Below are 57671 nucleotides of genomic sequence, written 5' to 3' on the forward strand. Positions count from 1 at the left end.
CTGATTGGCGGCACCTGGTACGGCGGCGAAATGAAGAAAGGGATGTTCTCAATGATGAACTACCTGCTGCCGCTGAAAGGCATCGCTTCTATGCACTGCTCCGCCAACGTTGGCGAGAAAGGCGATGTTGCGGTGTTCTTTGGTCTTTCCGGCACCGGTAAAACCACCCTTTCCACCGACCCGAAACGTCGCCTGATTGGCGATGACGAGCACGGCTGGGATGACGACGGCGTGTTTAACTTCGAAGGCGGCTGCTACGCGAAAACCATCAAGCTGTCGAAAGAAGCGGAACCTGAAATCTACAACGCTATCCGTCGCGATGCGCTGCTGGAAAACGTCACCGTACGTGAAGATGGCACTATCGATTTTGACGATGGTTCAAAAACCGAGAACACCCGCGTTTCTTATCCGATCTATCACATCGATAACATCGTTAAACCGGTTTCCAAAGCGGGCCACGCAACTAAAGTTATCTTCCTGACCGCAGACGCCTTTGGTGTGCTGCCGCCGGTTTCTCGCCTGACTGCCGATCAAACTCAGTACCACTTCCTCTCTGGCTTCACCGCCAAACTGGCCGGTACAGAGCGCGGCATCACCGAACCGACGCCAACCTTCTCCGCTTGCTTCGGCGCAGCATTCCTGTCGCTGCACCCGACTCAGTACGCAGAAGTGCTGGTGAAACGTATGCAAGCGGCGGGTGCACAGGCGTATCTGGTTAACACTGGCTGGAACGGCACTGGCAAACGTATCTCCATTAAAGATACCCGCGCCATTATCGACGCCATCCTCAACGGTTCGCTGGATAACGCAGAAACCTTCACTTTGCCGATGTTTAACCTGGCAATCCCAACCGAATTGCCAGGCGTAGACACGAAGATCCTCGATCCGCGTAACACCTACGCTTCTCCTGAACAGTGGCAGGAAAAAGCCGAAACTCTGGCGAAACTGTTTATCGACAACTTCGATAAATACACCGACACCCCAGCGGGTGCCGCGCTGGTAGCGGCTGGTCCAAAACTGTAATCCGATAAGTTAAGCGACGAAATCCCCCGTTTCACCAGATACGGGGGATTTGTTATTTTCTGTCAGAATTAAACGGGACAAACAGATAATCCAGCGAGTGGCGTGTTTCACGAAAAAACGTATCCAGTTCAGGCTGCGCTTTTATCGCGCTGGTGGGAATGAAAATATCGCAAAACGCTTTCGTCGCTTCTCTGGGAAAACTCTTCGGTAAATGCAGAAAAAGCCACAAATAATCTTCTTCATACTCAATGCTATAAAAATCTTCCCAGCGAAGTATGCCCTGCTGATGAGATTCATAAAAAACAATCCCCTCGAAATAAAACGCATAACGCACGGGTTTCGTAAAAGTAACTTGCTTTGTTTTTGACTTAAAATCGTTAATTCTTCTGCTGATTAACAGGAACATTGATAAGAGGAGTGGCAACATTAACAGGAGAATTAACGTACTGATTGCGTTGAGTTTAAAGTCATGAGAAGGTTTCAACCATTGTGGGATCATGGGCAGTATAGCCAATAAGCCAGCGCTTCGAATTCCCCATTTAAACCCTTTAAAACGCTTTTTAATGTAACAGGTATAATGCTTAACGGCAGCGTTGAAGGCGGTTTGGGTGTAGTGGATTTGCACTGTGCCGAGGTAATGTGCTGTTTGTGGATCAAAGGGGCAAGGGGGGCTATTCATTCTACTCGCCAGGAGCGCTCACAGGCGCTTACGTCATCATTAATATATGCATTCAGGTAATCATTAAGATCTTTATAACGTGATTCCCCATTGCAGTCATAAACCCAGACCTCTGGCTCAACGGTACTATCTAGCCAAAGGAGAAAAACCATTTCATAACTGTAATCACTACCGGCAAAAAGTGACAGGCGATGAGAACGAAATAGTCCCAAGGCATGGTTATCCCAATTATCACTTGAAGCTACAGCATTCATTTTGATTTCATCAAGAAACGTATCTTCTATGTGTTCCTGCCAAAGCGTTTCCATGTCACTTATACTTAGCCAGCTTCCATGTGTAGCGCTTAACCAACGTCCACAATGTGCAAAACGCGCCTGCAACATAGGGCTGGCCTTCTGCCAGACACCGTTTTTCAATGTCGGGATCCGGCTATCAAACGCAGTGCTTGCAGGTTCAGGAACAACATTGAATGGGCCATCAAATGCTAACCTGGTATTTATCGCTTGCTGAATATGTTCCCTGATCATATTTTTCTCCGCGTTAGATCATTTCTGAACCATTAATTTATGGCTTATGTCCCCACGTCCTGAGATAGTAGTTTTCTCGTAAAATGGTCAGTTCAGGGAAACGAGTTGCAGCTTCATCAACCAATGGTGGAATACGATTATCTTTAACTTCAATGAGCAACAAAATAGCCTTCCTTACATTCTCCATCTTTGATGATGCAAAAAGCGGTAATACCAACTCAACGAATCCTCGGCTTTCATTGAAATCAGGCGCCTTACTCATCGCCCACAATAATGTTTGCTGACGGTCATCAGTGATACGTTCGAGAAGCGGCAGAAAAGTATCATATTTATTATACTCTGTTTCTCGTATAGCAAAGACAGCTGAGGATAGAGTGTCATCGTCAAGTTCAGGCATTATTATTAACAGTGAATGAATATAATCCTCAATATTCACCACACTATCTCTACAGGCAAAACGGAGATCTTTAATAGCAATATCACGTAATTCATCTGGCATTGTAAAATAGAGTCGAAAAATATCTGCAGCACAAGAAACTTTTTTTTGGCGTAATCTTATGAATGCCTCTTCACACAATTCTTTATCATTCTCTGTGCGGCAAACATGTTCCCAAAGGGCAAAAGTTTCGGGTTCTATCTGTGGAAAACGGCATAGCGAGAATAAAATGGATCTACGTAAATCCGGGATTTTCTCAGTTAAAAACCACTCACGCAGTTGAATTTGCGTTCCTGGCAAACTTCTATCGAAACCCTTCATACTCATGCCAGCAATAAAATCGTCCAGCCAGCGTTCATACCAGTTGAGGAAATTTTTATCATATATAAAATCAAACGGATAATCTTCATCACCATCAGTCAGCATTAACCTTCCGCGATACTGCCCCGTCACCACCAGGCAAATATCATAAGTACATCCCAGGGTGAGAATGGTCAATGCGCCGTCAAAAAAACTATATTCTTCATCATCTTCTGTACGGCCAGCATTCAACACATCAACATCCTGCTGCGTCATATAAAGCGGTACAGGGCTTTCTTTTGTTATATCGCCATAAATATCTGTACCGCCTAAAGATTCAAGACCGTAGGCATGTGCCGGACCGCCATTAGCGATATAGCGAAGAAAAATTCGATATTCCCGTGGCAAAGTGACGCTATGTTTTTTCTCCCAGGAAGCTATTTCCGCCTCGCTGGCAGGCTTCGGCCATTGATATTTCCAACCTTCAGAACCGAATAACTTACATTCAGGATCCAGTGCGGCAATGCGTGGGATTTTTTCTTTTATACGAGCAATCTGTACTTGTTCTTCGTTGGTAAGTTGCATCAAGCTATTCCTTTAGTGTGCTTTTACTAATCAGGATACGCTAGCCTGCAATCAGCTTACAGTACACTTTACTTCGTATGGTGCCGATGTCTGAAACCGTATTCATTCAGTAGATACTGAGTGCACAAAATAAAACGGGAGGCACCTTCGCCTCCCGTTTTATTTACCCTTCTTTTGTCGTGCCCTGCGCCCGCGTTACCGGCATTGGCAGCCAGGCGCGAATGGAAAGCCCACCCCGTTCGCTGGTGCCAAGCTCCAGCATGCCGTTATGGTTATCCACGATACGCTGCACAATTGCCAGGCCTAATCCCGTGCCGCTAATGGTGCGCGCACTGTCGCCGCGGACAAACGGCTGGAACAAGTGCTTACGCTGTTCCGGCGCAATTCCCGGACCGTCGTCTTCCACCTGGAACCAGGCGCGATTCGGCTCCGTGCCGCTGCTGACTTTGATCCAGCCATTGCCGTAACGAGCAGCGTTCACCACCATATTCGCCACCGCGCGTTTGATCGACAGCGGGTGCATTTTCACTTCAATGCTGCCGGGGTAAAGCGCAGTTTCAATTTCCCGCTCATAGCCACTTTCGGCAGCAATCACCTCACCGAGCACTGCGTTGAGATCCGCCATTTCCATCGGCATCTCCTGCCCGGTGCGCAGGTAGTCGATAAACTGTTCAATGATGGCATTGCACTCTTCGATATCTTTATTGATCGATTCTGCCAGGTAGCCATCCTGCTCGCTCATCATCTCGGTCGCCAGACGAATACGTGTCAGCGGCGTACGCAGATCATGACTTACCCCCGCCATCAGCAGCGTGCGATCATCCGCCAGTTGCTTAACACCAGCCGCCATATGGTTAAAGGCGCGGGTAACGGAACGCACCTCCGAAGCGCCATATTCACGCAGCGGCGGCGGAATAATCCCTTTACCGACCTGCAGAGCAGCATGTTCGAGATCGACCAACGGTCGGTTCTGGATACGAATAAATAGCCACGCCCCACCTATCGCCAATAGCATAATCGCCAACGTATAGCGGAACAGCGGGGAGAAATCGCCCTGATGAATTTCGGTCAGCGGCACGCGTACCCAGATATTGGGCGACAGCCAGGTTTTCAGCCAGACGACAGGCGAGCTTTTGTTGACCTCAACGCGTACTTCCGTCGGGCCGCCCAGTTGTTGCGCCATCTGATGGCTTAAGAATTCATAGTGTTGCGCCCAACGCAGCCCTGCCTCTTCGGCAGCTTCGTTGGAATAGAGAGAGATCCCCAGCTCACGGTAGATCTCCCGACGGAAAGCGGGAGGCACAACCAACTGCGTGCCGTCCTCCAGTTGCAGTTTGTCAGTCATCAACATACGCACTTCGTACGCGAGGACTTTATTAAACTGCTGTAGGCTCGGCAAAATCGCGAAGTTCAGCACCACCAGATAAGTCGTCACCAGGCTGACGAACAGCAAGGTGACGATGAGCAATAACGTACGGGCAAATGAACTTCGTGGCGAGAAGCGCAATCGCCTCATGCTTTAGAACCGTCCGGCACGAAAACGTAGCCCAGACCCCAAACGGTCTGAATGTAACGCGGATGCGCAGGATCTTCTTCCACCATGCGGCGCAGACGCGAGATCTGCACGTCGATGGAACGTTCCATTGCGGAATATTCACGGCCACGGGCAAGGTTCATCAGCTTATCGCGGGAGAGCGGCTCACGTGGATGGCTGACCAGCGCCTTCAGTACCGCAAATTCACCGCTGGTGAGCGGCATCGGCTCATCTTCGCGGAACATTTCACGCGTACCGAGGTTAAGTTTGAACTTACCGAAAGCAATTACCGCCTCTTCCTGTGACGGCGCGCCCGGCAGTTCGTTCGCCTGACGACGCAGCACCGCACGAATGCGGGCCAGCAGTTCACGCGGGTTAAACGGTTTTGGAATGTAGTCGTCAGCGCCAATCTCCAGACCAACGATACGGTCCACTTCTTCTCCTTTCGCCGTCACCATAATGATCGGCATCGGGTTGCTCTGGCTACGAAGACGTCGGCAAATCGACAAGCCATCTTCACCAGGTAACATCAAATCCAGTACCATAAGATGGAAAGATTCACGAGTCAGCAGGCGATCCATCTGTTCTGCATTAGCGACGCTTCGAACCTGGAAGCCTTGTTCGGTGAGATAACGTTCCAGCAGCGCACGCAGGCGCATGTCGTCATCGACCACCAGAATCTTGTAGTTCTCTTGCATTCTTTGTACTCCCAAAGGTTCGCAACAATTTGTAAGCGTGTATTCTTAAAAAAGCTTACGTTCGTCACCAGCTAAATCTGGTATGAATTTCAGCCTAAATTGTTACAAAGCATATTAAACAGCAGCTTAAGTATACAATTTATTCGGCGAAACATTATTGATTCTGTTGATATGATCACGTTATACCCAATGTGCGCATTATCAAACAGACAAAGGGAATCAACGAGATGAAAACGCCCCTGGTTACCCGGGAAGGGTATGAAAAACTCAAACAAGAGCTAAATTATCTCTGGCGTGAAGAGCGCCCGGAGGTCACAAAAAAAGTGACCTGGGCTGCAAGTCTGGGCGACCGCAGCGAAAATGCTGACTATCAGTATAATAAAAAGCGTCTGCGTGAAATCGACCGTCGCGTGCGCTATCTCACTAAATGCATGGAAAATCTCAAAATCGTCGATTACTCCCCGCAGCAGGAAGGCAAAGTCTTTTTTGGCGCGTGGGTGGAGATTGAAAACGACGATGGCGTGACTCACCGTTTCCGTATTGTCGGCTACGATGAAATTTTTGGCCGTAAAGATTACATCTCTATCGATTCCCCGATGGCCCGCGCATTGCTGAAAAAAGAGGTGGGCGATCTGGCAGTGGTCAATACCCCTGCCGGGGAAGCGAGCTGGTATGTTAATGCTATCGAGTACGTGAAACCGTAAGGAAGAGTCTTAACCTCCTGCCGATGGCTGGCATTTTTGCCAGCCAGTCCGTATAACTATCCCCTGATTTTTGATCCGAAAAGATGAACTCAAACCATGATGAATGATTCGTTCTGCCGCATTATTGCGGGTGAAATTCAGGCGCGCCCGGAACAGGTTGACGCTGCCGTTCGCCTGCTTGACGAAGGGAATACCGTGCCGTTTATCGCACGTTATCGTAAGGAAATTACCGGCGGTCTGGATGACACGCAGTTGCGTAATCTGGAAACGCGTCTGAGCTATCTGCGCGAGCTGGAAGAGAGACGTCAGGCGATCCTCAAATCCATTTCCGAGCAAGGCAAACTGACCGACGAACTGGCGAATGCCATCAACGCCACACTAAGCAAAACCGAACTCGAAGACCTCTACCTGCCCTACAAACCTAAACGCCGCACCCGCGGGCAAATCGCCATTGAAGCAGGGCTTGAGCCGTTGGCCGACCTACTGTGGAACGAGCCGTCGCACACGCCAGAAGTCGCCGCTGCACAATATGTTGATGCCGATAAAGGCGTAGCAGATACCAAAGCCGCGCTGGACGGCGCGCGCTATATCCTGATGGAACGCTTTGCCGAAGATGCCGCGCTGCTGGCGAAAGTGCGTGATTATCTGTGGAAGAACGCGCATTTGGTTTCTACGGTGGTGAACGGTAAAGAAGAGGAAGGGGCGAAATTCCGCGACTATTTCGATCATCACGAACCGCTGTCAACGGTGCCTTCTCACCGCGCGCTGGCGATGTTCCGTGGGCGTAACGAAGGCGTACTCCAGCTTTCGCTAAATGCCGATCCGCAGTTCGACGAACCGCCAAAAGAGAGCTATTGCGAGCAAATCATCATGGATCACCTCGGTCTGCGCCTGAACAATGCCCCGGCGGATAGCTGGCGCAAAGGCGTGGTGAGCTGGACGTGGCGCATCAAGGTGCTGATGCATCTGGAAACCGAACTGATGGGCACAGTGCGTGAACGCGCGGAAGATGAAGCAATCAACGTCTTTGCCCGTAACCTACACGATCTTCTGATGGCGGCCCCTGCCGGACTGCGTGCAACGATGGGCCTCGATCCGGGTCTGCGTACCGGGGTAAAAGTGGCGGTGGTCGATGCAACTGGCAAACTGGTGGCGACCGATACCATTTATCCACATACCGGACAAGCCGCAAAAGCAGCGATGACCATTGCTGCCCTGTGTGAAAAGCATAACGTTGAACTGGTGGCGATCGGCAACGGTACAGCTTCCCGCGAAACCGAGCGTTTCTATCTCGACGTGCAGAAGCAGTTCCCGAAAGTGACCGCGCAGAAAGTGATCGTCAGCGAAGCAGGCGCGTCGGTTTACTCGGCTTCCGAACTGGCGGCGCAGGAGTTCCCGGATCTCGATGTTTCGCTGCGTGGCGCGGTGTCTATCGCCCGTCGTTTGCAGGATCCGCTGGCGGAGTTGGTGAAAATCGATCCGAAATCTATCGGCGTAGGTCAGTATCAGCATGACGTCAGCCAGACGCAGCTGGCCCGTAAACTGGACGCGGTAGTAGAAGACTGCGTAAACGCCGTTGGCGTCGATCTCAATACCGCTTCTGTTCCGCTGTTAACTCGCGTGGCTGGCCTGACGCGCATGATGGCGCAAAACATTGTGGCCTGGCGCGATGAGAACGGCCAGTTCCAGAACCGTCAGCAACTGTTAAAAGTCAGCCGCCTGGGGCCAAAAGCCTTCGAGCAGTGCGCAGGCTTCTTGCGCATTAACCACGGTGACAACCCGCTGGACGCCTCTACTGTTCACCCGGAAGCCTATCCGGTGGTGGAACGCATTCTGGCAGCAACACAGCAGGCACTGAAAGATCTGATGGGTAACAGCAGCGAGCTGCGTAACCTGAAAGCGTCTGACTTTACTGATGAGAAATTCGGTGTGCCGACAGTAACTGACATCATCAAAGAGCTGGAAAAACCAGGTCGCGATCCGCGTCCGGAATTTAAAACCGCTCAGTTTGCCGATGGCGTCGAGACAATGAACGACCTGCAACCGGGGATGATCCTCGAAGGTGCGGTGACCAACGTCACCAATTTTGGTGCTTTTGTTGATATTGGCGTACATCAGGACGGCCTGGTTCACATCTCTTCATTGTCGAACAAGTTTGTGGAAGATCCGCATACCGTGGTGAAAGCGGGCGACATTGTGAAGGTGAAAGTGCTGGAAGTGGATCTTCAGCGTAAACGTATCGCCCTGACTATGCGTCTGGACGAGCAGCCTGGCGAAACCAACGCCCGTCGCGGGGGCGGTAATGAACGCCCGCAAAACAACCGCCCGGCAGCCAAACCACGCGGTCGTGAAGCGCAGCCTGCCGGTAACAGCGCGATGATGGATGCGCTGGCGGCGGCAATGGGCAAAAAACGTTAAACCTCCTGATTGGCCTACGGTTCGAATTTGCACAAGATCGTAGGCCAGATCAGGCGTTCACGCCGCATCTGGCAATAAACGCCATGCCTGACATAAAAATGCCGGAGAATATCTCCGGCATTTTTATTACACAACGAAACTCACACTATATTTCGTCAATATTTATCACTTCATTAACAACTGAAACCTTAATTAAACATTAACCCGCCCTGATAATTCGCCATTCGAATTATATTTTCGCTGCGATATAACCTTGAGCCACATCAACATTCACGCAGATTATTATCTAAACCAACATTCGCACACATTTTAAGTATTGCTGATAGAAACCATTCTCATTATCATTGTGTTGTTGATTATTTAATCTCTCCCTCGTTGGCAAATCATCTGGTCTCATGTCGCTGTCAAACGCCCCATGAGGTAGTTATCCAGTTAATGAGAAACAAGTAGGCACCTATGCAATACACTCCAGATACTGCGTGGAAAATCACTGGCTTTTCCCGTGAAATCAGCCCGGCATATCGCCAAAAACTGCTTTCTCTTGGCATGTTACCTGGCTCCTCTTTTAATGTGGTGCGCGTCGCTCCACTTGGCGACCCCATTCATATCGAAACCCGTCGTGTGAGCCTGGTATTACGCAAAAAAGATCTGGCCTTATTAGAAGTGGAAGCGGTTTCCTGTTAATACGGTGATAACAACAATGAAAAAATTAACCATTGGCTTAATTGGTAATCCAAATTCTGGCAAGACAACCTTATTTAACCAGCTCACTGGCGCACGTCAGCGTGTAGGTAACTGGGCTGGCGTTACCGTCGAACGTAAAGAAGGGCAATTCTCCACCACCGATCATCAGGTCACGCTGGTGGACCTCCCCGGCACCTATTCTCTGACCACCATCTCATCGCAGACCTCGCTCGATGAGCAAATCGCCTGTCACTACATTTTGAGTGGCGACGCTGACCTGCTGATTAACGTGGTGGATGCGTCTAACCTTGAGCGTAACCTGTACCTGACGCTACAACTGCTGGAACTCGGCATTCCCTGCATCGTGGCGCTGAACATGCTCGACATTGCCGAGAAGCAAAATATTCGCATTGAAATTGATGCTCTGTCGGCGCGTCTTGGCTGCCCGGTGATCCCGCTGGTTTCAACTCGTGGTCGCGGTATTGAAGCGCTCAAGCTGGCGATTGATCGCTATAAAGCTAACGAGAATGTGGAACTGGTGCATTACGCACAGCCGCTGCTCAACGAAGCAGATTCACTGGCAAAAGTGATGCCTTCCGACATCCCGCTCAAACAACGTCGCTGGCTGGGCCTGCAAATGCTGGAAGGCGATATCTACAGCCGCGCCTACGCCGGTGAAGCGTCGCAGCATCTTGATGCCGCCCTCGCCCGTCTGCGTAATGAGATGGACGATCCGGCGCTGCATATTGCCGATGCGCGTTACCAGTGCATTGCTGCCATCTGTGATGTGGTAAGCAACACCCTGACGGCAGAACCCAGCCGTTTCACCACTGCGGTAGATAAAATCGTGCTCAACCGTTTCCTCGGTCTGCCGATTTTCCTCTTTGTGATGTACCTGATGTTCCTGCTGGCTATCAACATCGGCGGGGCGTTACAGCCGCTGTTTGACGTCGGCTCCGTGGCGCTATTTGTGCATGGTATTCAGTGGATTGGCTACACGCTCCACTTCCCAGACTGGCTGACTATCTTCCTCGCCCAGGGCCTGGGGGGCGGTATTAACACCGTTCTGCCACTGGTGCCACAGATCGGCATGATGTACCTGTTCCTCTCCTTCCTCGAGGACTCCGGCTATATGGCGCGTGCGGCGTTTGTGATGGACCGTCTGATGCAGGCGCTGGGCTTGCCCGGGAAATCCTTTGTACCGTTGATCGTCGGGTTCGGTTGTAACGTACCGTCGGTAATGGGTGCGCGTACGCTTGATGCGCCGCGTGAACGCCTGATGACCATTATGATGGCACCGTTTATGTCCTGCGGCGCACGTCTGGCCATCTTCGCAGTATTTGCGGCCGCCTTCTTCGGACAGAACGGCGCACTGGCGGTATTCTCGCTGTATATGCTCGGTATTGTGATGGCGGTACTGACTGGCCTGATGCTCAAGTACACCATCATGCGCGGTGAAGCGACGCCGTTTGTCATGGAGCTACCGGTCTACCATGTACCACACGTTAAAAGCCTGATTATCCAGACCTGGCAGCGTCTGAAAGGTTTCGTTCTGCGTGCTGGTAAAGTGATTATCATCGTCAGCATTTTCCTGAGCGCTTTCAACAGCTTCTCTCTGAGCGGGAAAATCGTCGATAACATCAACGACTCGGCGCTGGCTTCCGTCAGCCGGGTGATCACCCCGGTCTTCAAGCCGATTGGCGTACATGAAGATAACTGGCAGGCAACTGTTGGCCTGTTTACAGGCGCAATGGCGAAAGAAGTGGTGGTGGGTACGCTCAACACCCTCTACACCGCAGAAAATATTCAGGACGAAGAGTTCAATCCGGCGGAATTTAACCTCGGTGAAGAGCTATTCAGCGCGGTAGATGAAACCTGGCAGAGCCTGAAAGACACCTTCAGTCTTAGCGTACTGATGAACCCCATTGAAGCGAGCAAAGGCGACGGCGAAATGGGTACCGGAGCGATGGGCGTGATGGATCAGAAATTTGGAAGCGCAGCAGCTGCTTACAGCTACCTGATTTTCGTTCTGCTGTATGTACCGTGTATCTCGGTGATGGGTGCTATCGCGCGTGAATCCAGCCGTGGCTGGATGGGCTTCTCCATCCTGTGGGGGCTAAATATCGCTTACTCGTTGGCAACATTGTTCTATCAGGTCGCCAGCTACAGCCAGCATCCAACCTACAGCCTGGTATGCATTCTGGCGGTTATCCTGTTTAACATCGTGGTTATCGGTTTGCTGCGTCGCGCGCGTAGCCGGGTCGATATCGAACTGCTGGCAACACGCAAATCGGTAAGCAGTTGCTGTGCAGCCAGCACCACCGGTGATTGCCATTAATGGCTTCACTTATTCAGGTGCGTGATTTGCTGGCATTACGGGGCCGTATGGAAGCGGCCCAGATAAGCCAGACATTGAACACTCCGCAACCCATGATTAACGCCATGCTGCAACAGCTGGAAAGTATGGGCAAAGCCGTGCGAATTCAGGAAGAACCTGACGGCTGCCTCTCTGGCAGTTGTAAAAGCTGCCCGGAAGGCAAAGCCTGTCTGCGTGAGTGGTGGGCGTTACGTTAACCTTGTTTTACTACCTGTTTTGAAAAGCCCGGTATGCGTTTGCATCCGGGCTTTTTTGCGTGCGGCTTTCCATAAAAATGCAACTCTTGCAGTACAACGTAAGTTCCTCTGAAAGCGTCTCGCAGAGTTGAAAACTCGCTAATGCACAGGTGTGGAGTGGCGCGTAGAGTCGCGGCATTCAAACAACAGGTGAAGGAACGCCATGAGCAAAAAGCAGAGTTCCACCCCACACGATGCGCTGTTCAAACTCTTTTTACGCCAACCGGAGACGGCGCGCGATTTTCTTGCGTTCCATTTACCGGCACCTATTCACGCGCTCTGTGATATGAAAACCCTAAAGCTGGAGTCGAGCAGCTTTATTGATGACGATCTGCGTGAAAGCTATTCCGACGTGCTGTGGTCGGTGAAAACGGAACAAGGACCAGGATACATCTATTGTCTGATTGAACATCAAAGCACCTCAAACAAACTGATCGCATTTCGCATGATGCGCTACGCCATTGCCGCAATGCAAAATCACCTGGATGCCGGATACAAAACGTTGCCGATGGTGGTGCCATTGTTGTTTTACCACGGCATTGAAAGCCCATATCCCTATTCACTGTGTTGGCTGGATTGTTTCGCCGATCCCAAACTGGCCAGACAGCTTTATGCCTCTGCATTCCCGCTGATTGATGTCACTGTCATGCCTGATGATGAAATCATGCAGCACCGACGTATGGCGCTGCTGGAGTTAATCCAAAAACATATACGTCAACGCGACCTGATGGGGCTGGTAGAGCAAATGGCCTGCTTATTAAGTAGTGGATACGCTAATGACAGACAAATCAAAGGGCTGTTTAATTACATACTACAAACCGGCGATGCGGTACGTTTTAACGATTTTATCGACGGCGTTGCCAAACGTTCACCGAAACACAAGGAGAGTTTAATGACTATTGCGGAAAGATTGCGGCAAGAAGGGTTTCAGAAAGGTATACGAGCTATCGCCAAAACCATGCTGGATGCCGGAGTCCCTCTTGAGGACGTTCTGCGATTTACCAGCCTGACGGTTGAAGACCTTGCTGAAATAAATCATCAATAACGTAAAGGATGGTTTTAATGACGGATACAGAAAGAGAATATCTTATTAGTTACCTGATTGGTTATTTATTGGGTCGACGCCTGGAAGCCCTGGATATCGCCAAAAGAATGCTGTAATCCGGAGTCCCTCTTGCAGACATCATGCGCTTTACCGGGCTGTCAGAAGAAGAGTTGGCTGCGGCGAGCCAGTAAAGTTCTGTCTCGCCATTTCAACAGCTGTCTACACCCTCTGCTTCAACGCCACCAGCAGGTGACAAAACTCGTCCGGATGCGAAATAAACGGCGCATGGGCCGCTTTGGCGAAGATGTACGACTCGCTGTGTGGCCAGAGTTTATCCAGCATCGGCACCACTTTGCGCGGCACCAGACCATCGAGATAGCCATACAATCGCAAAAACGGCATGGACACGTTTTGCAGCGGCTGGCGGAGATCGACCGTTTTCAGTATTTCCAGCCCACCATTGAGCACGTCAACCTTCGGCATCGGCAGCGCCAGAACGGTTTTCTTCAGCGCTCGCGCATCCTGGCGTGCCGTTTCTGTACCCATGGTTTGTAACGCAAGGAACCGTTCTACCGTGCGCTGAAAATCGTCACTGAGTTGCTGCTGGAAACCTGCCAGCACGTCCGGTTTGATCCCCGGCCAATCGTCACGAGCACTAAAACATGGCGACGACGCCACGGTGACCAGCGCCTGAACCCGCTCGGGATGGGTTAACGCAATCTGGCTTGCCACCAGTCCGCCCAAACTCCAGCCTAACCAGATAGCTTTGTCCGGCGCTTGTCGCAGCACGACTTCAGCCATATCAGCAAGTGACATCGCACCAAATCCCTGGCTGCGCCCGAAGCCGGGCAGATCAACGAGATGCAGCGTAAAATGCGAGCTAAGTTCCTCATCAATGCAACGCCACACTTCGGCATTCAGTCCCCATCCGTGCAGCAGCACAAGATGAACATTCCCCTGACCTTTGGTCTGCCACCAGATGTTATTCATCCGCTATTGTTCTCTTTTTACTTACAAGGATGAACATATGCTAACAGTACCGGGATTATGCTGGCTATGCCGAATGCCCCTGGCGTTAGGTCATTGGGGGATTTGTTCGGTATGCTCTCGCGCCACCCGTACAGATAAAACGTTATGCCCACAATGTGGATTACCCGCAACACACTCCCATCTTCCCTGTGGTCGCTGCCTGCAAAAACCACCGCCGTGGCAAAGACTGGTCACGGTTGCCGACTATGCACCGCCGTTAAGTCCGCTCATCCACCAGCTTAAGTTTTCCCGGCGTTGCGAAATCGCCAGCGCCCTGTCACGTCTGTTACTATTGGAAGTCTTACACGCTCGTCGCGCCACCGGTTTGCAATTGCCGGACCGCATCATCAGCGTGCCGTTATGGCAGCGGCGTCACTGGCGTCGGGGATTTAATCAGAGCGATTTGCTGTGTCAGCCGTTATCACGCTGGTTGCACTGCCAATGGGATAGCGAAGCCGTCACACGTACACGGGCCACTGCGACCCAGCATTTTCTTAGCGCCCGGCTGCGCAAACGCAACCTGAAAAATGCCTTTCGCCTTGAATTGCCGGTGCAAGGTCGCCATATGGTGATAGTGGATGATGTCGTTACCACCGGAAGTACCGTCGCAGAGATTGCGCAGTTGCTTTTACGCAATGGTGCGGCGACTGTCCAGGTCTGGTGCCTTTGTCGAACCTTGTAGAGCCTCGATGATGGGCGTATTATAACCAACTAAAATAGTCAACTATTAGGCCATTACTATGATCCGTATTTCCGATGCTGCACAAGCGCACTTTGCCAAACTGCTGGCAAATCAGGAAGAAGGGACACAAATCCGCGTATTTGTGATTAACCCTGGCACGCCTAACGCTGAATGTGGTGTTTCTTATTGTCCGCCGGACGCTGTGGAAGCCACCGACACTGCCCTGAAATTTGACCTGCTGACCGCGTATGTTGATGAGTTAAGCGCGCCTTACCTGGAAGATGCAGAGATCGACTTTGTTACTGACCAGTTGGGTTCTCAGCTGACGCTGAAAGCCCCGAACGCCAAAATGCGCAAAGTAGCTGACGATGCGCCGCTGATGGAGCGCGTGGAGTATATGCTGCAGTCGCAGATCAACCCACAGCTTGCCGGTCACGGTGGTCGCGTTTCGCTGATGGAAATCACCGAAGACGGTTACGCCATTCTGCAATTTGGCGGCGGTTGTAACGGTTGTTCAATGGTCGATGTGACGCTGAAAGAAGGGATCGAAAAGCAGCTGCTGAACGAATTCCCGGAGCTGAAAGGTGTACGCGATCTCACCGAACACCAGCGCGGCGAACACTCTTACTACTAAGTTATCCTCTCTTTTATAGATTGCCCGGTGCGACGCTAAAGCTTCTTATCGGGCCGTCTGCCAGGCGTTGGCGCTACATTGCCTCGGCAAATCCAGTCCCTACGTTTCCCCGCGATAATATGACCAACCTCTCATAATTTAAATTTACCCCGCTCTGGTGATTCTCAAACGCCAGATGTTACCCGTATCATTCACGTGGGTACCAAACATACTCCTGACATCTGACTACAATAATTAGTTTTAGTGGGTATCAGTCGTGGTGCCGCAATATCTCTGTTCCCGATTGGGATAATTAGAGTTTGTCGTCAGAAAATTGACGTTACCCATAACAAATGAAAGGCCAGGTAAATCATGCCATTAGTCATTGTTGCTATCGGTGTAATCTTGTTGTTGCTCCTGATGATCCGCTTCAAAATGAACGGATTCATCGCTCTCGTCCTCGTGGCGCTTGCTGTTGGATTAATGCAGGGAATGCCGCTGGATAAAGTTATTGGCTCCATCAAAGCTGGTGTCGGCGGGACGCTCGGTAGCCTTGCCCTGATCATGGGTTTTGGCGCGATGCTGGGCAAAATGCTGGCAGACTGCGGTGGTGCACAGCGTATCGCCACCACGCTGATTGCCAAATTTGGTAAAAAACACATCCAATGGGCGGTAGTGTTAACCGGTTTTACTGTCGGTTTTGCCCTGTTCTATGAAGTGGGCTTCGTGCTAATGCTGCCGCTGGTGTTTACCATCGCGGCTTCCGCGAATATTCCGCTGCTGTATGTTGGTGTACCAATGGCGGCTGCGCTGTCTGTGACCCACGGCTTCCTGCCGCCACATCCGGGCCCAACTGCGATTGCCACCATTTTCAATGCCGATATGGGTAAGACCCTGCTGTACGGAACTATTCTGGCAATCCCAACCGTTATTCTCGCGGGTCCGGTTTACGCTCGCGTGCTGAAAGGTATCGATAAGCCAATCCCGGAAGGTCTGTACAGCGCGAAAACCTTCAGCGAAGAAGAGATGCCAAGCTTTGGCGTCAGCGTCTGGACTTCTCTGGTGCCGGTTGTGCTGATGGCGATGCGTGCAATTGCCGAAATGATCCTGCCGAAAGGTCACGCTTTCCTGCCGGTGGCGGAGTTCCTCGGTGACCCGGTAATGGCAACGCTGATTGCCGTGTTGATTGCGATGTTCACCTTTGGTCTGAACCGTGGTCGTTCAATGGATCAGATTAACGACACGCTGGTTTCTTCCATCAAAATCATCGCGATGATGCTGTTGATCATCGGTGGTGGCGGTGCGTTCAAGCAGGTGCTGGTAGACAGCGGCGTGGACAAATACATTGCTTCCATGATGCACGAAACCAACATTTCTCCGCTGCTGATGGCCTGGTCGATTGCCGCCGTACTGCGTATCGCGCTGGGTTCCGCAACCGTTGCGGCAATCACTGCGGGGGGTATCGCGGCACCACTGATTGCAACGACAGGCGTTAGCCCGGAGCTGATGGTTATTGCGGTTGGTTCCGGTAGTGTGATTTTCTCTCACGTGAACGATCCGGGCTTCTGGCTGTTCAAAGAGTACTTTAACCTGACTATCGGCGAGACCATCAAGTCCTGGTCGATGCTGGAAACCATTATCTCGGTGTGCGGTCTGGTAGGCTGTCTGCTGCTGAATATGGTGATTTGATAATACTGACTGCCGGATGCATCGCATCCGGCATCAACCGCTCTCTACTGCTTCTTCGCAGCCGCTCTGCGCCGTCTGTCCAAATCCTTCAGCAACTTGTTCACGCCATCATCGGCAAACATCGACTCAAGCGTTGCAGAAAGCTTACGTCGCCAGTTTTTATACTGGTAACTGGTGCCGGGGATATTCACCGGGTCCGCCATATCCAGCCAGTCTTCTGGCTGAAGCCCTAACAGAGCACTGTTACTATCAGCGATATAACGTTGCAAACCACGATTAAGCATCGGCGTCATCGACATTAACGATGCCTTATGCCCCGCACGTTTTGGCAGGCAACCATGTTTATGCAGTGCATCCAGTAACCCTTGCTTCGCCAGTTCGCGATCCTGATACAGACCGCGCAATACCACTTCATCCGGGTACAGCCCCAGCGTTTTGCCCAGTGTTAAATCCCCGCTCTCCCAGTAGCCACGCAGTGTAGGCAGGTCGTGTGTCGCCGCAACCGCCATCGACTGCTCCGGATACGCTTTCGGCGCGCGGAATGTCTTCTCGTGGTCACTTTCGAAATAGAGCACTTTGTAGGAGTACACACCGCTGCTGCGTAGTTTACCGACAATCTCTACCGGTACAGTGCCGAGGTCTTCACCAATCACCATGCAGCGATGGCGCTTACTTTCGAGTGCCAGAATCGAGAGCAGATCATCTACCGGATAGTGAACATACGCGCCCTGATCTGCCGTCTCGCCATACGGTATCCACCACAAACGCAGCATCGACATCACATGGTCAATTCGCAACGCGCCGCAGTTTTGCATATTGGCACGCAACAGCTCGATAAACGGTTCATAGGCACGCGCGGTGATGATATGCGGATCCATCGGCGGCAATCCCCAGTTCTGCCCCAGCGGGCCGAGGATATCCGGCGGTGCGCCCACCGACGCTTTCAGGCAATACAACTCCCGGTCGCACCAGGTTTCTGCTCCACCTTCCGCTACGCCAACCGCCAGATCACGGTACAAACCAATCGGCATTTCATGGCCCTGGCTTATCTCCCAGCAGGCGGCAAACTGGCTGTAAGCCAGCCACTGCAACCAGAGATAAAAATCGACGTCATCACGATGTTCTTCGCAGAACTGACGCACTTCTGGTGAATCCACGTTCTGATACATCTTTGGCCATGCAGGCCAGCCCCAGCGCATTTCGTCTTCTTTCACTTGCTGGGCATGTAACGCGTCAAACGCCGCCTGCCAGAACAGGCTGTCGCCCTGCTCTGCAACAAACTGGCGAAACGCGGCCATCTGCTCATCATCACGTTGCGCAAAACCTTTCCACGCCATCCGCAATGCTGTCATTTTCAGCGCAGTGACGGTGGAGTAATCGACCCAGTCGGCATCCCGTGCCTGTTGCAGCGTCTGTTGCGTGGTCGGTAACTGCCACCAGGCCTGAGCCTCTTCGCTAAGATGGAAATCTTCGACGGCGTTAACGTCGATATAAACCACATTTAGCCAGCGACGAGAAGACGGGCTATACGGACTGGCACTTTCCGGATTTGCCGGATAGAGCGCATGAATCGGGTTCAGACCGATGAAAGCCCCGCCACGTTTTGCCACATCCACCAGCATCACTTTGAGATCGCCAAAATCCCCAATACCCCAGTTTTTTTCCGATCGCAGCGTATAAAGCTGGACGCAGGCGCCCCACAGCTTTTGTTTATTCAGCAACGCCTGCGGTTCGTAACAGCGTTTCGGGGCGACAATCACCCGACAATGCGCGCGCTGGTCGTCCTGGGTGAGTGTCAACGTGTGATAACCTTCCGGCAACTTCGTCGGTAAATTGAACGCTTTGCCCCCCGTTACATGGCCTTTGTACTGCGTTCCTTCTTCGGTGGTCAGCAGCCAGCTATACTCGCCGCTGCCCTCCACCGCCATCGGCATTTTTTTGCCGCTGGTATAGACCATGACATTCGGGACTGGCGTTACCGCCACTTTCGTGGCGGTACGTTGATGCATCGCGTCAAGCAAACGCCGTTTGGTTTCGGCGCTAATCGACTGCGGTTTACCGTGGGCATTGATGTAATTGGGGCTGATCCCCGCCGCCAGCGCGGCATTATCCAGACGTTTGCTTTCCATCGAGCTTCCTTAGCGTTTTGCCTGCCAGATACGAGCCTGATAATCGCGAATAGAGCGATCCGAGCTAAACATACCGCAGCGGGCGGTATTGAGGATCGCCGCGCGAGTCCAGGCCTCCTGGTCGCGGTACAGCACATCCACCTGCTTTTGTGCCTCTACATAGGCTGCGAAATCCGCCATTACCAGATACGGATCGCCGCCCTGTTTGCCGATACTGTGCAGCATCTGGTCGAAGGCATGCTTATCGCCGTCGCTGTATTTACCGCTTTCCAGCTCTTTCAATACTGCGTCCAGCACCTTATCTTTCTTCCGCCATTTCACCGGGTCGTAGCCTTTGGCCAGAATTGCCTTCACTTGTTCCACGGTATGACCAAAAATAAAGATATTTTCTTCACCAACTTTTTCGGCGATTTCGACGTTAGCACCATCCAGCGTACCGACAGTAAGCGCACCATTGAGCGCCAGTTTCATATTGCCGGTACCGGAAGCTTCTTTACCTGCAGTCGAAATTTGTTCGGAGATATCCGCCGCCGGGATCAGTTTTTCCGCCGCCGAAACGCAATAATCCGGCAGGAACACCACCTTCAACTTATCGCCAACCTGTGGATCGTTGTTGATCACATCAGCCACTTTGTTGATCGCAAAGATAATATTCTTCGCCAGGTAGTAGCCCGGTGCCGCTTTCGCGCCGAAGAGGAAGACGCGCGGTACGCGGTCAGCCTGCGGGTTTTCACGAATTTCTTTATACAACGCCAGAATATGCAGCAAATTCAGGTGCTGACGTTTGTACTCATGCAGGCGTTTGATCTGAATATCGAAAATCGCCTGTGGATTGATCTCAATACCGGTACGAACTTTCACAAACTCCGCCAGACGGACTTTATTCGCCTGCTTGATCTCGCGATATTGCTGACGGAATTTCGCGTCATCAGCGAATTTTTCCAGATTGATCAGTTGATCGAGATCGTTAGCCCACTCTTTTTTCAGTGATTTATCCAACAGAGCCGCAAGTGCCGGGTTGCACTGTTTGATCCAGCGACGAGGGGTAATACCATTGGTGACGTTATGGAATTTGTTCGGCCACAGCTGGTGATATTCCGGGAACAGATCTTTCACCACCAGATCTGAATGCAGCGCCGCTACACCGTTCACCGCGAAACCGCCAACCACACACAGGTTCGCCATATGCACTTGTTTGTCGTGTACCACCGCCAGTTTGGCCCACACTTTTTCATCGCCCGGCCAGTTTTTTTCCACCAGCGTTTTAAAGCGTGTATTAATTTCGTTAATAATCTGCATGTGGCGCGGCAGTAAGCCTTTCACCAGTTTCACATCCCAGCGTTCCAGCGCTTCTGGCATCAGGGTATGGTTGGTGTAAGCAAAAGTTTTGCTGGTGATGGCCCAGGCGTCATCCCAGCTCATCTGGTGCTCATCGATCAGCACGCGCAGCAGTTCTGGAATCGCGATAGTCGGGTGGGTATCGTTCAGTTGAATAACTTCGTAATCTGCCAGCTCGTGCAGTTTACGCCCCGCCAAATGATGGCGACGCAGAATATCCGCTACCGAACAAGCACACTGGAAGTATTGCTGCATCAGGCGCAGCTTTTTACCGGCAGTATGGTTGTCGTTTGGATAGAGGACTTTGGTCAGTTTTTCCGCGTTGATGCCCTGTTGTTCGGCACGCAGGAAATCTCCGTCGTTAAATTTTGTCAGATCAAACGGATGCGCATGCGTCGCCTGCCACAGACGCAGCGGCTGCGCCACGCCATTACGATAACCGACAACGGGAAGATCCCACGCTTGACCGGTAATGGTAAATTCCGGCTCCCAGCGTCCGTCTTTCGTCACTTTACCGCCAATTCCTACCTGCACATCCAGTGCTTCGTTGTGGCGGAACCACGGGTAGTTACCGCGATGCCAGTCATCCGGCGCTTCAACCTGTTTGCCATCGACAAAAGACTGGCGGAACAAGCCATATTGATAGTTAAGACCATAACCCGTCGCAGACTGACCGACAGTTGCCATTGAGTCGAGGAAGCACGCAGCCAGACGTCCCAGACCACCGTTACCCAGCGCCGGGTCGATCTCTTCTTCCAGCAGGTCAGTCAGGTTGATGTCATAAGCCTTCAACGAATCCTGTACATCCTGATACCAGCCAAGATTCAACAGGTTGTTACCCGTCAGGCGTCCAATCAAAAACTCCATTGAGATATAGTTAACATGTCGCTGATTGGCCACCGGTTTAGCGAATGGCTGGGCACGTAGCATTTCCGCCAGGGCTTCACTCACTGCCAGCCACCACTGGCGAGGGGTCATTTCAGCCGCAGAATTTAAGCCATAACGCTGCCACTGACGTGAAAGCGCTTCCTGAAATTGCTTATCGTTAAAAATAGGTTGTGACATAGGAGTTCCACTTTTCTTAGATTTTCAACACAACGTTATCGCTAGTTTGCCAGGCTCGATGTTGACCTTCCTCATCCTGCGGGGGATTAGGCAGGGAGGAGTTGCGGGGATGAGCAAGGAAATGTGATCTCGACCACTTAAACCTAGTGCAATCCACAGGATTAGCAGCAAATCAATGCCATACAGCGCAGAAAATCTGTATCTAAGTGCAAAAAATGGCCGTTGTGTATTTTCAAAAGGCGGAAGGTAACTCTATAAATTAAGTAAAGGAGTGAAACAGTTTCATAAGTAAAACATCCAGTTTGCTCCATCTCATTCTTAATAGGTTTATTAAGATCCTCTTTTTAGATGGCTCTTTCATCAGGAATTGAGAAGACTCCTTTGCTTAAATGAAACTGATGAACATGAGGAAACTACCGTAAAACCCAGTATTCACGCTGCATCAGCGTCGTTATTAGGTGAGTTGTTAATAAACATTTGGAATTGTGACACAGTGCAAATTCAGACACATAAAAAAACGTCATCGCTTGCATTAGAAGGGTTTCTGGCCGACCTTATAACCATTAATTACGAAGCGCAAAAAAAATAATATTTCCTCATTTTCCACAGTGAAGTGATTAACTATGCTGATTCCGTCAAAATTAAGTCGTCCGGTTCGACTCGACCATACCGTGGTTCGTGAGCGCCTGCTGGCTAAACTTTCCGGCGCGAACAACTTCCGGCTGGCGCTGATCACGAGTCCTGCGGGCTACGGAAAAACCACACTCATTTCTCAATGGGCGGCAGGCAAAAACGATTTGGGCTGGTACTCGCTGGATGAGGGCGATAACCAGCAAGAGCGTTTCGCCAGCTATTTCATTGCCGCCGTGCAACAGGCAACCAACGGTCACTGTGCGATTTGTGAGACGATGGCGCAAAAACGGCAATATGCCAGCCTGACGTCACTCTTCGCTCAGCTTTTCATTGAGCTGGCGGAATGGCATAGCCCACTTTATCTGGTCATCGATGACTACCATCTGATCACTAATCCGGTGATCCACGAGTCAATGCGCTTCTTTATTCGCCATCAACCAGAAAATCTCACCCTGGTGGTGCTGTCACGCAATCTTCCGCAACTGGGCATTGCCAATCTGCGTGTTCGCGACCAACTGCTGGAAATTGGCAGTCAGCAACTGGCGTTTACCCACCAGGAAGCGAAGCAGTTTTTTGATTGCCGCCTGTCATCGCCGATTGAAGCCGCAGAAAGCAGTCGGATTTGCGATGACGTTTCCGGTTGGGCGACTGCGCTACAGTTAATTGCCCTCTCCGCCCGGCAGAATACCCACTCAGCCCATAAGTCGGCACGTCGCCTGGCGGGAATCAATGCCAGTCATCTTTCGGATTATCTGGTCGATGAGGTTTTGGACAACGTCGATCTCGCAACGCGCCATTTTCTGTTGAAAAGCGCCATTTTGCGCTCAATGAACGATGCACTCATCACTCGTGTGACCGGCGAAGAAAACGGGCAAATGCGCCTCGAAGAGATTGAGCGTCAGGGGCTGTTTTTACAGCGGATGGATGATAGCGGCGAGTGGTTCTGCTATCACCCGCTGTTTGGCAACTTCCTGCGCCAGCGCTGCCAGTGGGAACTGGCGGCTGAGCTGCCGAAAATCCACAGTGCCGCCGCAGAAAGCTGGATGGCCCAGGGATTCCCCAGCGAAGCGATTCATCATGCGCTGGCGGCAGGCGATGCGCTGATGCTGCGCGATATTCTGCTTAATCACGCCTGGAGTTTGTTCAACCACAGCGAACTTTCGCTACTTGAAGAGTCACTTAAAGCCCTGCCATGGGAGAGTTTGCTGGAAAATCCGCAGTTGGTGTTATTACAAGCGTGGCTGATGCAAAGCCAGCATCGCTACGGCGAAGTAAACACCCTGCTGGCTCGTGCTGAACATGAAATCAAAGACATCAGAGAAGGCACCATGCACGCAGAATTTAATGCTCTGCGCGCCCAGGTGGCGATTAACGATGGTAACCCGGATGAAGCTGAACGGCTGGCAAAACTGGCACTGGAAGAACTGCCTCCCGGCTGGTTCTACAGCCGCATTGTAGCAACTTCGGTGTTGGGTGAAGTATTGCACTGCAAAGGGGAACTGACCCGCTCACTGGCGTTAATGCAGCAAACCGAACAGATGGCACGCCAGCACGATGTCTGGCACTACGCTTTGTGGAGTTTAATCCAGCAAAGCGAAATTCTGTTTGCTCAGGGTTTCCTGCAAACCGCGTGGGAAACGCAGGAAAAAGCATTCCAGCTGATCAACGAGCAGCATCTGGAACAGCTGCCAATGCATGAATTTCTGGTACGTATCCGAGCACAACTGTTATGGGCCTGGGCACGGCTGGACGAAGCCGAAGCATCGGCACGCAGCGGGATTGAAGTTTTGTCGTCTTATCAGCCACAGCAACAGCTCCAGTGCCTGGCAATGTTGATTCAATGCTCGCTGGCCCGAGGTGATTTGGATAACGCCCGTAGCCAACTGAATCGTCTGGAAAACCTGCTGGGAAATGGCAAATATCACAGCGACTGGATCTCTAACGCAAACAAAGTCCGGGTCATTTACTGGCAAATGACCGGCGACAAAGCTGCCGCCGCCAACTGGTTGCGTCACACAGCCAAACCGGAGTTTGCGAATAACCACTTCCTGCAAGGTCAATGGCGCAACATCGCCCGTGCACAAATATTGCTGGGCGAGTTTGAACCGGCAGAAATTGTTCTTGAAGAACTCAATGAAAACGCCCGCAGTCTGCGGTTAATGAGCGATCTCAACCGTAACCTGTTGCTGCTTAATCAACTATACTGGCAGGCCGGTCGCAAAAATGATGCCCAGCGTGTGTTGCTGGAGGCATTAAAACTGGCGAATCGTACCGGATTTATCAGTCACTTTGTCATCGAAGGCGAAGCGATGGCGCAACAGTTACGCCAACTGATTCAACTCAATACGTTGCCTGAGCTGGAACAGCATCGCGCACAGCGTATTCTGCGGGAAATAAATCAACATCATCGGCATAAATTCGCCCATTTTGATGAGAATTTCGTTGAACGTCTGCTAAATCATCCGGAAGTACCAGAATTGATCCGTACCAGCCCGCTGACCCAACGCGAATGGCAGGTATTGGGGCTGATTTACTCCGGTTACAGCAATGAACAAATTGCAGGCGAGCTGGAAGTGGCGGCAACCACCATCAAAACGCATATCCGCAATCTGTACCAAAAACTCGGTGTCGCCCACCGTCAGGCCGCGGTACAACACGCGCAGAAACTGCTGAAGATGATGGGATATGGGGTGTGAGTTTAGCCGGATAATACGTCGGATCCGGCTTACATCTTTATATCATTCAATGCTCACCCGCGTTACGCCATCCGCCTCCACCAGACTAAACCGCACTGGCAAGAAACGCTCCACCACCGCGATATTGGTCAGCAGATGGCATGAGGGATGGGCGACCGTAAATTCTCCCGCCCCCGCCAGCGCCATCGGTAGCACCAACTGGTCGGCGAGATATTCCCCCACCGCCGCCGGGCTCGCCAGGTAACGTTTCACCTCTTGCACTAACTGCGCAGCCACCACTTCGGCACTGACGCGCTTTTCACCGACGACAAAAAAGCGTTCAGTGATATTTTCACTTTCAACTTCCAGCGAGACGGTATTACCCGGCCCCTGGTCGCGCGGCAGGTTATGAACATTCTGCTCATGCAGGGAAAAACTACCCGCCAACGTAGCGATTTCACGCTCAGCGACATGGCGTGGCACACCAGCCAGTAGCACCTCTCCACGCATCCGCACAATGTTCCCGCGCTCGCCAAGTTGCAAGGTGTTAAACGATGCCACGGGCGAGACTTCCGTCGCCACCACGCCGCCTCCGGCAGGATAAAAACCGTGACGTAACAGCGTGGTTTGCTGATGAATTCCTATTTTTGCCAGCAGCGGCTCCAGCACCCGGCGGATAAAATCCGCAGGCGGGGCCGACGGGTTATCGGTACCTCCGCTCACTTCAACACGCGAAGGACCATCGGCAAACCACAGCGCGGGCAGTACCGTTTGTAGTACCAGCGTGCAACTTCCGGCGCTACCAATAGCAAAGCGGTAGTCGCCACCGCGCACGGTACCGGGCCGGAAGACCAGACGCTGCGACCCCAGCTCCGCGCCCTCCACCGTTGCTCCGCAAATTTCCGTCGCCGCCTTTACAGCCGTCAGATGCTGGCGCAACAGTCCCGGTTTTGCCCGTCCGGCACGAATGCCGGTGATGGTAAACGGCTTGCCGGTTATCATCGACAGACTCAGTGCCGAACGCAGGATCTGCCCGCCGCCTTCGCCCTGTGCGCCATCCAGCGCAATCATCCTTTTCATCATTTATCCTTTTACACACACCACCTGACGCAGGGTGTAGATAACTTCCACCAGATCGCTTTGTGCCGCCATCACCGCGTCGATATCTTTATACGCCATCGGGATTTCGTCGATCACTTCGGCATCTTTACGGCATTCCACATGCGCGGTGGCACGAATTTGATCTTCCACGCTGAACAGTTTTTTCGCTTTAGTACGGCTCATTACCCGCCCGGCACCGTGGCTGCACGAACAGAACGACTCTTCATTTCCCAGCCCACGGACAATAAAGCTTTTCGCCCCCATCGAACCGGGAATAATTCCATATTGACCAGCACGCGCAGACACCGCGCCTTTACGCGTCACATAGATCTCTTCGCCAAAGTGCTGTTCTTTTTGCACATAGTTGTGGTGACAGTTGATCTCTTCCATCGCCAGCGTTTGTGGCTGTCTTACCGTTTTCTGCGTAACGCTCTGCAACGCCGTTACCACATTTTCCATCATCGCATCGCGGTTAAGGCTGGCAAAAAGCTGCGCCCAGGCCACCGCTTTCAGGTAATCATCAAAGTATTCCGTACCTTCCATAAAGTACGCCAGGTCACGCGATGGCAACGTTTCAAGCGTTTCCTGCATCTCTTTTTGTGCCAGATCGATAAAGTAAGTCCCGATGGCATTACCAATTCCGCGTGAACCGGAGTGCAGCATAATCCACACCTGGTCCGACTCATCAAGGCAGATTTCAATAAAGTGGTTACCCGTTCCCAGCGTTCCCAGATGTTTATAGTTATTAGTGTTAAGGAAACGCGGATATTTTTGCGTTAACCACTGATAACCAGCTTCCAGCTCGGCCCATTTAGCATCGACGTTAACAGGCGGATGCTCCCATGCGCCTTTATCACGACGGCTACGATTATTGGAACGTCCGTGCGGCACGGCAGTTTCAATCGCCTGACGCAGCTCCGCCAGGTTTTCAGGCAGGTCAGCCGCCGTTAACGCAGTTCGCAGTGCGTTCATTCCACAACCGATATCTACCCCCACCGCCGCCGGAATAATCGCCCCTTTGGTCGGGATAACGCTACCAATGGTGGAACCTTTACCCAGATGTACATCAGGCATTACCGCAATATGTTTGAAAATAAACGGCATCTTCGCCGTATTTATCAGTTGCTGACGCGCATCGTCTTCTACCGGTACGCCTTTGGTCCACATTTTTACCGGGACATTTTCAGTGGTCAGTAATTCGTAATTCATTTTGTTTTTCTCTTTTCGTTGTTTGCTGTCCAGATAATTGCATCCGTCGTGCCAGAAAATTAAATAAGCAGATTAATTTTTTAATTCATTGTTTTTAATAGATTAAATCTTTACGTCCGTAAACGGAGATTTCCCGCAAAGCCAATTCGCCGATAATGAAATATCGTCTTTTATAAGGATATCTAAGATGCGTAAAACAGTGGCTTTTGGCTTTGTCGGCACCGTACTGGATTATGCCGGGCGCGGCAGTCAGCGCTGGTCGAAATGGCGTCCGTCACTCTGTGTATGCCAGCAAGAATCGTTAGTTATCAATCGACTGGAATTATTGCACGACGCCCGCTCGCGCTCGCTATTTGAAACGCTGAAACGCGATATCGCCAGCGTTTCGCCAGAAACAGAAGTGGTGAGCGTTGAGATTGAACTGCATAACCCGTGGGATTTCGAGGAGGTTTACGCCTGCCTGCATGATTTCGCCCGTGGTTACGCGTTCGAACCTGATAAAGAAGACTATTTAATTCACATCACCACCGGTACCCACGTCGCGCAGATTTGCTGGTTTCTGCTGGCGGAAGCACGTTACCTGCCCGCCAGGTTAATACAATCTTCGCCACCGCGTAAAAAAGAACAGCCGCGCGGTGCAGGTGAAGTGACAATTATCGATCTCGATTTAAGCCGTTATAACGCTATAGCCAGCCGCTTTGCCGAAGAACGCCAGCAAACCCTCGATTTCCTCAAATCCGGCATTGCCACGCGTAACGCCCACTTCAACCGCATGATTGAGCAGATCGAAAAAGTGGCGATCAAATCTCGCGCACCGATCCTGCTTAACGGCCCGACCGGTGCGGGTAAGTCGTTTCTGGCACGACGCATCTTCGAGTTAAAACAGGCGCGGCATCAGTTTAGCGGCGCGTTTGTGGAGGTGAACTGTGCCACTCTGCGCGGCGATACCGCCATGTCCGCGCTGTTTGGTCATGTGAAAGGCGCGTTTACCGGGGCGCGGGAATCTCGTGAAGGATTATTACGCAGCGCCAACGGCGGCATGTTGTTTCTTGATGAGATTGGCGAACTGGGCGCAGACGAACAGGCGATGTTGCTGAAAGCCATTGAAGAGAAAACCTTTTACCCGTTTGGCAGCGATCGCCAGGTGAGCAGTGATTTTCAGCTGATCGCCGGAACGGTGCGCGATTTGCGCCAGCTGGTTGCCGAAGGCAAATTTCGCGAAGACCTGTACGCGCGGATCAATCTCTGGACCTTCACCCTGCCGGGGCTACGCCAGCGCCAGGAAGATATTGAACCTAACCTGGATTATGAAGTGGAGCGCCACGCCTCACTTACCGGCGACAGCGTGCGTTTTAACACCGAAGCGAGGCGCGCCTGGCTGGCCTTTGCGACATCATCTCAGGCAGCATGGCGCGGTAACTTTCGCGAACTTTCTGCCAGCGTCACACGCATGGCGACGTTTGCCGATAGTGGGCGTATCACCCTTGAAACCGTAGAAGATGAGATAAACCGTCTACGCTACAACTGGCAGGATAGCCGCTCTTCTGCGCTTAAGCAGCTACTGGGCGCTGAAGCGGAAAACATCGACCTCTTTGATCGGCTGCAACTGGAACACGTTATCGCTATCTGCCGTCAGGCAAAATCGCTTTCCGCTGCCGGGCGTGAACTCTTTGATGTTTCGCGCCAGGGCAAAGCCAGCGTCAACGACGCGGATCGGCTACGCAAATACCTGGCGCGTTTTGGTCTGACGTGGGAAGCCGTGCAGGATCAGCACAGCTCCAGCTGAATATGATGGTCTGTCAGCACCTGCATCACGCTCGCTGGTGGCGGGGCGTCGGTGTAGACGGCATCGACCATGCTGATGCTGCCCATATTGACCATCGCATTACGGCCAAATTTCGAGTGATCGACAACCAGCATAACGTGGCGCGAGTTCTCAATAATAGCGCGTTTGGTGCGAACTTCGTGGTAATCGAACTCCAGCAGCGAGCCGTCGCTATCGATGCCGCTGATCCCCAGAATCCCGAAATCAAGGCGGAACTGGGAGATAAAATCGAGCGTCGCTTCGCCAATGATCCCACCATCGCGGCTGCGTAATTCGCCACCTGCAAGAATGATGCGAAAATCTTCTTTCACCATCAGCGTGTTAGCGACGTTGAGATTGTTGGTCACAATGCGCAAATTGCTGTGATTAAGCAGCGCGTGCGCCACCGCTTCCGGCGTGGTGCCGATATCGATAAACAGCGTTGAGCCGTTGGGGATTTGCTCCGCCACTTTGCGGGCAATACGCTCTTTTTCTTCGGTCTGGGTGGCCTTGCGATCGTGCCACGGTGTGTTAACCGAACTGGAAGGCAGCGCCGCGCCGCCATGGTGACGCAGGATCAGGTTTTGCTCCGCCAGCTCGTTGAGGTCACGACGAATAGTCTGCGGGCTGACGGAGAAGTGCTCCACCAGTTCTTCGGTGCTGACATAACCCTGCTGTTTAACCAGTTCAATAATACCGTTGTGACGTTGTGTTTGTTTCATTTATAAATCCCTGGAATTATTTTCGTTTTCGCGCATTAAGCGAATCAACAAAAGCCATCGCTAAACCCACGGCTAACCCGGCGATGTGTGCTCCGTTCGCCATCGACATCCCAAACAAATCAAACCATCCGGCGACAATCCAGATCAGTGCAAAGATGATTAACCCACGTTGCAGGTAAATGCCACTTTGCGGATCGCGTTCGCCGCGTAGCCAGACGTACCCCATCAGTGCATACACCACGCCAGAAAGCCCGCCAAACCACGGCCCGCTGAATTTTTGCTGCACATAGCCGCTTAACAGGGCGCTAATCAGAGTAATGACAATTAGCTTACCGCTACCGAGACGTTTTTCCACCGCGCCGCCGAGATACCACCACCAGAGCAGGTTAAAGAGGATATGCATCAGCGAGAAGTGCATTAATGCATGAGTGAAGTAACGCCAGAACTCAAATTTCAGTGTCGGATCGAATGGCCAGGCCAGCCATAACATCACTTCCTGATCACCGAGAATTTGCATGGCGATAAACACCACCACGCAGGCGATCATCATCACCCAGGTCACCGGACCTGCGCGTTCACGCAAGGCAGCAAAGAAGGGATAACGGCGATAATGCAGGCCGCTGCCGGTATGGCCCGCCTGCCAGCTGGCCGCCAGATAACGAGGATCTGCCGGGTTTTCGAGAAAACGCGCCAGCTCCGCCCGCACGCGTTCGGCCTGGGACTCATCCGCCAGCCAGACATCGCTTTGGTTATGTTGTTGAATCGTGAGGATAACACCCTGCGTCGCCATGTAATCAACAAACGCCTGCGCCACGCGGGGGTTAGCAAAAGAGGTAATCATCAACATCGTTGCTGTCGCTTATTCCACACAAAAGGGGACAGTATAAAGCGTTACGCGCCGTACGCCACCTCTGCAGGAAACTGACGCTGCCAGGCTTCAAAGCCGCCATCAATGCTGTAGACCACATCGTAGCCCTGTTGTAGCAGATACTGCGCCGCGCCTTTGCTGCTATTACCGTGGTAACACATCACCATGACTGGCGTATCGAAGTCGTTATCACGCATAAACGCGCCCAATGTGTCGTTGGTTAAATGGAAAGCCTGCACCGCATGCCCCATTGCGAAACTCTGTGGATCGCGAATATCGACCAGCACCGCCTCTTTTTCCTGCAACTTCTGGTGCGCGTCGGCAACGTTAATACATTCGAACTGATCCATGCGTCTCTCTTTCTTTACAAACAAGTGGGCAAATTTACCGCACAGTTTACGTCGAAGCGGCAGATAAACGCCATAATGTTATACATATCACTCTAAAATGTTTTTTCAATGTTACCCAAAGCGCGATTCTTTGCTAATATGTTCGATAACGAACATTTATGAGCTTTAACGAAAGTGAATGAGGGCAGCATGGAAACCAAAGATCTGATTGTGATAGGTGGCGGCATCAATGGTGCTGGTATCGCGGCAGACGCCGCTGGACGCGGTTTATCCGTGCTGATGCTGGAGGCGCAGGATCTCGCTTGTGCGACCTCTTCCGCCAGTTCAAAACTCATTCATGGTGGCCTGCGCTACCTTGAGCACTATGAATTCCGCCTGGTCAGCGAGGCGCTGGCTGAACGTGAAGTGTTGCTGAAAATGGCCCCCCATATCGCGTTCCCGATGCGTTTTCGCCTGCCGCATCGCCCGCATCTGCGTCCGGCGTGGATGATCCGTATTGGTCTGTTTATGTACGATCATCTGGGTAAGCGTACCAGCCTGCCGGGATCTACCGGTTTGCGTTTTGGCGCAAATTCAGTGTTAAAACCGGAAATTAAGCGCGGATTCGAATATTCCGACTGTTGGGTAGACGACGCCCGTCTGGTACTCGCCAACGCCCAGATGGTGGTGCGTAAAGGCGGTGAAGTGCTTACCCGTACTCGTGCCACTTCTGCTCGCCGCGAAAACGGCCTGTGGATTGTGGAAGCAGAAGATATTGATACCGGTAAAAAATACAGCTGGCAGGCACGCGGTCTGGTGAACGCCACCGGCCCGTGGGTGAAGCAGTTCTTCGACGACGGGATGCATCTACCCTCACCTTATGGCATTCGCCTGATCAAAGGCAGCCATATTGTCGTGCCGCGTGTGCATACCCAGAAGCAAGCCTACATTCTGCAAAACGAAGATAAACGTATTGTCTTCGTGATCCCGTGGATGGACGAGTTTTCCATCATCGGCACCACCGATGTGGAATACAAAGGTGATCCAAAAGCAGTGAAGATTGAAGAGAGTGAAATCAATTACCTGCTGAAAGTGTATAACACGCACTTTAAAAAGCAGTTAAGCCGGGACGATATCGTCTGGACCTACTCCGGTGTGCGTCCGCTGTGTGATGATGAATCTGATTCGCCGCAGGCCATTACCCGTGATTACACCCTTGATATCCATGATGAAAACGGCAAAGCTCCGCTGTTATCGGTATTCGGCGGTAAGCTGACCACCTACCGCAAACTGGCAGAGCACGCGCTGGAAAAACTGACGCCGTATTATCAGGGTATTGGCCCGGCGTGGACGAAAGAGAGCGTGCTGCCGGGTGGTGCCATCGAGGGCGACCGCGACGATTATGCCGCCCGCCTGCGCCGCCGTTATCCGTTCCTGACCGAATCGCTGGCACGTCACTACGCGCGCACTTACGGCAGCAACAGCGAGCTGCTGCTCGGCAATGCGGGGGCGGTAAGCGATCTTGGGGAGGATTTCGGGCATGAGTTCTACGAAGCGGAGCTGAAATATCTGGTCGACCACGAATGGGTCCGCCGCGCCGACGATGCCCTGTGGCGTCGCACAAAACAAGGCATGTGGCTGAATGCGGATCAACAATCTCGTGTGAGTCAGTGGCTGGGGGAGTATACGCAGCAGAGGTTGTCTCTGGCGTCGTAAGGATAATGCCCGGTTGTAAAGTGCAACCGGGCTATCAGGTTGCCAGTTGCTTGAATAACCGAAGCAACTCTTGCCTGTTCTTTTTTAATTTCAGTGTGTCAGGCCATGCTTCATAGAGTGCCAGTTGATATAACGACATATTGGATTCGGTAATCTCTCCTGCAAGCACGGCAATCATAAACTGAAGATGGTGATAATTTATCGCCCATATCCGCTTACCTTTAAATCCACAGACATACCAGAACGTCCAGGCATCCGGTTGACGTGATTGCATTGGCGTCAGCTGGCGATTAAAACCACAGTGCATACAGGTAATTTGCGAGATGGCAAACCTTATTAACGGCCAGCGATAGGTGCCTTTAGTCCCATTTACTATGGTTTTTCCCGTCGCTTTTGCTGCGCATTTTGGGCAAACCACATCATAGTTTTCCTCATGAAATGCGTTTAAAGCGGATAAAGTCGTCATTGTTGTCAATCCCTTCAATCCGCAATTTTGTTAGCGCTTATATTTTACATTATCCAACCTGATGGGCTGTAAATTCGCGGTTACCCAAATAACGCTTAACTCAACCAGACGGTGCGGCTCGCCTTTCTTTTTCTTGAGTAGTGCAATAAGCAAGCGAGTTTCTTCCAACAACTGTTCCGGGAGCGCATTTCCCTGGCTGACATATTCCAGAAAGGCATCTGCCATTTTTTTATAATCGGCATCCCAGTTAATACCGCCATTACCGTCAAGTTCATAAATTATTTTTCCAGCAATACGAATAACTTCTCCCTGCAATGAATTGGCTGCGCCAATACCCGGCACGAGTTGCTGCCATAATGCGGCAAAAATATTCTCTTCTTGTGCATTAATTACAATGGGTGAAACACCGTCATGAACATATCGACGCGGTACAGGTTCAACATCAAAAATCTGGTACAGTCGATCCAGCGCGGCGCTGACTTTATCTACACTTTCCGGATTGTAATCTGCACGTAAAAATTCAAATTTCTCACCAATGCGGGTAACAAACCCACGCATACGTGGCGTTCTTTCCGCCCCAGCGGCCAGCAAAATTTCTGCCAGTTGCACCATTTCTTCAATATTAATAGTCCGACAGACACATAGCGCTGCCTCCAGCGGCGTATGCCGTTCAGCATTCAAGACATCGATCTGTGCCCCCCACTGAATAAGTTTCCTGACGTTTTCCGGTTTATGTGATTTCGCCGCGCTATGCAAGGCCGTTCCTCGATGACGGGAAACGGCGTTTACATCAGCGCCTAACTTAAGCAAAACGTCGACATTCTGCGTCCAACAGTGCGCCCAATTATGCAGCGGCGTTGCACCGTATTCATCTGTTGCAGTAAGATCTGCCCCCTGTTCTACCAGCCATTGAGCCCAACTCTCCGGGCATTGCCAGCATTTTGCCAGTGCGGGTTCTTTACCGTAACCGCCATATGCGTTAACGTCGCAACTCTCAAAGACCGCTTTAAATGCTTCGAAATCCCCAGTCTGGAGAATTTCATCAAAATCTTTGGGTAATTTTTTCTTTTTTGCCTTCGCCATAACGTACTGATTCCTTAAAGTATTCCCTGTAACAATATGAATAACGGCCCCTGAGCTAAAATCGCCAAACTTAAGCACGTTCCCCACTCGCCCCATTTCTGCCTCTGGCTTCTATTTTTGCTGCGCCACTGGCAGTAATATCCCAACGCAAAACCAAGCTGTGCGCTAATCGGGCCGACAAAATCAGTCCACGGCTGCGGCCAGAAAGGGGAAAAATTCAGGGGAAGCCAGACAAACGTCAGAAAGAAATTTCGGATATTTTCCAGCAACGCTGATTTCTCTGGAGAAATATAAAGAATGAAATTTGAGAGAATTAACCAGAAATAGACCGGAGAAAAGACCAGCCAGCAATGCAGTCTGTTTTTTAGTTCAGGAGGCGTTCTGCGGGAGAATTGCCAACCGACGCCACCCATTACACTGAAAAAAAGTGCATATTCAGCCAATAACTCAAGTTGTAATTCCAGAAGAGAAATACGCACGACCAGGAGTGGAAGGGAGAATATCATTTCCGCCAGGAAAGTTAACGTGAATATAAGCATAACTAAGGCAATAACCGTCGGCCATACCAAAAACGGCACGATAACAAAACCGAGAATTACTGGAGGAATATAAAGCCGGAATTTAATCATTTTTATTTTCCTGATGATTCCGATGATGCATCATACATCGCACACAAACACTCATCAATCATCCAGTCGTCTTCCCGGGTCTGGTATTCCATCCACTGTTCTGGCTGTTTTAGCGGATTCTCAATCGCCTGCCGCGCTCGTTCTTTCAGGATGTCTTGATTGTTGACGGCCCAAGTATTGATTTGGGCGGTAATGGCGTTATCGATATCGTCCTGGTTATCTCTGATATAACCTTCACGATACCTGTTCAATAAACAGGCAAGAGAAACGGCCGACCAAAAGCCGGGAACTGAATTAATGGCATCCAGCAATGGCGCAAGGGCGATATCGGCACTGAAAAACATTTCCAGCATGTACTGTAACTCGACAGCCTCATCGCCGGATACCCAATCAACCATAAACTGGCAGGCAAATCGCTGCAAAATTGCCCGTTCATCCGCACGCCATTTCGCTTTATTGGCAAGGTTTATACGGCGTAGAGTAAATACTTCGTGAATATTATCAAAATGCCCCTGTGCAACAAATTCCAGTAAACGCGGCAGAAAATAACGTACCTCATCGCTGTTTTGCGGATCAGGTCCTGGGCTGCTATTCCAGGCGTTGATTAAGGAATAAGGTATGGCTCGTAACGATGTATTCCGTAATGCTTTTTGTTCCTGCTGGCTCAGGCAATATTTACAACAAATCACAAATTGCTGCGGCACCGGATAACGGCGAAAGGTGTGATATATCTGCTCAATTAATGCCTGCATGGCGGGGCTGGGTTGCATAATTACCCCCTCGCCCGCTGGTCGCGTGTAAACGGCTGATAGACAAAACGAGCATTCGCCGCGTTCAGGCGAATAAGGGCGCTACGCGAAAGGGAAAAGCTGGGGCGAATGCAACTATTGCAGTCTCGACAGCTTTCCTCTGCGCAATTTTCCACTGAGTAATGACGCGTGTAGAGTTTCAGTTCGGCCTGCTTATCGCGAAATCCGCGTAAACTGTTATCGTTATGAAATTTCCAGGCATCTTTAAAGACCTGAAAGATATAGACATCCTCAATCCAGGAGTCACATTTTTTAAGCGGGCGCTTTGCTATGATCACCCGCTCATCCGGGTTTAGCATCGCCGTAAATTGTACGGTGACGTCATTTGTCGTGTTCAGGTCACATTGAACATCTGGTACATCACTGATATAGGGGTCAAATCCAAAATCAGCACCACAGACACAAAGACGACTGATCGTGGCGGTATCGAGGGAAAATCCCGGCCATACATTGCTGGACGTTAAGCCAATATTTAATGTGACATTATATCGAAGCAATCCCTCAAGGCCGTCAGCACCGACGAACTTTTCCCCTTCATCCAGGACCTGGTTAATGAGTTGCTGAACAATGCCTTCATCCCAGTATGTCGATTTGCAGTTGGCAATCGTAATATCAACGCCTGTGAAAGGATCAGTACCGGCAAGGCTTGCAAATAATGTATTAACTAATTCCATTTGGTTGTCCTTTAATATTAACTGGTAGTTAAATCTTTTTCTATTATACATTTCATATATATACCAGGTTACTTTTACCCTTTCGTTCTTGTCCAGATGATTTGTTCATCATCACCTATCGTAACTTTATTAATATCTGCTGGCACTATTACACTATAAGAAATCTGACTGGAGCTTCCGTTATCCGTAAACATAGGTAAGGATAAATAAACATGAATATTTATTGTTGAGTCTTTTGTTCTGAATTGCTCTATCTTCCTGACAACCAATGCACTATTACCATGACTTGCGAATACTGTAACTAATACTGAATTGTTACCAATATTATCTTCATACACAGATAAATTATACAGATCATTTTTCTCCAGGGATGTGTCAATAACAGAACACCCCGGCACAGATAAAATAAGGATAATAGCAAATAATCGCTTTAGCATAATTTTTAGCATCTTTATTGAGTAACATTAATATTAACAGAGTCGTTTAACATTGATTTCTCCCTGTTGCCATCATCACTCCAGTCCATTGTTTTATTGATGTTATAATCAGGATAAACAGCGTATGGTGTTGAAACATTTAGCCTGTCCTCAAACGGATTTTTCGCGCTCACTCTCAATAAAACAGAAACTGATAGTCCTCTGACTTTATTCTCTATATCCGGGCAACGAAAAGCATAATATTGGTACAAGTCAAATTCATTTTCTGAATAATACTCAGATAAATTAATCCCGGGGTTAATTTGCTCTCTATCACAAGCTAATGTGTAATGCTGGAAAGGCGGTGAAATACTCTGGTGTGCAGCATTACTCTCAGGAAGAAAGAGTAATCCATTGCTGATAGGTAATAAAATCTTCATATCTGCCCCTGTTTACTTTATTATTTAATATCTGATAACGTTTTATACAGCGGCACATAGCCCACATCCTCTACCAATTGCTGTCCCTGCGGGCTTAAAAACCAGTCGACGAATTTCTGCGTTTCCAGCGTAGGGGTTTCGTGCGTCACCATATAAACATCAATTATGTACGGATAAGTGCCGTTACGGATATTTTCCTCTGTAGGCGCAATGCCATTTATAGCTAGCAGTTTGATCTGTTTGCGCATTTTGAGCATATTGTCATTCATACGTGTGACGTAATAGTGGAAAGTGTATCCAATGGAAGATGTTGTGTTTTGGTAGTCGGCGACTTCGGTAATTAAACCGCCCATAAGATCGATAACAGTGGATTTTTTGGCTGGCAGCATTGGAGTATCTTGCATAACCAGTCCCTTCATAACCGTTTGGCTTCCAGAATCTTCTGGCCGCTGCCAGACTTTTATACTTTCGTCACCGCCGCCCACTTTATTCCAGCGACTCACTTTACCGCTAAAAATGTCTTTGACCTGCTGTTCGCTAAGTGAATTAACCGGGTTTTTGATATCAACGATAAAGACAAAGGCTTCGCGGGCAAACGCGGTATATTTCAGTTTAACGCCTGCTTCTTCTGCACGTTTTTTCTGTCCTTCCGACGGTTGTGCAACAAAAATAACCGTCGCGGTACCCTTGATCAGACTATCGTAGGCTTCAGCTGTTCGGGTTTGTTGCAAACCATACGCCTGCCAGGCCAGCGAGGTTCGATCCTTATCTTTTGGCTCGGGTACTAATTCATAATACGCGGAAGCATACAGCGGGTATAAGGCTGTAGCGCCGTACACTCTCGGCCATCTTGACCAATCATCGTTGTAACGTAATTCAGGTTGCCCCCGCAGAGACGTCAGTCCATGACTCTCTTCTTCCCTGACGCTGTTATAGTACCCTTCCCGGTCGACACATCCCGCCAGTAACGCCGTACCTAATAGTAAAACACCGGTGAATTTATTCATTGCGCTGATTCCTTTCTCTCGAGCGTTATTTCATTGTTGGATACAGCGGCACATAGCCCACATCTTCCACCAGACTCTGCCCCTGCGGCGTTAAAAACCATTCGACCAGTTTTTGTGTTTCTGACGTAGTATTTTCCCGCGTTACCATAAAGGCATCGACGATATATGGATATTTGCCGTTACGAATATTTTCCGCAGTCGGTGCAATACCGTTAATAGCTAGCAGTTTTATATTTTTATCGGCATTCATTTGTGTTGCGTAATAGCGGAAGGTGTAGCCTATTGAGTTGTTTGTATTACGGTATTCGGCAACAACTTTAATCATTCCCTCCATCATGCTTGCCACTTCGGTTTCCTGCGGCGAGATCATGCGGACATTTTTCATGACCTGCGATTGCATCACTGTCTGGCTGCCAGAATCTTCCGGGCGTTGCCAGGTCTGGCTCTCCTGATCGTTACCGCCTACAGTACGCCAGTTGGTAATTGCGCCACTGAAGATGTCACGCACCTGTTGGTCAGTCAGGGAATTAACCGGGTTATCCGCATTGACGATGAAAACGAATGCTTCACGGGCGAAAGGAGTGTAGTTCAAAGTGACGCCCGATTCCTCTGCACGTTTTTTCTGCCCACCGGAAGGTTGCGCCACAAAAATAATATCGGCATCACCTTTAACAATCCTGTTATATGCATCGGGGGTACGAGAGTTCTCCAGATATTCCCAGGTGTGGAAATCTTCCGGTATAACGCTCAACGCATAAAAGGCAGAAGCATAAATTGGGTACGCCGCCGTAGCACCATCGAGTCGCGGCCAGTTTTGTGTAAACTGAATTTGCGGTTTACCACGCAGTGGCGTCAGTTGATTATTGAGTTTATCGGGTCGCCAGGCCCAGGTATCAATATTTTCACGCACACCGACGCCGGGATTAAGCTGTTTATATAAATAAGCCTGATAACCAGCGATAAAACCAAGCATGAGAAGGATAAACAGGAGGGAATTACGGCAACGTAACCCGTACGTGCCGGTTAAAGGATATCTGGTCGGCCAGCCATACCCCAGCGAAAAACTAATATGCGCACCAACGGGTATAATGACTATCCACCAGAACTCACCTCCGACTAATGAGACTAACAAAACTCCCAGCCAGGGGAGCATAAGCTCTGCCAACCAACCTGCTCCCATTTGGCGAAATTGATAATCTGCCAGATGTAGCGTGATTATCCAGCCAACCAGAGTTAACAGTGCAGGTAAAAGAAAAAAGCATTGCCGCCAGACGGCTATTTCTCTGTTTTCTGGTGCGCTATCACCGGCCCACACGCGACCAGAGAAAAATAGAATTATCGCCCCCAGCGTCAGCATAAAGACGTTGAGTAGAAGATAAATTGTTGGCGTAAAGAGAAAATTGCAAACCTCAAGAATAGCGGCAAGCCCGGCCCCCAGCATGGCAATAACCGCTGCCAAAAATTGCGCCAGTATGGGGATGCCGAAAAAAGTCATTATCAGCGAGGTCAAAATCCATTTTCTGTTTTGCATTATTCTTTCCATTCTTTCTGAATGGCGAAATTATACTCCCCCGAGTCTCCTTGCCCCTCTGGACACTTCTCCGAAATAAAGGCGAAAAAAAACGGGACCGATTTGGCCCCGTTCTATTTTTTAGTGAACTTACAATCTCACTGGATCAATATGCCAGATATGATCAGCGTACTCTTTGATTGTACGGTCAGAAGAGAAGTAGCCCATATTGGCAATGTTCAGCATCGCTTTTGCGGTCCACTCTTCCTGAAGCTCGTAAAGTTCGTCGACTTTATCCTGACAATCGACATAGCTGCGATAATCCGCCAGTACCTGGTAGTGATCGCCGAAGTTGATCAACGAATCAACCAGATCGCGATAGCGCCCCGGTTCTTCCGGACTGAATACACCGCTGCCGATTTGCGTCAGCACCTGATGCAGCTCCTCATCTTTCTCGTAGTATTCACGCGGTTTGTAGCCCTGACGACGCAGTTCTTCAACTTCTTCCGCCGTGTTACCAAAGATAAAGATATTGTCAGCACCGACATGATCCAGCATCTCGACGTTCGCACCGTCCAGGGTACCGATAGTCAGCGCACCGTTAAGTGCAAACTTCATATTACTGGTGCCGGAAGCTTCCGTCCCTGCCAGAGAAATCTGTTCAGATAGATCGGCCGCCGGAATGATCAACTGTGCCAGGCTAACGCTGTAGTTCGGGATGAACACGACTTTCAGCTTGTCGCCAATCTGCGGATCGTTGTTGATCACTTTCGCTACGTCATTGATCAAATGGATAATGTGCTTCGCCATGTAGTAAGCCGAAGCGGCCTTGCCGCCAAAAATATTCACGCGCGGTACCCACTTCGCATCCGGGTCGGCCTTGATGCGGTTATAGCGGGTGATCACGTGCAACACATTCATCAATTGACGTTTGTATTCGTGAATACGTTTGATTTGCACATCGAACAGCGCTTTCGGATTTACCACCACATTCAGCTGCTGGGCGATATACTCCGCCAGACGCTTTTTGTTCTCCAGCTTCGCCTGATGCACCGCGTGATTAACCATTGGGAAATCACAGTGTTGTTGCAGCTCATTAAGCAGGCTAAGGTCGGTGCGCCAGTTACGGCCCAGGTGTTCGTCCAGCACAGCTGAAAGCGATGGGTTCGCTACCGCTAACCAGCGACGCGGGGTCACACCATTGGTGACATTGGTAAAACGTCCAGGGAAGATTTTCGCAAAATCAGCAAATAGCGACTGCACCATCAGGTTAGAGTGTAATTCTGATACACCGTTAACCTTGTGGCTCACCACAACCGCCAGCCAGGCCATACGCACGCGACGACCGTTGGATTCATCAATGATCGACGCCCGTCCCAGCAGGTCGGTATCGTTCGGATACTGTTCCTGTAAGGTTTTCAGGAAATAGTCGTTAATTTCAAAGATGATCTGCAGGTGACGCGGCAGAATTTTACCCAGCATATCAACCGGCCAGGTTTCCAGCGCCTCGCTCATTAGCGTGTGGTTGGTGTAGGAGAAGACCTGACAACACACTTCAAATGCGTCGTCCCAGCTAAATTGATGCTCATCAATCAGCAGACGCATCATCTCAGGAATCGACAACACCGGGTGGGTGTCGTTGAGGTGAATCGCGATTTTATCCGCCAGGTTATCGTAGGTTTTATGCAACTGATAATGGCGACTTAAAATGTCCTGGATGGTCGAAGAAACCAGGAAATATTCCTGACGCAGACGCAGTTCACGCCCGGAGTAGGTGGAGTCGTCCGGATACAGTACGCGGGATACGTTCTCGGAGTGGTTTTTATCTTCCACTGCCGCGAAGTAGTCACCCTGGTTGAATTTACCGAGGTTAATTTCGCTACTGGCTTGCGCACTCCACAAACGCAGCGTGTTGGTCGCGTCGGTGTCGTAACCTGGGATAATCTGATCGTAAGCCACTCCCAGAATCTCTTCGGTTTCGATCCAGCGCGTTTTTTTACCTTCCTGCTGAATGCGACCACCAAAACGGACTTTATAGCGCGTGTTGTGGCGTTTGAATTCCCACGGGTTACCGTATTCCAGCCAGTAGTCTGGCGACTCTTTCTGGCTACCGTTAACGATGTTCTGCTTAAACATACCGTAATCATAACGGATACCGTAACCACGCCCCGGCAACCCTAACGTCGCCAGAGAATCGAGGAAGCAAGCCGCCAGACGTCCCAGACCACCGTTACCGAGGCCCGGGTCATTTTCTTCATCAATCAGCTCTTCGAGATTTAATCCCATCGCTTCCAGTGCGCCCTGTACATCTTCGTAAATTCCTAGCGACAACATGGCGTTGGAAAGCGTACGGCCAATCAAAAATTCCATCGACAGGTAGTAAACCTGACGCGTTTCTTGCGACAACTGGGCACGGTTTGAACGTAACCAGCGCTCCACGAGACGATCGCGCACAGCAAATAATGTTGCGTTCAGCCATTCATGTTTATTGGCGACGACCGGGTCCTTGCCAATCGTAAACATCAGCTTGTAAGCGATAGAATGCTTAAGAGCTTCTACGCTAAGCGTGGGCGATGAATATGTAAACGGAGCATTCATATAGGCGTTTCCTGAAAACTATTTCAAGCGATAGTAAAGCTCACGGTACGACTTCGCCGCGACCTGCCAGCTAAAATCCATTGCCATAGCCTGACGTTGCACAAACCGCCACAGTGAAGGACGGGACCACAGTACAAAAGCACGTCGAATAGCCCGTAACAGCGACCAGGCATTACTATCTTCAAAGACAAACCCACTGGCGACGCCATCTGCAAGGTTCTCAAGAGAACAGTCAGAAACCGTATCAGCAAGCCCACCGGTGCGCCGCACTAACGGCAGCGTACCGTACTTCAATCCATAAAGTTGCGTTAAGCCGCACGGTTCAAAACGGCTGGGCACCAGAATGACGTCCGCGCCGCCCATAATGCGATGCGAAAATGCTTCGTGATAGCCAATCTGAACGCCCACTTGTCCGGGATATTCCGCGGCCGCGGCAAGGAAACCTTCCTGCAACACCGGATCACCCGCGCCGAGTAGCGCCAGCTGTCCGCCCTGCTCCAGAAGGCCTGGTAAGGCTTCCAGCACCAGGTCGAGACCTTTCTGGCTGGTCAGACGGCTCACCACTGCAAAAAGCGGCACTTTATCGTCAACCTTAAGCCCCATTGCGATTTGTAACTGGCGCTTATTCTCCGCTTTATCTTCCAACGTATCGCGGGTGTAACGCGAGGCCAACAGTAAGTCCGTCTCTGGACTCCAGATTTTTTCGTCCACGCCGTTTAGTACGCCGGAAAGACGCCCTTCACGGTGACGCTGCTGCAACAGACCTTCCATACCGTAGGCAAACTGCGGTTCGGTGATCTCGCGAGCGTAGGTCGGGCTGACCGCCGTAATATGATCGGCATAGTACAGACCAGCCTTCAGGAAAGAGATTTGTCCGTTGAATTCCAGCCCATGAATATTAAAGAATGACCATGGCAATTGAATGTCATTCATGTGATGTGCATAAAACATGCCTTGATAGGCCAGGTTGTGCACAGTAAACACCGACTTCGCCGGACGCCCACGCGCCGCCAGATACGCAGGCGCAAGGCCCGCATGCCAGTCGTGCGCATGCACCACATCAGGGCGCCAGAATGGGTCAAGCCCGCTGGCCATTTCTGCCCCAACCCACCCCAACAGCGCAAAACGCAATACGTTGTCAGTGTAGGCAAATAAGTTGGTATCGTGATACGGGCTTCCCGGACGATCATAGAGATGCGGCGCGTCAATCAGGTAAATGCCAACCCCGTTGTAATGGCCGAACAACAGCGTGATATGCCCAGCGAAGGTATCACGGCGAGATACCACCTGCGCATCGGTTACGCCACGGCGAATATCGGGAAATGCAGGCAACAGTACGCGAGCGTCAACGCCGTCTGCGATTTGTGCTGCGGGTAATGCCCCAATAACATCAGCCAGACCGCCGGTTTTAAGCAGCGGGAACATCTCTGAACATACATGTAAAACCTGCATTATCGCTCCTGTTTATGCCCTAACTTCCGTAGCATTTCGCGCGTTACCAGCACGATGCCTTCTTCTGAACGATAGAAACGACGTGCATCTTCCTCTGCGTTTTCACCAATCACCATGCCTTCCGGAATAACACAAGCACGATCAATGACGCAGCGGCGCAGACGGCACGAGCGACCTACCCATACTTCCGGTAACAATACGGCGGAATCAATGTTGCAGAATGAATTCACGCGAACGCGCGAGAACAGAACGGACTGCACCACCACCGAACCGGAGATCACACAACCGCCGGAAACCAGTGAGTTAAGGGTCATCCCGTGGCTACCGGAGCGATCTTGCACGAATTTCGCTGGCGGTAATGATTCATTGTAGGTACGAATTGGCCAATTGCGATCGTACATATCCAGTTCCGGCACCACTGATGCCAGATCGAGGTTCGCTTTCCAGTAAGCTTCAAGCGTACCCACATCGCGCCAGTACGGCTCGGCATCCGGGTCGGATTGTACGCAAGAGAGCGGGAACGGGTGCGCATAGGCCAGACCGGCTTCGGTGATTTTGGGAATCAAATCTTTACCAAAGTCGTGGCTGGAGTTCTCATCGCGATCGTCTTCTTCCAGCAGTTCATACAGATAGTCGGCGTCAAAGACGTAGATACCCATGCTCGCCAGAGATTTGCTCGGATCGTTCGGCATTGACGGCGGGTTAGCGGGTTTTTCAACGAATTCGATAATTTTATCGTTCTCATCAACCGCCATAACGCCAAATGCGGAGGCTTCTTCAATCGGTACAGGCATACAAGCGACGGTGCAACGTGCGCCTTTTTCGACGTGGTCGATAAGCATACGCGAGTAGTCTTGCTTGTAGATATGGTCGCCCGCCAGGATCACCACATATTCCGCTTTGTAACGGCGAATAATGTCGAGGTTTTGCGTGACCGCATCTGCGGTGCCGCGATACCAGTTTTCCCCTTTCATTCTCTGCTGCGCTGGCAACAGATCGACAAACTCGTTCATTTCTTCATTGAAGAATGACCAGCCGCGCTGAATGTGCTGCACCAGAGTATGGGACTGGTACTGGGTGATCACGCCCATACGACGGATCCCGGAGTTGATGCAGTTAGACAGTGCAAAGTCGATAATGCGGAACTTACCGCCGAAGTGTACGGCCGGTTTTGCTCGCTTATTGGTTAAATCCTTCAGGCGGGTACCACGTCCTCCCGCCAGTATCAGGGCAACAGATTTCAATGGCAGCTGGCGCGCCAACATTAAGTGATCGTTCTTCTCTAAACTAACCATGACTAACTCCTTTTTTATCATCTCTGGAACACACACAATCCGTGTGCAGGTCCCTGCCAGACAGCCGTAATCACTGGGTTATCCTCTCCAGCGAATGGGGGAATGGCGTGCCACTCCCCAGCAGGTAAAACAATCTCTGTTACCTCAAGCGTGGCGTTAATTGCGATCAAAAAGCGATCCGAGAGCAGAATTTGCAGCTGTTTCGGCCCGTTTTGCCACTCATCCGTGCTTAAAGGTTGAGCATATCGATTTAGCCAACGGACATTGCCGTCGCCTTCTTCCCACCAGCGATTCTCCACCAAAGCGGGAATGCGCTTGCGCAGATGGATTAACGCGGCGGTAAATGCGGTTAAACCACTGCTTGCCTGCGACCAGTCCAACCAGGTTAATTGATTATCCTGACAGTAGGCATTGTTATTGCCATGCTGGCTATGACCATGTTCGTCACCGGCCAGTAACATCGGCGTACCCTGGGAGAGCAACAACGTTGTTAACAGGGCGTGAATGCTGTCGCGCCGCCGTTCAACCAAGTCAAGAGTACCGCCTAATCCTTCTTTACCATGATTGTTACTGTAATTGTTGTTGGTCCCGTCGCGATTTTCTTCTCCGTTTGCTTCATTGTGTTTATGGTTGAAGCAAACGCAGTCGCGAAGCGTAAAACCGTCATGCGCGGTGACGAGATTAATCGCGGCACTCGGCAGACGACCATTACGTTTAAAAACATCGCTGGAGGCAGCAAAACGCCCGGCAAACGCCCCCAGAGGCAAATCATAATGCAGCCAGAAACGACGGGCAGCATCACGGAAATGATCGTTCCACTCAGCAAACAATGGCGGGAAATTTCCCACCTGATAACCACCAGGCGCAATATCCCACGGTTCGGCAATTAACTTCACCTGCGAGAGCACCGGGCAGTTCTGAATTGCGGTAAACAACGGCGCATCCTGACGAAACTCAGGCGTACGGCCCATGACTGCTGCCAGATCAAAACGGAAACCATCGACGTGGCAGGTTTCTACCCAATAACGCAGGCAGGCGCTGGCATAATCCACCACCGCCGGATGACTCAAATTGAGCGTGTTGCCACAGCCTGTCCAATTGTGATAATCACCGTCTTCTCTTATCCAATAATAGCTACGGTTGTCGATCCCACGCAGAGAGAATAACGGACCGTCGAGGTCCAGTTCCGCACTATGGTTAAGCACGATATCAAGAATGACTTCGATACCCGCTTTATGCAGTGCTTTGATTGCATCGCGAAACTCATTCAGCGCCGTTTCTGGCGAGCAGGCATACGCCGGATGCAGCGCAAACATCGCTACCGGGTTATAGCCCCAGTAGTTACTTAACCCCATACGTTGCAGGCGTGGTTCGCTGGCAAATTGTGCCACCGGCAGCAACTCCAGCGCAGTAATGCCCAACTGTTTCAAATAGTTGATCATCACCGGATGCCCCAGGGCTTTATAAGTGCCGCGGATATCTACGGGGATCTCCGGGTGCAGATACGTTAATCCTTTGACATGGGCTTCATAAATGATAGTGCTGCCCCACGGCGTGCGCGGCGGGGCATCATCCTCCCAGTCATAGTGATCAACCACCACTACACATTTCGGCGCAATGGCGGCGTTGTCGCGATAGTCAGGTTCATTATGACCTGCGTGCAGCAGCGGGTTATCTTTAAACTCCCCGTCAATTTGCCGCGCGCAAGGATCAATCAACAACTTCGCCGGGTTAAAGCGATGTCCCTCGGCGGGTCGCCAGGGGCCATGAACGCGATAACCATAACGCAAACCCGGACGCGCATCCGGCAGATAACCGTGCCAAATGTCGCCACTGTGCCCTGGCAAGTCATAGCGATGTTCCTGGCCATTGGCGTCAAAGATACACAGTTCTACCCGCTCGGCATGAGCGGAGAAAAGTGTGAAGTTGACGCCCTGACCGTCGTAATGCGCGCCGAGGGGTGCGGGTTTGCCAATGGCGAGTTGTGTCATTCTGCCTCCCGAACCAGCCAGATAGTGGCCAGCGGTGGTAGTGTCAGGCTTAGTGAATGCTGACGACCGTGGCTGGCAATCTCATCGCTGTGTACCGTGCCGCCATTGCCTGCATTACTGCCGTGATAGTGCATGGAATCGGTATTGAGGATCTCACGCCATTTACCCGGCTGGTTAATGCCAAAGCGATAATCATGACGCGGCACCGGAGTAAAGTTACTGGCAACGATGATTTCGTTACCCTCTTTATCGCGACGCACAAAGATCAGCACCGAGCGTTCTTTGTCATCCACCACCAGCCATTCAAAACCGTACGGGTCAAAATCCAGTTCATGCATCGCTTTATGGTGGCGGTAGGTGAGGTTCAGATCGCGCACCAGACGCTGGACACCGTGGTGCCAGTTATCGCCGCCTTCCAACAGATGCCAGTCGAGGCTGGCGTCATGGTTCCACTCGCGGCCCTGGGCAAATTCGTTCCCCATGAACAGCAGTTTCTTGCCCGGGAATGCCCACATCCAGCCGTAGTAGGCGCGCAGGTTAGCGAATTTCTGCCATGCGTCGCCCGGCATCCGGTCGAGAATCGATTTTTTACCGTGGACCACTTCATCATGCGACAACGGCAGGACGAAGTTTTCAGTGTAGTTGTAGAGCATCCCGAAGGTCAGTTTATCGTGATGATACTGACGATAAACCGGGTCGAGCTTCATGTAGTCCAGGGTGTCATGCATCCAGCCTAGGTTCCACTTGTACCAGAAGCCCAGACCGCCCATGTCCTGCGGACGAGAAACGCCAGGGAAATCGGTAGACTCTTCCGCCATTGTCACCGCACCGGAAACCTGCTCACCAAGAATACGGTTGGTATTACGCAAGAATTCAATCGCTTCAAGATTCTCGCGCCCGCCAAATTCGTTCGGGATCCACTCCCCCTCTTTGCGGCTGTAGTCGCGATAAATCATTGATGCCACAGCATCGACGCGCAGCGCATCAATACCAAAACGTTCGATCCAGTAAAGCGCATTACCGACAAGGAAGTTACTGACTTCACGGCGACCATAGTTGTAGATCAGCGTATTCCAGTCCTGATGGTAGCCTTCGCGCGGATCGCTGTGTTCATACAAGTTCGTGCCATCAAATTCGGCAAGCGCAAAGTCATCGGTCGGGAAGTGGCCTGGTACCCAGTCGAGAATCACGTTCAGACCAGCTGCGTGTGCGGCATCAATGAAATAACGGAAGTCGTCGCGGGTACCAAAACGGCGGGTCGGTGCATACAGGCCGGTTGGCTGATAACCCCAACTGCCATCGAACGGATGCTCGTTAATGGGCAGCAGTTCGAGGTGGGTAAAGCCCATCCATTTAGCATAAGGCACCAGTTGATCGGCCAGCTCGCGGTAGCTCAACCAGAAATTGTTGTCGGTGTGGCGACGCCAGGAGCCCAGGTGAACTTCATAAATAGAGATTGGCGCATCAAACTGATTCGCCTTTTTGCGCTCTTCAGTCTGCACAACCTTTTCCGGCAGCCCGCAAATAAGAGACGCGGTTTCCGGGCGCATTTGCGCTTCGAAGGCATAAGGGTCGGACTTCAGACGCAAGTTGCCATTGGCATCAATCATCTCGTATTTATAGAGCTGACCGTTATGCGCCCCAGGGATAAACAGTTCCCAGATGCCGCTCTCTTTACGCAGGCGCATCGGGTGACGGCGACCGTCCCAGTAGTTGAATTGACCGACTACCGAGACCCGACGGGCGTTTGGAGCCCAGACAGAAAAACGCGTACCCGTGACGCCATCCATAGTATCTGCATGCGCGCCTAAAGTTTCATACGGGCGCAGGTGAGTACCTTCAGATAATAGCCAGGCATCCATTTCCTGGATTAGCGGACCAAAACGGTAAGGATCATCAATCAGGTTTTGCTGACCATGCCAGACAACAGCCAACTGATAGCGGAAAAAATTCTTACGCCGCGGAATGACGCCGCTAAAGAATCCACGTGAGTCGAGACACTCCAGTTTTGCGAGTTTGCGCCCGGTTTTCGGTTCAATCACCCACACATCGGTAGCGTCGGGTAAAAGGGCACGGACTTCCAGTCCCGCGGTGGTTTTATGCATTCCCAGTACAGAAAAAGGATCCGCAAAATGGCCTGCAATTAGCGCGTTAATCACGTCTCTATCGATACGATCGGACATGCTTGTCTTCCTGTTTTATTGTGTCACCCCATCCAACTAATTTTTGACTTCTGGTTGTGACATTTTTTTGACCTGAACGGCGCAGCACTCTGTGCATCCTCTCTGCGTCGTCCTCACTTCAGGTAAGGCTGTGAATACTCATGTATTCAGCCACCCTTAAAGAATAGCCAATGCTCTATTTAACTCCCGGTAAATCATGAAACATCTGCGCTTACTCCTGTATTACGCACTAACAGGGGCGGCATCGCGCCCCAGATTTAATGAATAAAGATTACGCCAGTTGACGAAGCATCCGACGCAGCGGCTCCGCGGCCCCCCACAGCAGCTGGTCGCCCACGGTAAAGGCTGACAGGAACTCCGGTCCCATATTCAGCTTACGCAAACGGCCTACCGGCGTGGTCAGCGTGCCGGTAACGGCAGCTGGGGTTAGCTCACGCATAGTGATTTCCCGATCGTTCGGAACGACTTTCGCCCACGGGTTGTGCGCAGCCAGCAGTTCTTCCACGGTCGGAATAGACACATCTTTTTTCAATTTAATCGTGAATGCCTGGCTGTGGCAGCGCAATGCCCCGACACGCACACATAAACCATCTACCGGAATTACGGAAGATGTGTTGAGGATCTTGTTGGTTTCCGCCTGCCCTTTCCACTCTTCGCGGCTCTGACCGTTATCGAGCTGTTTGTCGATCCACGGAATCAGGCTACCCGCCAGCGGCACGCCAAAGTTATCCACCGGCAGCTCACCGCTACGGGTTAAGGTTGTGACTTTGCGTTCGATATCGAGAATAGCAGAGGACGGGGTCGCGAGTTCATCTGCCACATGGCCATACAGATGGCCCATCTGGGTTAATAACTCACGCATATGTCGCGCACCACCGCCGGAAGCGGCCTGGTAGGTTGCAACGGATACCCAATCAACAAGATCATTGGCGAATAAACCACCCAACGACATCAACATCAGGCTTACGGTACAGTTACCGCCAACAAAAGTCCTGATGCCATTATTTAATCCGTCGGTAATAACGTCCTGATTGACGGGGTCAAGAATGATGATGGCGTCATCTTTCATGCGCAGAGATGATGCTGCGTCAATCCAGTAACCTTGCCATCCGCTTTCACGAAGCTTTGGATAGATTTCGTTGGTATAATCGCCGCCCTGACAGGTCACAATGATATCGAGGGCCTTTAACGCCTCCAGATCAAAGGCATCCTGAAGTGTGCCAGTGGTTCCGCCAAAAGACGGCGCAGCCTGGCCAAGCTGAGAAGTAGAAAAGAAGACAGGGCGAATGGCGTCGAAGTCGCGCTCTTCAACCATGCGTTGCATGAGAACGGAGCCGACCATACCGCGCCAGCCGATAAAACCAACATTTTTCATAAGCGTTTTTTTCCTGCAAAGATGTGTGCTGTATAAATGTGCCGGTCTCCTCGTGGCACATCTTTCACCATACAAAAAGCAGCCAAAGTCGCAAGTGAAATTAATCAATGATAGCGAAGCCATCAGTAATGCGACTTATCCTGCTTTGTTAGCACGCAGAAAGTCCGCGGCAATTATCAGGGAATTTGAGTTATGAATGAAATCATTTCTGCAGCAGTTTTATTGATCCTGATTATGGATCCGCTCGGAAACCTACCTATTTTCATGTCCGTACTGAAACATACTGAACCGAAAAGACGGCGGGCAATCATGGTGCGAGAGTTGCTTATTGCTCTCCTGGTGATGCTGGTGTTCCTGTTTGCGGGTGAGAAAATTCTGGCATTTCTTAGCCTGCGGGCAGAAACCGTCTCCATTTCTGGCGGCATCATTCTGTTTCTGATCGCCATTAAGATGATTTTCCCCAGTGCTTCAGGAAATAGCAGCGGGCTTCCGGCAGGTGAAGAGCCGTTTATCGTGCCGTTGGCAATTCCGTTAGTCGCCGGGCCGACTATTCTAGCCACGCTGATGTTGTTGTCTCATCAGTACCCGAATCAGATGGGGCATCTGGTGATTGCCCTGCTGCTGGCCTGGGGCGGCACCTTTGTCATCCTGCTACAGTCTTCGCTATTTTTACGTCTGCTGGGAGAGAAAGGGGTGAACGCGCTGGAACGCCTGATGGATTGATTCTGGTGATGATGGCAACCCAGATGTTCCTTGACGGCATTCGAATGTGGATGAAGGGGTAACGAGGAGAGTTTTTCGAAAAGAGCCCGGTAGCGTCACAACTACCGGGCGAACAAACTTAACTCAACAGCTGGAACGCAATCATCCCGACGATGGCACCAACGGTGCCGAGGATGGTTTCCATCATGGTCCAGGTTTTCAGCGTTTCGGCTTCGGTCGCGCCGGTAAATTTACCGAACAACCAGAAACCGGCGTCGTTAACGTGGCTGACAACAATCGAACCACCGGCGATACAAATCGACAGCGCCGCCATTTGCGCACCGGAGTAGTTCAGTTGTTCAATAACCGGCATCACCAGTCCCACCGCCGTTAAACAGGCAACGGTGGCAGAACCCTGAATGATGCGCACTGCAGCTGCCAGCACGAAGCAGGTGATGGCAATCGGCAGACCCATGCCGGTTAACGCTTCGCCCAGCGCCGGACCTACGCCAGAGTCAACCAGCACCTGTTTGAACACGCCGCCTGCACCAATCACCAGCAGAATAATCCCCGCCGGTTGCAGCGCGTGACCGCAAATCTCCATCACTTTGTCTTTCGGCATACCCTGACGCATCGCCAGGCCGTAAATTGCTACCAGGCAAGCGACCAGAATTGCGGTAAACGGATGACCGATAAACTCGAACCATTCGTAAGCGGTAGAGCCTTCCGGCACAAAACGCGCGGCAATGGTTTTCAGCCCCACCAGCACCAGCGGCAGCAGGATCAGCGACAGGCTGAATCCGAAGGACGGCATTTTGCCTTCGCCGAGATGCGGTTCGCTGATATCGTCAGGAATATGCAGCTCCACGTAGCGGCTGATGAAATTACCCCACAGCGGCCCGGCAATAATCATTCCCGGGATTGCCGCACACAGGCCAATCAGGATCATCCAGCCAAAGTCAGCATTCATCTGCGATGCCAGCAGCATTGGCGCTGGCCCCGGTAGTAAGAACGCCGCTGCTGCCGCCACGCCCGCGAATAACGGGATAACCAGCTTCACCAGGTTCGTGCCGGTATGGCGCGCCATTGAGAAAGCAACGCTAATCAACAGGACAATCGCCACTTCAAAGAACAGTGGTAGCGCACAAACCAGGCCCGCAAGGCCAATGGCATAATGCGCACGACTGTGACCGAAGGATTTGAGCATTTTGACGGCAATCTGATCGACTGCGCCGGTTTCATGTAAGATCTTGCCAAACATGGCTCCCAGGGCGACAACTACCGCCAGGAAGCCGAGGGTGCCTCCCATCCCTTTTTCCATCGTCGCTGCGATTTTATCGAGCGGCATGCCGGAAAAAAGGCCAGCCCCCATAGACACCACCATCAAAGCCAGGAAAGCGTGCATACGCGCCTTCATGACTAAAAACAGCAGCAGTAAAACAGACCCTACTGCTGTTAAAACAAGCGTTAATGTAGTCACTACTTATTTGCCTTTATTAATAACCTCAATGGTGCTTGCCACAACACCTTCCAGCGGTTGATCGATATCCACCACCAGTACATCGGTTTCGTCCGCACCCGGCTCCTGCAGCGTTTCAAACTGCGTCACCAGCATTTGGGTTTTAAAGAAATGGCCTTTGCGCGCTTTCAGACGGCTTTCAATTACATCAAAATCGCCTTTCAGGTAGATGAAAGAGAGATTCGGATTACCTTCACGCAGCAGGTCGCGATAGTGCTTTTTCAGTGCAGAACAGACGATCAGCGACACTTTATTGGTGCGCTGCATGGCAAACGCGGCGTCGTTAAGCGCCTGTAACCACGGTTTGCGATCGTCGTCATTCAGCGGTTCGCCAGACGCCATTTTTTCGATATTGCAGCGCGGATGGAGGAAATCGCCATCAAGAAACGCGGCATGAAGTTGATGCGCCACTTCACTGGCGACTGCAGATTTGCCGCTGCCCGATACGCCCATCAAGACGTAAATGTGGTGATCATGGTTAGTCGTGCTCAAAGTGGTGCCCCCACAATACAAGAATCAGAAAATGTTACGGGTAACTGTTATCGGTAACATTGTCCAGCCGGACAAAAACAGAAGCAATATCCATCCGTGCCTTAAGTGTATAAGTGTGAGCTACTTCAAATTTGTGAGCTTAAATAGATCCGCCCGGTGACAAGGTGAAACCTAAATCTAACATTTTCGGTGTCACAGATTCGCCACGAATACGCGCCAGCAGGCGCTCAGCGCCAATGCTGCCCATCCGCTCACGCGGCGTCAGCACGCTCGCCAGCCGTGGCTCCATCACCTGACCAATGTCATGACCGTGGAAACCGGCAATCGCCATATCGTCAGGAACTTTCAGCCCCAGACGCTGACATTCAAACGCCGCGCCGACCGCCAGGTCATCATTAGTACAAAATACGCCATCCAGCTGCGGATATTCCCGCCGCGCCTGGCGAATCAGTTCAATACCGGAAGAGTAAGAAGAAGATTGCTCGACCATCACGCTATACGGCACCAGGCCTGCATCCAGCATCGCCTGCTCATATCCCTTCTGTTTGATGATAGTACGTTCGTCGAGGCGTGCGCCGAGATAGGCAATGTGACGATGCCCGCGAGCAATAATGGCGGTGGTCATCTGGCGTGCCGCTTCAAAGTTATCAAAACCGACGGCGATATCGAGACACGGCGACTTACTGTCCATCAGCTCCACCACCGGAATACCCGCTACTTCAATCATCTTTAAGGTGCGGGGCGTGTGGGTACGTTCGGTGAGAATAAGTCCGTCGATATTCCAGGAAAGCATTGATTCGAGGCGTTCTTGCTCCATTTCCGGTTTATAACCGTAGTGCGCCAGCATCGTCTGATAACCGTGTGCGTCGGTGACGCTTTCGATACCGCGTAATACTTCAGCGAAAACCTGGTTGGTGAGTGAAGGTAACAGGACGCCAATCGCCCGGCTGGTGGCGTTAGAGAGGATATCGGGCGCGCGATTGGGAATATAACCCAGTTCATCAAGAGCGGCGGCAATCTTGCCACGTAGAGCGACGGAAACCTGCTCCGGGTTGCGTAAAAAACGGCTGACCGTCATTTTGGTCACGCCAACACGGTCAGCCACATCCTGAAGTACGGGTCTTTTCTTTTTCATCGTCCTGAAGGTACAAAAGAGATAGATTCTCTTAGTTTAACACGGACGCATCAGAACCTTCCCGGAGAAAACAGTGCTTGTTTACAATAATTAGATATACACTAAATCAATTGCATCGCATTGTGCTAAAGACGCGACGAAACCCCGGTCGCGTACATCAGCACGCGACCGGGGCGAGCGATGAAGCCCGCAAAAAGGCAGGCTTCAAAAATGCCGTTAAGTTTTAAACCGGCGGCAGATCGAACAGTAACACTTCGCTGTCGCTGTCAGCGTGGATGGAGATTGCCTGCTCATCCCAGATTGCCAGACCATCGCTGGTCGAGGCTTTCACGCCGTTAATGGTAACATTGCCTTTCACTACCTGAATCCAGACGCGGCGTTCAGCGGCAATCTGATGAATCGACTGCTCATCTTTTACCAGCGCCCAGCGGTACAGTTCCATATCCTGATACACTTTCAATGAACCATCACGCGCATCCGGCGAGAGCACCAGTTGTTTGCCCTGTACGGCATCAAAGCGACGCTGTTCATAACGCGGCGTAATACCGTTTTCTTCTGGCATGATCCAGATCTGATACAGGTGCAGACGCTCGGTGCTGCTTGGGTTGTACTCTGAGTGACGAATACCCGTACCCGCACTCATAATCTGGAACTCGCCCGCCGGAACCTGCTCTTTATTGCCCATGCTGTCCTGGTGCTCAACAGTACCTTCCAGCACGTAGGTCAAAATTTCCATATCTTTATGCGGGTGAGTGCCGAAGCCCTGCCCTGCTTCAATCACGTCGTCGTTAATCACGCGCAGCGCGGAGAAGCCCATAAAGTTCGGGTCGTAATAGTTGGCAAAAGAGAAAGTATGCCAGGAGTCCAGCCAGCCATGATTTGCATGACCACGTTCATTTGCTTTGCGTAAGTAGATCATTTGTATTCGCCCCCTGAATGATTTCGATGGGCTTAGTGTGGACCCGATCCGCCTGGGATGATAGAGGGTGAAAATTGACCCCTCTGTTCAAAAAAATTGAACTATTCGAGAGGTCCATCAAACTTACTTCGCAAGAGTCACTGTGGAGGGAGAGGCTTGCTCAAAACCGCGTTCAAGGATTTCCAGATTGGTAAGAACTTCAGATTCCTTGACGTAATTTGGTGCACCGTTGGTGATGGTTTGATACAACGCATCATAAACGCGCCCATAATCGCCCATCTCTGGCTTCATCTCTTCTCTGACCGTAACGCCCTCGTCATTGACATACTCCAGCACACCGACCGAATCATCCGCTGCGAATCCCGGCTCGCCCGGCATAATATTAGCCTTCAGGCTGGTTTCCTGCTGGTCGATACCGTATTTAATAAACGAACCTTTCTTCCCGTGAACGATAAATTTCGGATAATCGATTTTCACCAGATGGCTGGTTTTGACGATGGCTTTTAGATCGCCATAAAATAGCTGCGCTTCAAAGGTGTCGTCAGGATTGGCTTTATTACGCAGGCTGCGGATGTCATAAGCGACGTGATCCGGGCGACCGAACAGCGAGATAATCTGGTCCATCGTATGCACACCAAGGCCATAGAACGCGCCATCCTGCGGCAGCCCGGGTTTGGTTTCTGCCACCGGGCGGTAATAGTCAAAATGGCTTTCCATTTCAACAATCTCTCCCAGCTTGCCGCTTTCAATCGCTTTTTTCGCCGTCAGAAAACAGGAATCAAAGCGACGATTCTGATACGGCGTGACGGTCAGCCCTTTACTTTTCGCCAGCGCAAAAAGTTCTTTCGCCTGGGCAAGCGTCGGAGTGAACGGTTTTTCGACCAGCACATTTTTCCCAGCCTCCAGCGCGCGCTTCGCGTACTCGAAGTGGCTGTCCGCATGAGTGCAGACGACAATCAGCTTAACGTCGGGATCATTTAATACTTCGTCGAGATCGCTGGTGAAATGGATATGGGAATAGATGGGAGCCTGTTCTTCCGGCTTCGCATGGCGGCGAAAAATATGCGCGACATGCCAGCTATCCTTGCGATTAAGTACATACGGCAAATGGTAACGGGTCGTGCTTTTACCAAAGCCAATAAAGGCGCAGTTGATGACCATGATTTCGTCCTTTTTAAGGTGGTTATCTACCACCTTAGCGCAAAGCGGACGCGGTTCCTACAGGAGTGCGCATAACAAACACAAGCACTTCCCGTGGATAAATTGAGAACGAAAGGTCAAAAAAAAAGCCAGCACCCGGCTGGCTAAGTAATACTGGAAGCAATGTGAGCAATGTCGTGCTTTCAGGTTCTCCGCGAGGGTCTTCCTGATCGCGAGACAATAATAATCATTCTCATTCGCACTTGTCCAACACTTTTTGCAAAAAAATGCATTTGACTCGTATGTGAAAGTCAATGATGTTGAAAGGGACATTTACCCCAAAGAGGACAAAGGAATGAGTGAGATAGTAATACGCCACGCAGAAACACGGGATAACGAGGCCATCAGGCAAATTCACGCCCAGCCGGAGGTGTATTACAACACGCTACAACTACCTCATCCTTCGGAAGGCTGGTGGCCAGAAAGATTGAAAGATCGCCAGGGATTTAAACAACTGGTTGCCTGCATTGATAGTATCGTGGTGGGTCATCTTTTCGTGGAAGCTTATCAAGGCCCACGTCGCAGTCATGTTGCAACTTTTGGTATCTGTGTTGACTCCCGCTGGCACAACCGTGGCATCGCCAGCGCCCTGATCCGCGAATTGATTGAAATGTGCGACAACTGGTTACGGATAGATCGTATTGAGTTGACGGTGTTTGCGGATAACGCCCCAGCAATCGCAGTCTATAAAAAATTCGGATTTCTCATAGAAGGTACCGGCAAAAATTACGCTTTTCGTAATGGCGAATATGTCGATGCGTATTATATGGCGCGGGTGAAATAGAGAATTTGTAATCTAAAAGCCCTCACCTACCGGGAGAGGGCTTAAGATATTAATACCCGGCCGTTAAATCATCTACCGAACGTGGGTCGGAAGCGCCGTATAACTCACCGTCCGGCCCAACCATAATACTTTGCGTACTGCCCA

The 57671-nt window shown here is 51.1% G+C and carries 48 protein-coding genes and 1 pseudogene (2 of these 49 only partly in view); 15 read left to right on the forward strand and 34 right to left on the reverse strand.

The features are described 5' to 3' along the window. On the forward strand, positions 1-1023 hold the 3' portion of the coding sequence (gene pckA / locus BEB54_RS12410; protein WP_001298201.1) for a phosphoenolpyruvate carboxykinase (ATP). The gene continues 600 nt to the left of window position 1, outside the view; only the last 1023 of its 1623 coding nucleotides appear in the window; its start codon lies off the left edge, out of view; its stop codon occupies positions 1021-1023. Positions 1024-1075: 52 nt separating this feature from the next. Here pckA and BEB54_RS12415 read toward each other — a convergent pair whose 3' ends face one another. The 5 genes from BEB54_RS12415 to ompR form a co-directional block, all read right to left on the reverse strand. Continuing rightward, a complete protein-coding gene (locus tag BEB54_RS12415) occupies positions 1076-1702 on the reverse strand; it encodes a hypothetical protein (protein WP_105277454.1) in 627 nt (208 codons plus the stop codon). Then, positions 1699-2229, reverse strand: coding sequence for a hypothetical protein (locus BEB54_RS12420; protein WP_105277453.1), 531 nt, complete (start codon positions 2227-2229; stop codon positions 1699-1701). The genes BEB54_RS12415 and BEB54_RS12420 overlap by 4 nt, the downstream gene beginning before the upstream one ends. Positions 2230-2266: 37 nt before the next feature. Next, positions 2267-3550, reverse strand: a complete 1284-nt coding sequence (locus BEB54_RS12425) for an SMI1/KNR4 family protein (RefSeq protein ID WP_032185310.1) — start codon at positions 3548-3550, stop codon at positions 2267-2269. A gap of 163 nt (positions 3551-3713) precedes the next feature. Then, complete coding sequence (gene envZ, locus BEB54_RS12430; RefSeq protein ID WP_001253705.1) at positions 3714-5066, reverse strand: two-component system sensor histidine kinase EnvZ; 1353 nt, start codon at positions 5064-5066, stop codon at positions 3714-3716. Next, positions 5063-5782 carry an osmolarity response regulator transcription factor OmpR gene (ompR, locus tag BEB54_RS12435; RefSeq protein ID WP_001157751.1) on the reverse strand — a complete coding sequence of 240 codons (720 nt, stop codon included), beginning with the start codon at positions 5780-5782 and terminating at the stop codon, positions 5063-5065. The genes envZ and ompR overlap by 4 nt, the downstream gene beginning before the upstream one ends. Before the next feature lie 227 nt (positions 5783-6009). Here ompR and greB point away from each other — a divergent pair, with 227 nt between their 5' ends. The 6 genes from greB (at position 6010) to rpnA (ending at position 13246) form a co-directional block, all read left to right on the forward strand. Next, positions 6010-6486: a transcription elongation factor GreB gene (greB, locus tag BEB54_RS12445; RefSeq protein ID WP_000856744.1), complete on the forward strand. Its 477-nt coding sequence runs from the start codon at positions 6010-6012 to the stop codon at positions 6484-6486. 96 nt (positions 6487-6582) lie between these two features. After that, positions 6583-8904, forward strand: a complete 2322-nt coding sequence (locus BEB54_RS12450; RefSeq protein ID WP_105277452.1) for a Tex family protein — start codon at positions 6583-6585, stop codon at positions 8902-8904. 456 nt (positions 8905-9360) lie between these two features. Then, entirely contained in the window at positions 9361-9588 is a 228-nt protein-coding gene (feoA, locus tag BEB54_RS12460; RefSeq protein ID WP_001200455.1) for a ferrous iron transporter A, read from the forward strand. A 16-nt stretch (positions 9589-9604) separates the two neighbouring features. Next, positions 9605-11926 carry a Fe(2+) transporter permease subunit FeoB gene (gene feoB / locus BEB54_RS12465; protein WP_000737014.1) on the forward strand — a complete coding sequence of 774 codons (2322 nt, stop codon included), beginning with the start codon at positions 9605-9607 and terminating at the stop codon, positions 11924-11926. Then, the gene (gene feoC, locus BEB54_RS12470; RefSeq protein WP_000157586.1) at positions 11926-12162 is read left to right on the forward strand and encodes a [Fe-S]-dependent transcriptional repressor FeoC; all 237 of its coding nucleotides are present in this window, start codon (positions 11926-11928) and stop codon (positions 12160-12162) included. Before feoB ends, feoC begins: the two co-directional genes overlap by 1 nt. Before the next feature lie 202 nt (positions 12163-12364). Next, complete coding sequence (gene rpnA, locus BEB54_RS12480; RefSeq protein WP_039020614.1) at positions 12365-13246, forward strand: recombination-promoting nuclease RpnA; 882 nt, start codon at positions 12365-12367, stop codon at positions 13244-13246. A 219-nt stretch (positions 13247-13465) separates the two neighbouring features. Here the strand turns inward: rpnA and bioH are convergent, their stop codons facing one another. Then, complete coding sequence (gene bioH, locus BEB54_RS12485) at positions 13466-14236, reverse strand: pimeloyl-ACP methyl ester esterase BioH (protein ID WP_032185313.1); 771 nt, start codon at positions 14234-14236, stop codon at positions 13466-13468. A gap of 37 nt (positions 14237-14273) precedes the next feature. Between bioH and gntX the strand changes: the two genes are divergently transcribed. The 3 genes from gntX to gntT all read left to right on the forward strand — a co-directional run bounded on the left by gntX (position 14274) and on the right by gntT (position 17259). Beyond that, positions 14274-14957, forward strand: coding sequence for a DNA utilization protein GntX (gene gntX / locus BEB54_RS12490; protein ID WP_001355000.1), 684 nt, complete (start codon positions 14274-14276; stop codon positions 14955-14957). Positions 14958-15015: 58 nt separating this feature from the next. Then, the gene (gene nfuA / locus BEB54_RS12495) at positions 15016-15591 is read left to right on the forward strand and encodes a Fe-S biogenesis protein NfuA (RefSeq protein ID WP_000619389.1); all 576 of its coding nucleotides are present in this window, start codon (positions 15016-15018) and stop codon (positions 15589-15591) included. A 351-nt stretch (positions 15592-15942) separates the two neighbouring features. Continuing rightward, positions 15943-17259 carry a gluconate transporter gene (gene gntT / locus BEB54_RS12500; RefSeq protein WP_001131758.1) on the forward strand — a complete coding sequence of 439 codons (1317 nt, stop codon included), beginning with the start codon at positions 15943-15945 and terminating at the stop codon, positions 17257-17259. A gap of 44 nt (positions 17260-17303) precedes the next feature. On the opposite strand, the gene malQ is transcribed toward gntT, so the two are convergent. Beyond that, positions 17304-19388: a 4-alpha-glucanotransferase gene (gene malQ, locus BEB54_RS12505; protein WP_105277451.1), complete on the reverse strand. Its 2085-nt coding sequence runs from the start codon at positions 19386-19388 to the stop codon at positions 17304-17306. A gap of 9 nt (positions 19389-19397) precedes the next feature. Next, a complete protein-coding gene (gene malP, locus BEB54_RS12510; RefSeq protein ID WP_105277450.1) occupies positions 19398-21791 on the reverse strand; it encodes a maltodextrin phosphorylase in 2394 nt (797 codons plus the stop codon). 623 nt (positions 21792-22414) lie between these two features. Here malP and malT point away from each other — a divergent pair. Then, a complete protein-coding gene (gene malT, locus BEB54_RS12515; RefSeq protein WP_000907017.1) occupies positions 22415-25120 on the forward strand; it encodes an HTH-type transcriptional regulator MalT in 2706 nt (901 codons plus the stop codon). Between the two features lie 42 nt (positions 25121-25162). On the opposite strand, the gene rtcA is transcribed toward malT, so the two are convergent. After that, entirely contained in the window at positions 25163-26179 is a 1017-nt protein-coding gene (gene rtcA, locus BEB54_RS12520) for an RNA 3'-terminal phosphate cyclase (RefSeq protein ID WP_105277449.1), read from the reverse strand. 3 nt (positions 26180-26182) lie between these two features. Next, positions 26183-27409 carry an RNA-splicing ligase RtcB gene (gene rtcB / locus BEB54_RS12525; protein WP_105277448.1) on the reverse strand — a complete coding sequence of 409 codons (1227 nt, stop codon included), beginning with the start codon at positions 27407-27409 and terminating at the stop codon, positions 26183-26185. Positions 27410-27596: 187 nt separating this feature from the next. On the opposite strand from rtcB, the gene rtcR reads away from it, so the two are divergent. Then, positions 27597-29195, forward strand: a complete 1599-nt coding sequence (gene rtcR, locus BEB54_RS12530; protein WP_105277447.1) for a DNA-binding transcriptional regulator RtcR — start codon at positions 27597-27599, stop codon at positions 29193-29195. Here the strand turns inward: rtcR and BEB54_RS12535 are convergent. From BEB54_RS12535 to glpE, 3 genes are read right to left on the reverse strand one after another with little or no spacing between them, the layout of a single operon-like run. After that, positions 29177-29935, reverse strand: a complete 759-nt coding sequence (locus BEB54_RS12535) for a DeoR/GlpR family transcriptional regulator (protein WP_000815098.1) — start codon at positions 29933-29935, stop codon at positions 29177-29179. The two genes, rtcR and BEB54_RS12535, sit on opposite strands and share 19 nt — an antisense overlap. 16 nt (positions 29936-29951) lie before the next feature. Beyond that, entirely contained in the window at positions 29952-30782 is an 831-nt protein-coding gene (gene glpG, locus BEB54_RS12540) for a rhomboid family intramembrane serine protease GlpG (RefSeq protein WP_000928723.1), read from the reverse strand. A gap of 44 nt (positions 30783-30826) precedes the next feature. After that, positions 30827-31153: a thiosulfate sulfurtransferase GlpE gene (gene glpE, locus BEB54_RS12545; protein WP_000371928.1), complete on the reverse strand. Its 327-nt coding sequence runs from the start codon at positions 31151-31153 to the stop codon at positions 30827-30829. Between the two features lie 189 nt (positions 31154-31342). Between glpE and glpD the strand changes: the two genes are divergently transcribed. Next, positions 31343-32848 carry a glycerol-3-phosphate dehydrogenase gene (gene glpD / locus BEB54_RS12550; RefSeq protein ID WP_039020620.1) on the forward strand — a complete coding sequence of 502 codons (1506 nt, stop codon included), beginning with the start codon at positions 31343-31345 and terminating at the stop codon, positions 32846-32848. 34 nt (positions 32849-32882) lie between these two features. On the opposite strand, the gene BEB54_RS12555 is transcribed toward glpD, so the two are convergent. The 15 genes from BEB54_RS12555 to asd form a co-directional block, all read right to left on the reverse strand. Beyond that, positions 32883-33314 (reverse strand): hypothetical protein, encoded by a 432-nt coding sequence (locus BEB54_RS12555; protein WP_039020621.1) that lies wholly within the window; start codon positions 33312-33314, stop codon positions 32883-32885. A gap of 30 nt (positions 33315-33344) precedes the next feature. Continuing rightward, a complete protein-coding gene (locus BEB54_RS12560; RefSeq protein WP_039020622.1) occupies positions 33345-34397 on the reverse strand; it encodes an ankyrin repeat domain-containing protein in 1053 nt (350 codons plus the stop codon). 14 nt (positions 34398-34411) lie between these two features. Continuing rightward, positions 34412-35026 carry a hypothetical protein gene (locus BEB54_RS12565; protein WP_039020623.1) on the reverse strand — a complete coding sequence of 205 codons (615 nt, stop codon included), beginning with the start codon at positions 35024-35026 and terminating at the stop codon, positions 34412-34414. Between the two features lie 2 nt (positions 35027-35028). Next, positions 35029-35796, reverse strand: coding sequence for a hypothetical protein (locus tag BEB54_RS12570; protein ID WP_039020624.1), 768 nt, complete (start codon positions 35794-35796; stop codon positions 35029-35031). Between the two features lie 2 nt (positions 35797-35798). Further along, positions 35799-36509 carry a membrane protein gene (locus tag BEB54_RS12575; RefSeq protein ID WP_039020625.1) on the reverse strand — a complete coding sequence of 237 codons (711 nt, stop codon included), beginning with the start codon at positions 36507-36509 and terminating at the stop codon, positions 35799-35801. 74 nt (positions 36510-36583) lie between these two features. After that, on the reverse strand, positions 36584-36946 hold the full coding sequence (locus BEB54_RS12580) for a hypothetical protein (protein ID WP_039020626.1): 363 nt from the start codon (positions 36944-36946) through the stop codon (positions 36584-36586). Between the two features lie 14 nt (positions 36947-36960). Continuing rightward, positions 36961-37365: a hypothetical protein gene (locus BEB54_RS12585; protein ID WP_039020627.1), complete on the reverse strand. Its 405-nt coding sequence runs from the start codon at positions 37363-37365 to the stop codon at positions 36961-36963. Between the two features lie 20 nt (positions 37366-37385). Further along, positions 37386-38372 carry a PstS family phosphate ABC transporter substrate-binding protein gene (locus BEB54_RS12590; RefSeq protein ID WP_105277443.1) on the reverse strand — a complete coding sequence of 329 codons (987 nt, stop codon included), beginning with the start codon at positions 38370-38372 and terminating at the stop codon, positions 37386-37388. Positions 38373-38397: 25 nt separating this feature from the next. Then, positions 38398-39906 carry a PstS family phosphate ABC transporter substrate-binding protein gene (locus tag BEB54_RS12595; protein WP_123059736.1) on the reverse strand — a complete coding sequence of 503 codons (1509 nt, stop codon included), beginning with the start codon at positions 39904-39906 and terminating at the stop codon, positions 38398-38400. A gap of 126 nt (positions 39907-40032) precedes the next feature. Beyond that, positions 40033-42480, reverse strand: a complete 2448-nt coding sequence (gene glgP, locus BEB54_RS12600) for a glycogen phosphorylase (protein ID WP_053883627.1) — start codon at positions 42478-42480, stop codon at positions 40033-40035. Positions 42481-42498: 18 nt separating this feature from the next. Further along, positions 42499-43932, reverse strand: coding sequence for a glycogen synthase GlgA (gene glgA, locus BEB54_RS12605; protein WP_001197646.1), 1434 nt, complete (start codon positions 43930-43932; stop codon positions 42499-42501). Continuing rightward, the gene (gene glgC, locus BEB54_RS12610) at positions 43932-45227 is read right to left on the reverse strand and encodes a glucose-1-phosphate adenylyltransferase (RefSeq protein ID WP_000253975.1); all 1296 of its coding nucleotides are present in this window, start codon (positions 45225-45227) and stop codon (positions 43932-43934) included. Before glgC ends, glgA begins: the two co-directional genes overlap by 1 nt. Positions 45228-45244: 17 nt before the next feature. Then, positions 45245-47218: a glycogen debranching protein GlgX gene (glgX, locus tag BEB54_RS12615; protein ID WP_000192514.1), complete on the reverse strand. Its 1974-nt coding sequence runs from the start codon at positions 47216-47218 to the stop codon at positions 45245-45247. Continuing rightward, positions 47215-49401, reverse strand: a complete 2187-nt coding sequence (glgB, locus tag BEB54_RS12620; RefSeq protein ID WP_001283726.1) for a 1,4-alpha-glucan branching enzyme — start codon at positions 49399-49401, stop codon at positions 47215-47217. The genes glgX and glgB overlap by 4 nt, the downstream gene beginning before the upstream one ends. 271 nt (positions 49402-49672) lie before the next feature. Next, a complete protein-coding gene (gene asd / locus BEB54_RS12625; protein ID WP_000799956.1) occupies positions 49673-50776 on the reverse strand; it encodes an aspartate-semialdehyde dehydrogenase in 1104 nt (367 codons plus the stop codon). A gap of 192 nt (positions 50777-50968) precedes the next feature. Between asd and yhgN the strand changes: the two are divergent. After that, positions 50969-51561: pseudogene (gene yhgN, locus BEB54_RS12630) on the forward strand (NAAT family transporter YhgN). 56 nt (positions 51562-51617) lie between these two features. Here yhgN and gntU read toward each other — a convergent pair. The 5 genes from gntU to BEB54_RS12655 all read right to left on the reverse strand — a co-directional run bounded on the left by gntU (position 51618) and on the right by BEB54_RS12655 (position 56704). Next, a complete protein-coding gene (gntU, locus tag BEB54_RS12635) occupies positions 51618-52958 on the reverse strand; it encodes a gluconate transporter (protein ID WP_000210102.1) in 1341 nt (446 codons plus the stop codon). Between the two features lie 3 nt (positions 52959-52961). Beyond that, a complete protein-coding gene (gene gntK, locus BEB54_RS12640) occupies positions 52962-53489 on the reverse strand; it encodes a gluconokinase (RefSeq protein ID WP_000108321.1) in 528 nt (175 codons plus the stop codon). Between the two features lie 139 nt (positions 53490-53628). Then, on the reverse strand, positions 53629-54624 hold the full coding sequence (gntR, locus tag BEB54_RS12645) for a gluconate operon transcriptional repressor GntR (RefSeq protein WP_000730252.1): 996 nt from the start codon (positions 54622-54624) through the stop codon (positions 53629-53631). Between the two features lie 223 nt (positions 54625-54847). Beyond that, positions 54848-55543 carry a quercetin 2,3-dioxygenase gene (yhhW, locus tag BEB54_RS12650; RefSeq protein WP_105277441.1) on the reverse strand — a complete coding sequence of 232 codons (696 nt, stop codon included), beginning with the start codon at positions 55541-55543 and terminating at the stop codon, positions 54848-54850. 123 nt (positions 55544-55666) lie between these two features. Beyond that, the gene (locus tag BEB54_RS12655) at positions 55667-56704 is read right to left on the reverse strand and encodes an oxidoreductase (protein ID WP_105277440.1); all 1038 of its coding nucleotides are present in this window, start codon (positions 56702-56704) and stop codon (positions 55667-55669) included. Positions 56705-57038: 334 nt separating this feature from the next. Between BEB54_RS12655 and yhhY the strand changes: the two genes are divergently transcribed. After that, positions 57039-57527, forward strand: a complete 489-nt coding sequence (gene yhhY / locus BEB54_RS12665; protein ID WP_105277439.1) for an N-acetyltransferase — start codon at positions 57039-57041, stop codon at positions 57525-57527. A 49-nt stretch (positions 57528-57576) separates the two neighbouring features. On the opposite strand, the gene ggt is transcribed toward yhhY, so the two are convergent. Then, positions 57577-57671: the 3' end of a gamma-glutamyltransferase gene (ggt, locus tag BEB54_RS12670; RefSeq protein WP_000595123.1), read on the reverse strand. It continues 1651 nt past the right edge of the window; 95 of the gene's 1746 nt are visible here — the last part of the coding sequence; its start codon lies beyond the right edge, outside the window; the stop codon is at positions 57577-57579.

The sequence above is a fragment of the Escherichia sp. MOD1-EC6021 genome (genome assembly GCF_002965245.1).
Classification (GTDB): Bacteria; Pseudomonadota; Gammaproteobacteria; order Enterobacterales; family Enterobacteriaceae; genus Escherichia; species Escherichia coli_F.

Excerpts from the sequence above, each read along its gene's own strand:
- BEB54_RS12415 (WP_105277454.1), bottom strand. The coding sequence starts at position 1,702 with ATGAATAGCCCCCCTTGCCCCTTTGATCCACAAACAGCACATTACCTC.
- BEB54_RS12420 (WP_105277453.1), bottom strand. The coding sequence starts at position 2,229 with ATGATCAGGGAACATATTCAGCAAGCGATAAATACCAGGTTAGCATTT.
- BEB54_RS12425 (WP_032185310.1), bottom strand. The coding sequence starts at position 3,550 with ATGCAACTTACCAACGAAGAACAAGTACAGATTGCTCGTATAAAAGAA.
- envZ (WP_001253705.1), bottom strand. The coding sequence starts at position 5,066 with ATGAGGCGATTGCGCTTCTCGCCACGAAGTTCATTTGCCCGTACGTTA.
- ompR (WP_001157751.1), bottom strand. The coding sequence starts at position 5,782 with ATGCAAGAGAACTACAAGATTCTGGTGGTCGATGACGACATGCGCCTG.
- greB (WP_000856744.1), top strand. The coding sequence starts at position 6,010 with ATGAAAACGCCCCTGGTTACCCGGGAAGGGTATGAAAAACTCAAACAA.
- BEB54_RS12450 (WP_105277452.1), top strand. The coding sequence starts at position 6,583 with ATGATGAATGATTCGTTCTGCCGCATTATTGCGGGTGAAATTCAGGCG.
- feoA (WP_001200455.1), top strand. The coding sequence starts at position 9,361 with ATGCAATACACTCCAGATACTGCGTGGAAAATCACTGGCTTTTCCCGT.
- feoB (WP_000737014.1), top strand. The coding sequence starts at position 9,605 with ATGAAAAAATTAACCATTGGCTTAATTGGTAATCCAAATTCTGGCAAG.
- feoC (WP_000157586.1), top strand. The coding sequence starts at position 11,926 with ATGGCTTCACTTATTCAGGTGCGTGATTTGCTGGCATTACGGGGCCGT.
- rpnA (WP_039020614.1), top strand. The coding sequence starts at position 12,365 with ATGAGCAAAAAGCAGAGTTCCACCCCACACGATGCGCTGTTCAAACTC.
- bioH (WP_032185313.1), bottom strand. The coding sequence starts at position 14,236 with ATGAATAACATCTGGTGGCAGACCAAAGGTCAGGGGAATGTTCATCTT.
- gntX (WP_001355000.1), top strand. The coding sequence starts at position 14,274 with ATGCTAACAGTACCGGGATTATGCTGGCTATGCCGAATGCCCCTGGCG.
- nfuA (WP_000619389.1), top strand. The coding sequence starts at position 15,016 with ATGATCCGTATTTCCGATGCTGCACAAGCGCACTTTGCCAAACTGCTG.
- gntT (WP_001131758.1), top strand. The coding sequence starts at position 15,943 with ATGCCATTAGTCATTGTTGCTATCGGTGTAATCTTGTTGTTGCTCCTG.
- malQ (WP_105277451.1), bottom strand. The coding sequence starts at position 19,388 with ATGGAAAGCAAACGTCTGGATAATGCCGCGCTGGCGGCGGGGATCAGC.
- malP (WP_105277450.1), bottom strand. The coding sequence starts at position 21,791 with ATGTCACAACCTATTTTTAACGATAAGCAATTTCAGGAAGCGCTTTCA.
- malT (WP_000907017.1), top strand. The coding sequence starts at position 22,415 with ATGCTGATTCCGTCAAAATTAAGTCGTCCGGTTCGACTCGACCATACC.
- rtcA (WP_105277449.1), bottom strand. The coding sequence starts at position 26,179 with ATGAAAAGGATGATTGCGCTGGATGGCGCACAGGGCGAAGGCGGCGGG.
- rtcB (WP_105277448.1), bottom strand. The coding sequence starts at position 27,409 with ATGAATTACGAATTACTGACCACTGAAAATGTCCCGGTAAAAATGTGG.
- rtcR (WP_105277447.1), top strand. The coding sequence starts at position 27,597 with ATGCGTAAAACAGTGGCTTTTGGCTTTGTCGGCACCGTACTGGATTAT.
- BEB54_RS12535 (WP_000815098.1), bottom strand. The coding sequence starts at position 29,935 with ATGAAACAAACACAACGTCACAACGGTATTATTGAACTGGTTAAACAG.
- glpG (WP_000928723.1), bottom strand. The coding sequence starts at position 30,782 with ATGTTGATGATTACCTCTTTTGCTAACCCCCGCGTGGCGCAGGCGTTT.
- glpE (WP_000371928.1), bottom strand. The coding sequence starts at position 31,153 with ATGGATCAGTTCGAATGTATTAACGTTGCCGACGCGCACCAGAAGTTG.
- glpD (WP_039020620.1), top strand. The coding sequence starts at position 31,343 with ATGGAAACCAAAGATCTGATTGTGATAGGTGGCGGCATCAATGGTGCT.
- BEB54_RS12555 (WP_039020621.1), bottom strand. The coding sequence starts at position 33,314 with ATGACGACTTTATCCGCTTTAAACGCATTTCATGAGGAAAACTATGAT.
- BEB54_RS12560 (WP_039020622.1), bottom strand. The coding sequence starts at position 34,397 with ATGGCGAAGGCAAAAAAGAAAAAATTACCCAAAGATTTTGATGAAATT.
- BEB54_RS12565 (WP_039020623.1), bottom strand. The coding sequence starts at position 35,026 with ATGATTAAATTCCGGCTTTATATTCCTCCAGTAATTCTCGGTTTTGTT.
- BEB54_RS12570 (WP_039020624.1), bottom strand. The coding sequence starts at position 35,796 with ATGCAACCCAGCCCCGCCATGCAGGCATTAATTGAGCAGATATATCAC.
- BEB54_RS12575 (WP_039020625.1), bottom strand. The coding sequence starts at position 36,509 with ATGGAATTAGTTAATACATTATTTGCAAGCCTTGCCGGTACTGATCCT.
- BEB54_RS12580 (WP_039020626.1), bottom strand. The coding sequence starts at position 36,946 with ATGCTAAAGCGATTATTTGCTATTATCCTTATTTTATCTGTGCCGGGG.
- BEB54_RS12585 (WP_039020627.1), bottom strand. The coding sequence starts at position 37,365 with ATGAAGATTTTATTACCTATCAGCAATGGATTACTCTTTCTTCCTGAG.
- BEB54_RS12590 (WP_105277443.1), bottom strand. The coding sequence starts at position 38,372 with ATGAATAAATTCACCGGTGTTTTACTATTAGGTACGGCGTTACTGGCG.
- glgP (WP_053883627.1), bottom strand. The coding sequence starts at position 42,480 with ATGAATGCTCCGTTTACATATTCATCGCCCACGCTTAGCGTAGAAGCT.
- glgA (WP_001197646.1), bottom strand. The coding sequence starts at position 43,932 with ATGCAGGTTTTACATGTATGTTCAGAGATGTTCCCGCTGCTTAAAACC.
- glgC (WP_000253975.1), bottom strand. The coding sequence starts at position 45,227 with ATGGTTAGTTTAGAGAAGAACGATCACTTAATGTTGGCGCGCCAGCTG.
- glgX (WP_000192514.1), bottom strand. The coding sequence starts at position 47,218 with ATGACACAACTCGCCATTGGCAAACCCGCACCCCTCGGCGCGCATTAC.
- glgB (WP_001283726.1), bottom strand. The coding sequence starts at position 49,401 with ATGTCCGATCGTATCGATAGAGACGTGATTAACGCGCTAATTGCAGGC.
- asd (WP_000799956.1), bottom strand. The coding sequence starts at position 50,776 with ATGAAAAATGTTGGTTTTATCGGCTGGCGCGGTATGGTCGGCTCCGTT.
- gntR (WP_000730252.1), bottom strand. The coding sequence starts at position 54,624 with ATGAAAAAGAAAAGACCCGTACTTCAGGATGTGGCTGACCGTGTTGGC.
- yhhW (WP_105277441.1), bottom strand. The coding sequence starts at position 55,543 with ATGATCTACTTACGCAAAGCAAATGAACGTGGTCATGCAAATCATGGC.
- BEB54_RS12655 (WP_105277440.1), bottom strand. The coding sequence starts at position 56,704 with ATGGTCATCAACTGCGCCTTTATTGGCTTTGGTAAAAGCACGACCCGT.
- yhhY (WP_105277439.1), top strand. The coding sequence starts at position 57,039 with ATGAGTGAGATAGTAATACGCCACGCAGAAACACGGGATAACGAGGCC.